Origin of the sequence: uncultured Cocleimonas sp., assembly GCF_947495625.1 — a bacterium.
Lineage (GTDB): Bacteria > Pseudomonadota > Gammaproteobacteria > Thiotrichales > Thiotrichaceae > Cocleimonas.
In genome coordinates this window covers 1-44,168 of the sequence record NZ_CANLZW010000039.1, presented here as the reverse complement: position 1 = coordinate 44,168, position 44,168 = coordinate 1, and the positions used below count along the sequence as shown (strand labels likewise).

Annotated in this window: 45 protein-coding genes; 29 read left to right on the top strand and 16 right to left on the bottom strand. The window is 39.6% G+C overall.

All coding sequences use genetic code 11. The annotated features are described in order from the left end of the window. Positions 1-157: 157 nt before the first annotated feature. The 3 genes from Q1A31_RS17995 to Q1A31_RS17985 all read right to left on the bottom strand — a co-directional run bounded on the left by Q1A31_RS17995 (position 158) and on the right by Q1A31_RS17985 (position 3,149). Positions 158-595: a hypothetical protein gene (locus tag Q1A31_RS17995; protein WP_299880097.1), complete on the bottom strand. Its 438-nt coding sequence runs from the start codon at positions 593-595 to the stop codon at positions 158-160. A 150-nt stretch (positions 596-745) separates the two neighbouring features. Then, a complete protein-coding gene (gene arfB, locus Q1A31_RS17990) occupies positions 746-1,162 on the bottom strand; it encodes an alternative ribosome rescue aminoacyl-tRNA hydrolase ArfB (protein WP_299880094.1) in 417 nt (138 codons plus the stop codon). A gap of 88 nt (positions 1,163-1,250) precedes the next feature. Next, a complete protein-coding gene (locus Q1A31_RS17985; protein ID WP_299880091.1) occupies positions 1,251-3,149 on the bottom strand; it encodes a hypothetical protein in 1,899 nt (632 codons plus the stop codon). A 111-nt stretch (positions 3,150-3,260) separates the two neighbouring features. Here Q1A31_RS17985 and Q1A31_RS17980 point away from each other — a divergent pair, with 111 nt between their 5' ends. The 4 genes from Q1A31_RS17980 to Q1A31_RS17965 all read left to right on the top strand — a co-directional run bounded on the left by Q1A31_RS17980 (position 3,261) and on the right by Q1A31_RS17965 (position 6,752). Continuing rightward, positions 3,261-3,803, top strand: a complete 543-nt coding sequence (locus Q1A31_RS17980) for a gluconokinase (protein ID WP_299880088.1) — start codon at positions 3,261-3,263, stop codon at positions 3,801-3,803. A gap of 218 nt (positions 3,804-4,021) precedes the next feature. Continuing rightward, positions 4,022-4,918: an alpha/beta hydrolase gene (locus Q1A31_RS17975; protein ID WP_299880085.1), complete on the top strand. Its 897-nt coding sequence runs from the start codon at positions 4,022-4,024 to the stop codon at positions 4,916-4,918. A 57-nt stretch (positions 4,919-4,975) separates the two neighbouring features. Continuing rightward, positions 4,976-6,148 (top strand): YbfB/YjiJ family MFS transporter, encoded by a 1,173-nt coding sequence (locus tag Q1A31_RS17970; RefSeq protein WP_299880082.1) that lies wholly within the window; start codon positions 4,976-4,978, stop codon positions 6,146-6,148. A gap of 19 nt (positions 6,149-6,167) precedes the next feature. Further along, positions 6,168-6,752, top strand: coding sequence for a DUF2238 domain-containing protein (locus tag Q1A31_RS17965; RefSeq protein WP_299880079.1), 585 nt, complete (start codon positions 6,168-6,170; stop codon positions 6,750-6,752). 115 nt (positions 6,753-6,867) lie between these two features. Here the strand turns inward: Q1A31_RS17965 and Q1A31_RS17960 are convergent, their stop codons facing one another. Further along, the gene (locus Q1A31_RS17960) at positions 6,868-7,440 is read right to left on the bottom strand and encodes a hypothetical protein (RefSeq protein ID WP_299880076.1); all 573 of its coding nucleotides are present in this window, start codon (positions 7,438-7,440) and stop codon (positions 6,868-6,870) included. A gap of 96 nt (positions 7,441-7,536) precedes the next feature. On the opposite strand from Q1A31_RS17960, the gene ubiG reads away from it, so the two are divergent. The 5 genes from ubiG to Q1A31_RS17935 all read left to right on the top strand — a co-directional run bounded on the left by ubiG (position 7,537) and on the right by Q1A31_RS17935 (position 11,527). After that, positions 7,537-8,307, top strand: a complete 771-nt coding sequence (gene ubiG, locus Q1A31_RS17955; protein WP_299880073.1) for a bifunctional 2-polyprenyl-6-hydroxyphenol methylase/3-demethylubiquinol 3-O-methyltransferase UbiG — start codon at positions 7,537-7,539, stop codon at positions 8,305-8,307. A gap of 24 nt (positions 8,308-8,331) precedes the next feature. Next, the gene (locus Q1A31_RS17950; protein WP_299880070.1) at positions 8,332-8,964 is read left to right on the top strand and encodes a hypothetical protein; all 633 of its coding nucleotides are present in this window, start codon (positions 8,332-8,334) and stop codon (positions 8,962-8,964) included. Then, positions 8,965-9,552 (top strand): hypothetical protein, encoded by a 588-nt coding sequence (locus Q1A31_RS17945; RefSeq protein ID WP_299880067.1) that lies wholly within the window; start codon positions 8,965-8,967, stop codon positions 9,550-9,552. It abuts the gene before it with no gap. A 98-nt stretch (positions 9,553-9,650) separates the two neighbouring features. Then, entirely contained in the window at positions 9,651-10,841 is a 1,191-nt protein-coding gene (locus Q1A31_RS17940; RefSeq protein WP_299880064.1) for an MFS transporter, read from the top strand. 83 nt (positions 10,842-10,924) lie between these two features. Then, positions 10,925-11,527 (top strand): c-type cytochrome, encoded by a 603-nt coding sequence (locus Q1A31_RS17935; RefSeq protein WP_299880061.1) that lies wholly within the window; start codon positions 10,925-10,927, stop codon positions 11,525-11,527. A 122-nt stretch (positions 11,528-11,649) separates the two neighbouring features. Here Q1A31_RS17935 and Q1A31_RS17930 read toward each other — a convergent pair whose 3' ends face one another. Continuing rightward, entirely contained in the window at positions 11,650-11,919 is a 270-nt protein-coding gene (locus Q1A31_RS17930) for a hypothetical protein (protein ID WP_299880058.1), read from the bottom strand. A gap of 238 nt (positions 11,920-12,157) precedes the next feature. Between Q1A31_RS17930 and queC the strand changes: the two genes are divergently transcribed. The 10 genes from queC (at position 12,158) to Q1A31_RS17880 (ending at position 21,351) form a co-directional block, all read left to right on the top strand. After that, entirely contained in the window at positions 12,158-12,844 is a 687-nt protein-coding gene (gene queC / locus Q1A31_RS17925; RefSeq protein WP_299880055.1) for a 7-cyano-7-deazaguanine synthase QueC, read from the top strand. A 9-nt stretch (positions 12,845-12,853) separates the two neighbouring features. Continuing rightward, positions 12,854-13,210 (top strand): 6-carboxytetrahydropterin synthase QueD, encoded by a 357-nt coding sequence (gene queD / locus Q1A31_RS17920; protein ID WP_299880052.1) that lies wholly within the window; start codon positions 12,854-12,856, stop codon positions 13,208-13,210. Beyond that, complete coding sequence (gene queE / locus Q1A31_RS17915) at positions 13,207-14,019, top strand: 7-carboxy-7-deazaguanine synthase QueE (RefSeq protein ID WP_299880050.1); 813 nt, start codon at positions 13,207-13,209, stop codon at positions 14,017-14,019. The genes queD and queE overlap by 4 nt, the downstream gene beginning before the upstream one ends. Positions 14,020-14,051: 32 nt before the next feature. After that, positions 14,052-14,435: a lactoylglutathione lyase gene (gloA, locus tag Q1A31_RS17910; protein ID WP_299880048.1), complete on the top strand. Its 384-nt coding sequence runs from the start codon at positions 14,052-14,054 to the stop codon at positions 14,433-14,435. Between the two features lie 23 nt (positions 14,436-14,458). Continuing rightward, positions 14,459-15,823, top strand: a complete 1,365-nt coding sequence (locus tag Q1A31_RS17905; protein WP_299880044.1) for a capsule biosynthesis protein — start codon at positions 14,459-14,461, stop codon at positions 15,821-15,823. Positions 15,824-15,827: 4 nt separating this feature from the next. Beyond that, complete coding sequence (locus Q1A31_RS17900) at positions 15,828-16,601, top strand: SDR family oxidoreductase (protein WP_299880042.1); 774 nt, start codon at positions 15,828-15,830, stop codon at positions 16,599-16,601. Continuing rightward, positions 16,601-18,202, top strand: coding sequence for an LTA synthase family protein (locus tag Q1A31_RS17895; RefSeq protein ID WP_299880039.1), 1,602 nt, complete (start codon positions 16,601-16,603; stop codon positions 18,200-18,202). Before Q1A31_RS17900 ends, Q1A31_RS17895 begins: the two co-directional genes overlap by 1 nt. Positions 18,203-18,239: 37 nt before the next feature. Next, on the top strand, positions 18,240-19,622 hold the full coding sequence (locus tag Q1A31_RS17890) for an MBL fold metallo-hydrolase (RefSeq protein WP_299880036.1): 1,383 nt from the start codon (positions 18,240-18,242) through the stop codon (positions 19,620-19,622). Between the two features lie 161 nt (positions 19,623-19,783). Continuing rightward, positions 19,784-20,182, top strand: coding sequence for a ferric iron uptake transcriptional regulator (gene fur / locus Q1A31_RS17885; protein WP_299880032.1), 399 nt, complete (start codon positions 19,784-19,786; stop codon positions 20,180-20,182). A 146-nt stretch (positions 20,183-20,328) separates the two neighbouring features. Further along, positions 20,329-21,351 (top strand): Fe(3+) ABC transporter substrate-binding protein, encoded by a 1,023-nt coding sequence (locus Q1A31_RS17880; protein WP_299880029.1) that lies wholly within the window; start codon positions 20,329-20,331, stop codon positions 21,349-21,351. Positions 21,352-21,543: 192 nt separating this feature from the next. On the opposite strand, the gene Q1A31_RS17875 is transcribed toward Q1A31_RS17880, so the two are convergent. Then, entirely contained in the window at positions 21,544-23,520 is a 1,977-nt protein-coding gene (locus Q1A31_RS17875; protein ID WP_299880027.1) for an acyltransferase family protein, read from the bottom strand. Between the two features lie 276 nt (positions 23,521-23,796). Next, a complete protein-coding gene (locus Q1A31_RS17870) occupies positions 23,797-24,210 on the bottom strand; it encodes a CopD family protein (RefSeq protein ID WP_299880024.1) in 414 nt (137 codons plus the stop codon). A 207-nt stretch (positions 24,211-24,417) separates the two neighbouring features. On the opposite strand from Q1A31_RS17870, the gene sbcB reads away from it, so the two are divergent. The 3 genes from sbcB (at position 24,418) to Q1A31_RS17855 (ending at position 28,791) form a co-directional block, all read left to right on the top strand. Then, on the top strand, positions 24,418-25,863 hold the full coding sequence (gene sbcB, locus Q1A31_RS17865; protein WP_299880021.1) for an exodeoxyribonuclease I: 1,446 nt from the start codon (positions 24,418-24,420) through the stop codon (positions 25,861-25,863). Between the two features lie 393 nt (positions 25,864-26,256). Next, a complete protein-coding gene (locus Q1A31_RS17860) occupies positions 26,257-27,828 on the top strand; it encodes a DUF2235 domain-containing protein (protein ID WP_299880018.1) in 1,572 nt (523 codons plus the stop codon). Between the two features lie 117 nt (positions 27,829-27,945). Then, positions 27,946-28,791 (top strand): DMT family transporter, encoded by an 846-nt coding sequence (locus tag Q1A31_RS17855; protein ID WP_299880015.1) that lies wholly within the window; start codon positions 27,946-27,948, stop codon positions 28,789-28,791. A 67-nt stretch (positions 28,792-28,858) separates the two neighbouring features. On the opposite strand, the gene Q1A31_RS17850 is transcribed toward Q1A31_RS17855, so the two are convergent. Together Q1A31_RS17850 and Q1A31_RS17845 are read right to left on the bottom strand one after the other, a co-directional pair. After that, positions 28,859-29,716: a hypothetical protein gene (locus Q1A31_RS17850; protein ID WP_299880012.1), complete on the bottom strand. Its 858-nt coding sequence runs from the start codon at positions 29,714-29,716 to the stop codon at positions 28,859-28,861. A 71-nt stretch (positions 29,717-29,787) separates the two neighbouring features. Further along, positions 29,788-30,108, bottom strand: a complete 321-nt coding sequence (locus Q1A31_RS17845) for a hypothetical protein (protein WP_299880009.1) — start codon at positions 30,106-30,108, stop codon at positions 29,788-29,790. A 235-nt stretch (positions 30,109-30,343) separates the two neighbouring features. On the opposite strand from Q1A31_RS17845, the gene Q1A31_RS17840 reads away from it, so the two are divergent. Then, positions 30,344-30,820 (top strand): MOSC domain-containing protein, encoded by a 477-nt coding sequence (locus Q1A31_RS17840; RefSeq protein WP_299880006.1) that lies wholly within the window; start codon positions 30,344-30,346, stop codon positions 30,818-30,820. Positions 30,821-31,267: 447 nt separating this feature from the next. Here Q1A31_RS17840 and Q1A31_RS17835 read toward each other — a convergent pair whose 3' ends face one another. Both Q1A31_RS17835 and Q1A31_RS17830 read right to left on the bottom strand, forming a co-directional pair. Beyond that, the gene (locus tag Q1A31_RS17835) at positions 31,268-31,957 is read right to left on the bottom strand and encodes a VIT family protein (RefSeq protein ID WP_299880002.1); all 690 of its coding nucleotides are present in this window, start codon (positions 31,955-31,957) and stop codon (positions 31,268-31,270) included. Between the two features lie 177 nt (positions 31,958-32,134). Beyond that, complete coding sequence (locus Q1A31_RS17830) at positions 32,135-32,764, bottom strand: cytochrome b/b6 domain-containing protein (protein ID WP_299879999.1); 630 nt, start codon at positions 32,762-32,764, stop codon at positions 32,135-32,137. 135 nt (positions 32,765-32,899) lie between these two features. Here Q1A31_RS17830 and Q1A31_RS17825 point away from each other — a divergent pair, with 135 nt between their 5' ends. Further along, positions 32,900-33,403: a helix-turn-helix transcriptional regulator gene (locus tag Q1A31_RS17825; protein WP_299879997.1), complete on the top strand. Its 504-nt coding sequence runs from the start codon at positions 32,900-32,902 to the stop codon at positions 33,401-33,403. Between the two features lie 44 nt (positions 33,404-33,447). Here the strand turns inward: Q1A31_RS17825 and Q1A31_RS17820 are convergent, their stop codons facing one another. After that, a complete protein-coding gene (locus Q1A31_RS17820; RefSeq protein WP_299879994.1) occupies positions 33,448-35,373 on the bottom strand; it encodes a bifunctional (p)ppGpp synthetase/guanosine-3',5'-bis(diphosphate) 3'-pyrophosphohydrolase in 1,926 nt (641 codons plus the stop codon). A 431-nt stretch (positions 35,374-35,804) separates the two neighbouring features. On the opposite strand from Q1A31_RS17820, the gene Q1A31_RS17815 reads away from it, so the two are divergent. Continuing rightward, entirely contained in the window at positions 35,805-36,425 is a 621-nt protein-coding gene (locus tag Q1A31_RS17815) for a pyridoxamine 5'-phosphate oxidase family protein (RefSeq protein ID WP_299879991.1), read from the top strand. 137 nt (positions 36,426-36,562) lie between these two features. Here Q1A31_RS17815 and Q1A31_RS17810 read toward each other — a convergent pair whose 3' ends face one another. After that, positions 36,563-37,213, bottom strand: a complete 651-nt coding sequence (locus Q1A31_RS17810; protein ID WP_299879988.1) for a peroxiredoxin-like family protein — start codon at positions 37,211-37,213, stop codon at positions 36,563-36,565. Between the two features lie 205 nt (positions 37,214-37,418). Between Q1A31_RS17810 and Q1A31_RS17805 the strand changes: the two genes are divergently transcribed. Further along, on the top strand, positions 37,419-38,000 hold the full coding sequence (locus Q1A31_RS17805) for a TetR/AcrR family transcriptional regulator (RefSeq protein ID WP_299879985.1): 582 nt from the start codon (positions 37,419-37,421) through the stop codon (positions 37,998-38,000). A 208-nt stretch (positions 38,001-38,208) separates the two neighbouring features. Here Q1A31_RS17805 and Q1A31_RS17800 read toward each other — a convergent pair whose 3' ends face one another. From Q1A31_RS17800 to Q1A31_RS17790, 3 genes are all read right to left on the bottom strand, one after another. Beyond that, complete coding sequence (locus tag Q1A31_RS17800; protein WP_299879982.1) at positions 38,209-38,682, bottom strand: nuclear transport factor 2 family protein; 474 nt, start codon at positions 38,680-38,682, stop codon at positions 38,209-38,211. A gap of 229 nt (positions 38,683-38,911) precedes the next feature. Further along, positions 38,912-39,163 carry a hypothetical protein gene (locus Q1A31_RS17795; protein ID WP_299879979.1) on the bottom strand — a complete coding sequence of 84 codons (252 nt, stop codon included), beginning with the start codon at positions 39,161-39,163 and terminating at the stop codon, positions 38,912-38,914. A 101-nt stretch (positions 39,164-39,264) separates the two neighbouring features. Next, positions 39,265-40,656, bottom strand: coding sequence for an FAD-binding oxidoreductase (locus Q1A31_RS17790; protein ID WP_299879976.1), 1,392 nt, complete (start codon positions 40,654-40,656; stop codon positions 39,265-39,267). Positions 40,657-40,886: 230 nt separating this feature from the next. Between Q1A31_RS17790 and trxC the strand changes: the two genes are divergently transcribed. The 3 genes from trxC (at position 40,887) to Q1A31_RS17775 (ending at position 43,986) form a co-directional block, all read left to right on the top strand. Beyond that, positions 40,887-41,321, top strand: coding sequence for a thioredoxin TrxC (gene trxC / locus Q1A31_RS17785; protein WP_299879973.1), 435 nt, complete (start codon positions 40,887-40,889; stop codon positions 41,319-41,321). A gap of 636 nt (positions 41,322-41,957) precedes the next feature. Continuing rightward, entirely contained in the window at positions 41,958-43,490 is a 1,533-nt protein-coding gene (locus Q1A31_RS17780; protein WP_299879970.1) for a B12-binding domain-containing radical SAM protein, read from the top strand. Positions 43,491-43,743: 253 nt separating this feature from the next. Further along, positions 43,744-43,986, top strand: coding sequence for a hypothetical protein (locus tag Q1A31_RS17775; protein ID WP_299879967.1), 243 nt, complete (start codon positions 43,744-43,746; stop codon positions 43,984-43,986). Positions 43,987-44,168 lie beyond the last annotated feature (182 nt).

The window sequence follows — 44,168 nt, the reverse complement described above, 5'->3', positions numbered from 1 at the left end:
GAGTAGGTTCTTGAGGCTAGAGCCTTGAACCTCTTCCACGTCCTAAGGACGTGGTTCTTATGTGTAATAGAATTTATACAGAGCTAGGGCACTATTTTTAGAACAAAAAAAAGCCCATGATTTCACTCACGGGCTTTTTGTTTGTTTATTCTTGTGGTTAGTAACAAGCACCTGATGGATCAACATTGATTCCGATCAGCTTATTACCACCGCCGCCAAATACGTTTCCACCATTATAGGTTAAGCAACCTTCGCCATCGTATAAGGCCTGCATACGCTGCACGTCACTACCATAGTAGAAAGGAATCCAACGCTTACCAGTTTCGTGTCGCTTTAGGTCATTTGGTCCGCCAATTGTCGAATTAACGCGAGCCATACTCATGCCCAGATTAATTTTTGAGAACTTACTACCCGGTCTGATTGTTCCTGTGATTTTGCTACCACGAGGATTCGTAGCGGCTGGCTTTGCTGGCTTAGCCGCCATTTTCTTTTCTGGTTTACTACCAGAAGCCGTAGAACCGCTATCTGATCCGCCTGAGCACGCAGATATCAGTACTGCAGTTGCTATGATTAACCCCATTTTACTTATTGTCATTCTTAACTCCCTTGCATATAAAAAATTTTATAGGAAAGGAGTATAGAATTTATTAATTAGTGAATAAAGTTATTTAGCAGATAAATAATTCTTTTCAGAAAACGAAAGTCACCCCCCTACTTTAAGGCTTTTTTTTATCAACTGAATCTATTAGTCTCTATCCACTTTCTTACGCAAGGTTTTCGTTTTCCCCCGTTGAATTTTTTTATCCACACGCTTAATTTGTGAGTTTCTACTGGGCTTAGTTGGCATGCGCGCTTTACGCACTAAGGAGACACTTTTAATCAGTAACTGAAGTCGCTCTAACGCATCTTTGCGGTTCTTCTCCTGAGTACGGTGAGTTTGTGCTTTGATAATGATGACACCATCTTTGCTGATGCGGTTGTCACTCAACGCCAGCAAGCGTTCTTTGTAGAACTCAGGAAGTGAGGAGTCGGCTATATCAAATCGTAAATGAATCGCGGATGAAACTTTATTGACGTTTTGCCCACCCGAGCCTTGCCCACGAATTGCTGAGATTTCGATTTCATCATCGGGAATGGATACAGCTGGTGAAATAATGAGCATAATCAGTGAGTTTCCATCAATTTTTAGTCAGATATAGTAAGTTATTCTTGTCAGTTATAATGAAAACTTAATTCTACTCTAATTACAACTAAAGCAGATTCATACGTAACATAATTAGCGGGATTGCTTGTTGCCCACTCCTAAGCACTAGATCAGAGCCCTGCTTTATTTTGCTGAAACGCGAGTTCAGTGTGAAGGTTGCCGTTTTAATTTTATTATCACCCAAAGTCTCAAGACTTTGACTCTCGCCTTCTGCCACTTCAACACTCAATGTTGTTTTTGCGGTGTCTTTAAAAATTGCTTTTACTTCAACATCACAACCATCCGGACATCGCATTTTTGCCAATTCGTCATTGACATCAAAGCTGAACTCTTTGGCTTCCCGGGCAAAGTATTCATAATCGATACCATCGGGGAGATAGTAGCCCTGAAACCAATAGTTTTCAGATTTGGGCATTATCACCTTGATAGCAGGTTTGTTTTCAATACGCGTGTTTTGTGGGCTTTCTTCCAACCAACGACCAAAAGATCTTACTGTCACTGCATCCTTATTATTGTTCACGCAATCCACTTCGCTGTGATCCTTTAAACGAGAATTGGCAATATAGCGTTCACCCAATAATACAAATGCATCGGGTGTGTTTTCTAATTGTTTACCCAAGGTTAATGTTAAATACTTTATGAAATCCTGAGTTTTATAATCTCCATCATAAACTTTACTCATATTACTGATACTCATGAAGTTTCTTCGCATTTGTAATACACGCAAAGAAGTGATTAAAAAGCGATATGGGTTATTTTCATAAGGACCAACCTCTGCAATCACATAATCATTTTTTCCATAAAATTCATTTTCAGTTCCCCAATATCGACCTTTAATTTTACTCGCAAACTGCTCATTAAAATCTAAACGACAACTTCCATCAGGCATTGAGGTAAATACATTGCCATAAATTTTGTCGGTGTAAGTCAACCAGCGTTCAATAGCGCCATCACGGTTTCCCAAACCCAAATCCAAAACATATTTGGCGATTTTCTTAAGTTTTTGATTATAGGGTTCAGCTCCATAGCCATATGTGAAAAGCGTGCCTAGATTAGTAAAGCCTAGCTTATTTTTATGTTTGCCAAATGCCTTAGCATAGATATCAATATTCGCAAGCGTTGCTTGTTCGAATACCTCTGGATTGAAACCGAAGCTCTGTTCTGCCTCATTACGTTCATTGGGTGACATCCAGAATTCACCCCAGCCATTTTTATTGCCATAATCATCACAGGAATCCTCTGCTTTACCAAACTCCCCATCAGCTAAGCCAAGCTGAACACCGATCACTTGAGGGTTTGATGCATAACGCCGGGCAAATGCTTGAATAAAAGGACGTAAGGCGTTTGTATAAGCTTCATCCCAATAAATGAGTGACTTTTCGGATGTTTGTCTTAAGTTTTTTAATGCCCAATCAGGAGCTTCGCAGGAAGAATTAACCTCTATTCTAACTAACGCTCGTTGTGGAGCGATACGTTTTAAATCCCTCTCAAATCCAGAGAAATCAAATACGCCTTTTTGTGGATTCGCTTCATTCCACAAGAGTTTTAAAAACCTATTCTTAACGGTTTTCATTCCACTATCTAATTCTGTTGTTAAACCCGAATATCTCTCTTCCCCCGCATAGCTTGGTAAAGACCAATCAAAACCTTGCTTAAAGTGGGGGGGTGTCATTGTTGTTAATTTGGTTAATTTGGTTTTGCTGTTTACCGAGCTTGTAGTTGCTTTATCTGTGGCTAGTTCATGAGGAATTTTTGGCTGATTGTTTAACTGTTTTTGATCTGCATGTTGCTCAGTATTATCGCTAATTTGGTTATTATTAACATTATCTAGCGATTTGACTGGTGAATGAACTGGAGAATTATATACATCATAAAAATAATCCCCTCCGATAATCACAGCGGCAGAAAATAATACAAATAATATGATGTATAAAATAGTCTTCATGAAGCGTTAAATAGCCATTTAAGAAAAACAGAAGAATATTCTATCAGATACTTAAATATCTATTTGATGTATAAGATTAACTGCTTTTTTATGAGCTTTGGTATTTTAACTATGGAATCAGCGCATTTTTTTAATAACAAACCAGTCGTTGTAGCTATGGGAGTTTGTGGCTGTGGAAAATCCACCATCGCTAAAAAAATAGCATCCCAGCTGCAATTACCTTTTTTTGAAGGAGATGATTTCCACCCTGCTTCAAATATAGAAAAAATGTCTAACGGAATCGGCTTAACCGATGAAGATCGCTGGCCTTGGCTTGATGCCTTAGGTGAAGCGATCCGCATAAAAAACAACGATAATAGTGGTGTAATATTAAGTTGTTCTGCGTTGACACGTGCTTATCGTGAACGCCTGTCAACGTCATCTGGCGTTCCCATACTCTATATCTATCTGCATGGAAGCCGAGAAACACTGTTAAAAAGGATGAATTCCCGAGCAAACCATTACATGCCCTCCAGTCTACTCGATGGTCAACTAGACACCCTTGAAATACCTGAGGATGATGAAATAGCATTCACAGTTTCCATAGAAAAGAGCATCAGTGAAATAGTCAAAGAATCTATTTTAAAAATTAATAGCATGAGAAGTCTTGATTGATTGATCTATCTTCCCTCTAAATAGAACGCTATCGGGCTTGAAAGCTAGTGCCGTAGTGGTAATACAGTGTCTTTTAATGATATATAGCAGTTAGATACTAAATCAGTTTAGTATTTAGTTTACATATAATGATTTGAGTCTATTATTAGCTCCCCTTAAATACCCTCAAAATTTTACCTCTAAATACTCTCAAATAATTAAAAAAGAAGAAGCTGCGCATGACCAAGAAGACGGATCACCCTTTTAAAAGCTCAAATATGCCCTTCTCCATGAAGGCATTTTTTAGTTTGACCACTTATGTATTCAAAATAGTTGGTGCTATTTCCCCCACTCTGGCCGGAAAATTAGCCTTACGGCTCTTTATGACGCCACCTAAAGTCATTATTCCTCGACGTGAGAAAGCCATTCGTGAAAGTGCCAAATTGCATTTCATAAACATCAAAGACCGACAGATTTCTGTGCGTAGCTGGGGAGAAGGCCCAACAATTCTGCTAGCGCATGGCTGGGGTGGTAGAAGTTCTCAGCTAATGGGATTTATCGAACCCTTGGTTGCAGCAGGTTATCGCGTTGTTGGCTTCGAGATCCCGGGACATGGTGACTCAACGGGCAAACACTCAAACATGCTGGATGGCGCGTCGATAATTGCTGAAGTAATTAAGCAGGAAGGTCCGGTAGAGGCTATCATTGCTCACTCTTTTGGCACTGGAACCACACTATTGTCGATAGATAAGTTTGGTGTTAAAACACCCAAAGTGGTGTTGATAAGTACCTTCTCTGGCGTCGAATTTATCCTCGAAATCTTTGGCGATCTTTTCTCTTTAAGGCAATCTACTCTGGATGCCATGCAACAAGTCGCATTAAAAAAGTTTGCCCATGAATATCACGTCGGATGGGACTGGAATGAAATTTCTCCGCTAGAAACCATCAAAAGTTGCGACAGTGAACTACTATTGATCCATGACGATCAAGATCACGAAGTTCCAATAGAAGAAGTGTTACCACTGCACAAAAGTCAACCACAGGCAAAAAAGCTCATCACGTCTGGTTTTGGTCATCGTAAAATTTTACTCAACAAAGAAGTCATCGACACGACTGTAGATTTTATTACGCAGTAATTATTCGTTAAAAGATCTGCAAAAAACCAAACCCGCGACAGGAATCCCCTTTCTTATATGCCAAATAGTAAAACAGATCATCCGTTAAAAGTGATGTTTGCGGGGCTATTTAGCCTTATTTTAGCGATGGGTATTTCGCGTTTTTCATACACGCCCTTATTGCCGGTGATGATTAATGAGACATATTTGAATGATGCCAGCGGTGGCTGGCTCGCCACCATTAACTATCTGGGTTATATGCTGGGGGCGATTATCGCTGCCTCAATCAGTGACCTCAAACTCAAAGACGTACTTTATCGAGTGGGGCTGATTGTCGCAGTCCTTTCTACTGTAGGTATGGGAGTTACCGACAATTACATCGTCTGGTCAATCATGCGTTTTATTGGTGGTTTGAGCAGTGCGGCATGTTTATTAGTGGGAACCGGATTGATTCTTAACTGGATGATCCGCCACGGACACAAGCCCGAACTGGGCATACATTTCGCTGGCATCGGACTTGGCATAAGCCTTACCGCGATACTCTCGATGATGATGCTAAACAAGCTTGATTGGGCGCAACAGTGGTATGTCTATTCAGCGATTGCAGTAGTTATTGCTATTCCCGCATGGCGCTGGTTGCCAAAGCCGGTGAATCATCATCAGACCACAACTGGCGGAACGCTATTGGACACGCCACCAGAAAAAAGCTGGATGTTGATTTTGTACGTGGCTTATTTCTGTGCCGGTATCGGTTATGTTATCAGCGCTACATTTCTGGTCGCCATTGTCGATCATCAGCCTGAATTGGCAGGCAAAGGTTCGCTAGTCTGGCTAGTCACTGGTATCGCGGCGGCACCAGCCGCTATTTTATGGGATCGAATTGCCCGAAAAGTCGGCGAGTTAAAGGCATTGTTCTGGGCTTATGGCATTAATATTGTTGGTATTATTATTCCGGTTTTTAGTCATAGCTTATCGGGTGTTTTACTCAGCGGTTTTTTCTTTGGATTAACCTTCGTGGGCATCGTGAGTTTACTGCTGACCATGGTTGGCAAGTTTTACCCTACCAAACCTGCTAAACCCATGGGAAAATTAACCTTGAGTTATGGTATCGCGCAAGTAGTTGCACCTGCCATGGCAGGAATGATTGCAGAAACAACAGGAAATTATTCGATGCCGTTGATTTTTGCATCTGTTGTTATGGGTATCGGCATGGTGTTAATTGTTATACTGCAAATCAGAAAAAAACATTAAGACGTTAAGGATAAAGAGTATGAAGTACGCATGGGGTTTAATATTTTTAGTGGTTTTAATCTGGTCGGGAATTAACCCCAAAGATACACTCACCTGGTTTCTGGAAGTGTCGCCAGCCATCATTGGCGCGGGCTTATTGCTGTATACCTTCAAGACTTTTCACTTAACATCCATACTGTATTTTTTCATTTTGCTACATTGTATTGTGTTGATGATAGGTGGACATTACACCTATGCTGAAGTTCCATTGTTTGATGGTCTATTTGGTGCCGAACGAAACAATTACGACAAAGTAGGTCATTTATTCCAGGGTTTTGTACCCGCTCTACTCGCCAGAGAAATATTGATTCGTAAAAATGCCGTTAACGGTAAAGCCTGGTTAAATACGTTTATCATTTCAGTCACCTTGGCATTTAGCGCATTTTATGAACTGATAGAGTGGTGGGTTGCTGTTGCAAGTGGTGATGATGCAGTCGCCTTTTTAGGTACGCAAGGTTATGAGTGGGATACTCAATCAGATATGTTTTTAGCACTGATAGGAGCGATTGTCTGCATACTCGTTTTAAGCAAGATTCATGACAAGCAATTACAAAACCTGAAGTGATATCTGGTTAATTTGTTAAAAGCCACTTAAAAAAAAGCCTTCAGCTCTGCATAAATTCTATTTACGTTTTTAAAAAACAAAAACGTAATATCATTCAAAGTAGGAGTATGGCTAATTACTTTTTTGGCGTTGATTTAACTTTTGGTTTGGGTATGGTTTTTACGGGTTTTTTCAGTATGTTATTGCCTGCTTGATTGTCATTATTCTGGTTGATCTGTTTTAATAATTTAGTTTCTTTTCTGGCCCGCATTACATAGCCGCCCAGTGCACCACCAGCCGTGCTAATTGTTAATAAGCCCATGGTCAGTAATTCCGTTAATAGCATCAAAGCACCTGCGCCTATGGTACCGGCAAATGCTGCCCCTACTTTAAAGTTGGCTTTGCTGTGGGTGATTTTGGCTTCTTTGGCAATTTGCTGCTGCGTTTTTTGCACCAACTTGGTTTTAGCGCGCTCAGCGTTCAGCTGAATTTTTTCTCTTTCACGAGCATGCTGAGCTTTCGCCTCAAAAACTTCATCTTTACTTTTATGTGATGCGATTGAGTTAAACCAAAAGGCGGTAAAAAAACCGACCACTAATAACGGAATCAGCAATCGCAACCACCCTATTCCTTCTAATTCAGGAGCGAGTAATACCAGCGCAACTGTTGCAATTTGTACGGCAACTATTCCAAAGAAATATTTAAACATTGCAGACCTTGATAAAACCTCGATATTTATTTCGCAGTTGTGAATCCATTTTCGATATAATAACGTAAATTAACTATTCAAATCATGTGTATTGCCATGCAAGCTACAGCGAAAAAAAATGAACTAAATAATTCTAATGCCACCCAACCCTCAAGCAAGTCTGTGAATGTTGATCCTAACGAAATAAAAAAGTTCGAGGATTTGGCACACCGCTGGTGGGATAGAGACAGTGAATTCAAACCTTTGCATGATATTAACCCACTAAGATTAAATTATATTGAGCAACATTCAGGCGGTATAAAAGACAAAAAAGTTATTGATGTGGGTTGTGGCGGAGGAATACTGTCTGAAAGCATGGCACTTCGTGGAGCTGACACTCTGGGAATAGATATGGGCCAGGCCCCGCTTTCTGTGGCTGAGTTACATGCTTTAGAAACAGGGATTGAGAATATTAAATACCAAAAAATCCCTGTAGAAGAACTTGCTAAGGAACAGACGGGGCAATTTGATGTCGTAAGCTGTATGGAAATGCTTGAACACGTACCAGACCCAGGATCGATAATCCAAGCCTGTGCAGATTTGGTTAAACCGGGAGGAAGTGTTTTCTTTTCTACGATTAACCGAAATCCGAAGTCATTTGCATTTGCAATTTTAGGCGCAGAATACGTATTGAATATGCTCCCAAAAGGTACTCATGAGTATGCTAAATTCATACAACCTTCAGAGCTTGAGGCATGGGCTAGAAAGTCTGGCCTGCAACTTGAAAACATAAAGGGTATGACGTATAACCCATTGCTTCAAAGTTATAAGTTAAATAGTGACGTTAGCGTGAACTATTTGATGCATTTTACCAAACCTAAAAACTAAATTTTAAATAAGTTATTACTCATTATGAAACGTATACTATCAGCCCTATTCCTCATATCTACCATGCTTCTGTCTGCATGCTCTATGAGTCCGATCGTTAAAGATATTCGTTATGACGAAGTTAGCTTTGATGCTGAAAATCGTAGAACAAAGATTTCAGCAATTGACTCAACCACTGAGTTTAAAATACAAATAGTGACTGAAACAATTATGGGATTAGGGCCAAATATTGACCCTGAAGAAGCTAGCTTCGTGGCTAGAGAAGCTGTTCTGTATCCTCGACACTTAGCAAATAAATACAGGTTAATTGCTCCTGCTAACTCTCACAATGTACTAGTGAATGCAGGTAAAAGAGACCGTGGATTATGTTATCACTGGGCACGCGACATGACTGATCATATTGTTGAGGGAAGAACCTTTAAAACCTTAACATTGCAACGTGCTGTCGCTAATCAAGGCAGAAATTATGAACACAATGTTTTAACAGTGGCAGCCAAAGGAAAAGGGATCGAAAATGCATATATCCTAGATGCATGGAGAAATTCTGGAGATCTCCTAGTTCTCCAAACACGTGATGATCCTGAATATGACTGGAAAAAATATACAAGAAGAGTTATTAGCGCCGTACCAACTAATGACGATAATGAAACAAATTAAATGTTACTACCTGCCATGAAGAATCTTTTTACACTAAAACTTTCATTGATACTGACTAGCTTACTTCTTTTGAGTGCCTGTTCATCAATCCAATACCAAGGTGTGCATGTAAACAAACAGGGAAGGACTATTGTTAGTGCCATTGATGAATATGACAACAAAAAAATTCAAGAGCTGAAACAAGCAATTATGACTTTAGGACCAAATATTGTTGAAAGTGAAGCCCAGTTTGTTGCTAGAGAAGCTGTTCTTTACCCAAAAGTTTTAGCCAATCGATACCAACTTATGAGCCCCCCTCTATACCACAATGTACTGGTAAATTATGGTAAGCGTCCTCGTGGATTATGTTACCAATGGACTCACGACATGGGTAAACAAATCAATAAGCCCATGAAGTCTTTGCAGTTCTACCATGCTGTTGCATTTAGACGTAACTATTGGAGAGAACACAGTACATTGGTTGTGACGGCTAAAAATAAAGGCGTTGCTGATGGAATCATTTTAGATCCTTGGAGAAATTCTGGTGTTTTATTCTGGTCGCATGTGAAAGACGACAAAAAGTATCCATGGGTTCAGTTTACCAACTAGTTTTCACTGCTTAATTCACCCCTGGGATTCGGCACTTATCTTCTTTAACTGACAAACACCAGGGGCAAATTAACGACACAAGAGTTGAAGACGTAGACATGAAAATCACTAAGAACTCTCCTGAGTTATTACTGCTTCTTATCGCTGCAGGTACAGCGATGAGTTTTGCTGTCTGGCAAAATCTGTTGAATAATTTTGCGATTGAACGTGCTGCATTTACCGGTGTGGAAATTGGTATTTTACAAAGCCTTCGCGAAATCCCCGGCTTTCTTGCTTTTACGATTATCTACGTTCTACTGCTTATTCGCGAACAGCGAATGGCTTATGTTTCGATGGTTTTACTAGGGTTGGGAACACTACTCACCGGCTTCTTTCCCTCTGCTATTGGCTTTTATCTCACCACAATTTTAATGTCGATGGGCTTCCACTATCTGGAAACCATTCAAAACTCGCTTACCCTGCAATGGGTGAGCAAGAAAGATGCACCTGAATTTTTGGGCAAAATGATCGCAGCAAAAGCTGCCGCATCGATTTTGGCATTTTCTCTGGTGTGGTTATTATTCGAATTCTTCCATTTTGATTACAAATGGATATACATTGTCGGGGGCGGCGTTTCTTTATTTATCGCCTTTTATAGCTGGAATCATTTCGATGACTTCCCGCAGAAAGTCTATCAAAGTAAAAAACTCATTCTACGAAAACGCTACTGGCTGTATTACGCCTTGCAATTTATGAGTGGTGCTCGCCGTCAAATCTTCGTGGTATTTGCAGGATTTTTGATGGTAGAAAAGTTTGGATTTAGTGTCGGAGAAATTTCCATACTGTTCCTTATAAACTCCGCTTTTAATATTTTTATGGCGCCTAGAATCGGCAGACTCATCGCTAAAATCGGCGAGAGGAATTCATTAATATTCGAATATATTGGTTTGATCGCTGTGTTCTGTGGCTACGCTGTGGTAGAAAATTCGAATATTGCGGTAGGTCTGTATATTTTAGATCACTTATTCTTCGCCATGGCTATTGCGCAAAAAACCTATTTCCAGAAAATTGCTAACCCTACTGACATTGCTTCAACAGCTGGTGTTTCTTTCACCATTAATCACATTGCGGCGGTTGTAATCCCTGTCATTTTTGGCGCTTTATGGTTGAGCTCGCCTTCTTTAGTATTTTATGTAGGAGCGGTTTTTGCGGGAATATCCTTACTCTTAGCCTTTAATGTACCCAGCAATCCAGAAGCTGGAAATGAGACCATTATGGGACGTATTCCTCATAATGCCTTAGAGACGTAATCGCTCTTTTTTACTTAACTTTTATCTATTAACTTCCAACTATTCTTATGCGTACTACCCTAATATTTCACCTTCTGATATTTATGCTTAGCATAAGCACACTAGCTTTTTCGACTGATACGACTGAGGATATTGGTAAAAAGCTTTTTCAAGAAAAGTGTAGCGAATGTCATCAACAAGATGGCAACAGCAAAGACAAAGAAATTCCCAATATTGCAGGGACTTCAGCAATTTTGACTTTCGACATTATGGATCAGTTTAAATCAGGCGATAGAAAATCGAAGCCAATTAAGCTAAAAGACAGCGCGGCAACTGGTGATAAAACAGAAACAGACATGAATGAGATAACCAAAGCACTGAAGACAAACGAAATTGAAGCCATTGCATTTTTTTTAGTCAAACAGAAATCAAAACCTGCATCACAAGCATTTGATCAGGACCTTGCGAAAAAAGGAAAAGAAATCCACATGGATCTCTGTGAAAACTGTCATGTTGATGAAGGCACCAACAATATCGAAGACGCATCAATACTACGAGGTCAATGGAAAAACTATCTTCAAAGCCAATTTAAAGTGCTTAGCGAAGGTGAGCGCTATATGCCTAGACGCATGAAAAAACGCTTTAGAAAATTATCTGATGAAGACAAAAAGGCACTGATTGAATTTTATATTAGTCCTGCTAACTAGGCTCATCAATGAACCAATAAACAGACTGCCCATCAAGACGATTCATTAGTGTTTAATACAAAGTGAAAATTGACACCCCCCTACTTATGGGCGTTTTTTTAAGCTTTAATAACACTACAAACTCATTCCTTAACCTTAGCCACCTTACCTTTACCATTGAAAATGCGAAATCCATCTCGAATAAAAGACAGCATAAAAACATAAAACACTAATTTCAAAACTACCGTAAAAATAAAAATAAACGGGTATTCACTGAAATCCAGGGTTCCGTTCACTCTTAGTTTGTAGGTCACACCGTTTACGATGGTGTGATAAAAGTCATAGGATAACCACGCGACTATCATTCCCGGGATTAGAATCATCAGCGCTGCTTTTAAATATGTAACAAACATGGTTTCCTCAAATTATGAATATTTACAAAGCATTATATTAGAAACAGAACTCACTCTCTAGTTACCATCAGTTTGACACCTCAGTGTGTCGTCAGGTTTTATCAAATTCTCCCATCAAACAACAATCGCATTTTAAAAAACCTTTGGTTATAATACCGCGCTTGTAAATCAACCGATTTACCCCTGTCGACGCACCAGGTAAAAAACACGGGGAGAATTATCTCCCATAGAAGGAAATATGAAAGCCCTAGTAGTTTGTTCGGGCGGTCTCGATTCTGTTACTTTATCCTACAAAGTAGCCAGCGAAGGCACGCTATCATCACTCTTGTCGTTCGATTACGGACAACGCCATCGCAAAGAACTCGACTTTGCCGCACATTGCGCCAAACAGTTAGGCGTAAAACACACCATTATCGATTTAAGTCAGGTCGGCAAACAGCTTACCTCTGCCCTTACCGATGACATCGACGTTCCCGATGGACATTATGCTGAAGAAAGCATGAAAGCCACCGTCGTGCCTAATAGAAACGCAATTATGATGACGATTGCCTTTGGTTTGGCGTCTTCGCAAAAAGCGGATACGGTAGCTATGGCTGTGCATGGCGGTGATCATTTTATCTACCCGGATTGTCGTCCAGATTTTATTGAGTCGTTTGCAGCGATGCAAAAAATGGCTTTAGACGGTATGTCGGAGATTGAGCTATACACACCTTATTTGCATCTGGATAAAACTGAAATCGCCCGCGACTCAGCAAAATATAGCGTACCTGTGATTGATACCTGGTCCTGTTACAAAGGACAAGAAAAGCACTGTGGTCGTTGTGGCACCTGTGTTGAACGCCGTGAAGCATTTCACCTGGCGAATATTGAAGACCCAACCGAATATGTCGATGCAGATTACTGGCAATCAGTTACGTCAAACTAGTTAATTATCATGTATACAATAAGCAAACAATTTACTTTTAGCGCCTCGCACCAGCTACTTAACTTACCTGGCGATCATCCCTGTCACCGACTGCATGGACACAACTATATTGTCGAAATCGAGTTGAGATCAGCGACGCTTAATTCGACTGGATTTGTGCGAGATTACAATGATCTCGATGCCTTAAAGCAATATATCGACGACACGCTTGATCATCGTCATCTCAATGAAGTGTTTGGTCACGATGATACAACAGCCGAAAATCTGGCTTATTTCTTATTCGATTGGTCAAAAAAACAATGGCCAGAAGTAAGTGCGGTACGCGTCAGTGAAACGCCTAAAACATGGGCCGAATACAGACCATGAGCATTCCATCTATAGTCACCCCCCCACTTTCAGGCACTTTTTCTACAGAATCTGTGAGTAATGATGCTACTGACTTAATCAGTATTTCGGAAATCTTTGGCCCCACGATTCAGGGCGAAGGTGCGTTGATTGGTACTCAAACGATTTTTGTCAGAACCGCGGGTTGTGATTACCGTTGCAGCTGGTGCGATACTGGTTACGCCGTTTTGCCCGAATTTGATAATGACTGGAAAAACATGGATGCCGAATCTGTTTTCAACAAAATAGAATCGCTCAGTAATAAACAAGCCATGTGGATTACGCTATCTGGCGGAAATCCGGCGATGCAAAATCTAGAACCACTGATTAAACTGGGTCAGGCAAAAGGCTATAAGTTTTCCATGGAAACGCAGGGCAGCATTGCAAAACCCTGGTTTGCCTTACTCGATCAATTGACGTTTAGCCCAAAACCACCCTCTTCTGGAATGCGCTTCAAACATAAGGGCCTGCAACGTTGTTTGGACGCTTGTGAAACGCTTGAGATTATAAATAGCCAGACGCATCCCGATGTTTCACTCAAATTTGTCGTGGCAGATCAGGATGATTTACTCTGGGCAAAGGAGATTGCAGAGCAATATCCACAATTGCCTTGCTATGTGCAGCCTTGTAATAATAATGCCGATATCAATGTTGATAACCGATCAACTGCTGAAAATTCTCCATACGACCAAAAACAAAAAATGCTTTGGTTGATTGATGCAGTACAATCGTTAAACTGGACTGACGTTCGGGTACTTCCACAATTACACGTTTGGTTAAATGTAGAGTAATTGAATAGTAATAAATAACAGGACTTTTAAAAATGAGAATGCTACACACCATGCTACGCGTGGGTAACTTAGAAAAATCCATCGCTTTTTACACAGACGTTTTAGGCATGCAGGAATTACGTCGTCAAGATTACCCAGAAGGAGAATTCACCCTGGCTTTTGTGGGTTACGGTGACGAAGCAAATAACACGGTATTAGAACTAACCCATAACTGGGGCGTTGAAAGCTATGATCTGGGTAACGCATACGGCCATATTGCCATTGGTGTCGATGATGTTTACGAAGCCTGTGAAAAAATGAAGCAGTCAGGTGGAAAAGTGATTCGTGATGCTGGCCCAATGAATGCCGGTAAAACTATTATCGCATTTTTGGAAGACCCTGATGGTTACCAAATTGAGTTGATTGGGCGCGAATAAGTTTTACTGACTTTATAACTCCCGTGCCATTTCAAGTATCGCCACACGCTCAGAAAAAATCCTTTCTTCTCCTACAAGGGGTAGCAAGTCCATTTTTTGCTGAGCTTGAAAAGGCGTTAATAAAGGCAGGCCATCAATCACTCAAAATTAATTTTTGCGGGGGTGATTTACTTTCTGGACGTTTCTTTTCAACCGCACTCAATCACATCAATTTCCAAAAATCGTTGAATGAACTCCCTGAGTTCTATCTCGCTATTTTCAAAGAACATAACATTACAGATATTGCCTTATTTGGTGATACGCGTCCGGTTCATGTTCCGGCAATAGAGTTAGCAAAACAACAAGGCATCGAAGTTCACGTATTCGAAGAAGGTTACTTCAGACCAAATTGGGTAACGCTTGATGGTAATGGCGTCAACGCCTACTCTAAAATATATGAACATTCAGAAAACGAACCTGAGTGGTTTCTTGAACTCGCTAAACGTCAACCAGACTGGCAAGATGAGAGCAAAGATACAGGCGGGAATTTAGCTATAAGGGCATGGCACGATATTCGTTATCACCTCGCGAAAACATTACTCAAACCGATGTTTCCAAAATACGAAACACACAGACCGGATAGCCCATTACAAGAGTATTGGGGATTTATCAGGCGCATGCCGATGGTATCGCTTTATTACAAACGTCAATCTAATCAACAAATTAAAGCGTTAATTGCGAGTCATTCTCCTTTTTACCTTTTGCCATTACAGCTCGAAGCTGATTCACAGATAAGATTGCATTCTGACTTTACGAGTCTGGAACATGTGATTCAAACGACGATCGAATCTTTTGCCACAAACGCTACTAATGATGCAAAACTCGTTATCAAACTGCATCCATTAGATCCTTGGTTTATCAATTACCCTAAAATCATTGATAAACTTTGCACTCAATATCAAGTTAACAGTGAACGTGTTATTTACCTTGAAGCGGGTAACCTGAATACTTTACTCAACGCTGCCCAAGGCACTATTTTAGTAAACAGCACCGTTGGCACATCTGCGTTAGCCCTTGGTTGCCCTGTTATTGCATTGGGGTCGGCCATTTATGATATACCGAGCTTAACTTTTCAGGGAAAATTAGATGATTTCTGGTCTAATGCTGAGAAACCAAATGCTGAATTATTCCAGGCATTTAAACAAACCTACATTCAGCAAACTCAAATCAATGGTAGTTTTTACAATCTGAAAGGCATACGAATGGCAGTCGATTCGGCGGTAAATAAATTAGCTGAAAATACGTCTAAACTTTCATCAGGATCATCATCTGCAGAATCTACTTTTGAAAAACCTACTGCAACAGATACTAAATTGGATCCTGATCAACTAGTAAGAAATTCAGGCTAATTAGATGAATAACAAGAAAAATATTGTTATCACTGGAGCAAGTAGTGGCATAGGTTCAGCTATCGCTTTACGTATGGCGAATCCCAACAACAGGCTTATTTTACTCGCCAGAAACCAACAGAAACTGGATGCGATCAACGCGCTCTGTAGCAACAAATCTGCAGAAGTGATGACACATTCGATTGATGTGACCGAATACCAAAAGCTTCAGGACTTGATCACAGAAATCGACACGCAACACCCAATCGACCTGATTATCTGTAATGCAGGTATTACCAATTGCGTGGGCAGAAAAGGGGAAGCTGAAACCTGGGACGAAATTACCCAAGTCGTCGACACCAACCTCAATGGCGTGCTGGCTACGATTAACCCATTGATTTCACGCATGCAGGCTCGCAAACAAGGGCACATCGCGATCATCAGTTCGCTTGCAGCCTTCTATGGCATGCCCATCACACCTAGTTATTGCGCCAGTAAAGCGGGACTAAAAGGTTATGGTGAAGCAATTCGTGGCTGGTTAAAACACGATGGTATAAAAGTATCGATGGTTTACCCAGGCTTTGTAAAATCAGACTTAAGCGACCAGTTTATCTCTGATAGACCGTTTATGCTGACGCCAGAAAAAGCCGCGAATATCATCGTTAATGGTATCGAAAAACAAAAACCAAGCATCACCTTCCCATTCCCGCTTAATTTGGGTACGTGGTTTTTAAGTGTGATGCCGGCGCGAATTGCAGACTGGTTTATGAATCTATTATTCGGTGCCGGAAAACGCTGATGCAGGATTTATTGCCCTCGTATTTTCCGACGCTTGCTTTAGCGCTGTTGTTAACCATCGCTTTTTCATTTCTACCAGAGCGCTGGGTAAAACCGAAAACACCTAACGTTAGTTTCAGTAATGGTTTGCTGCAAGCCTTATTAGTATCGATACTTTTTTTAGCCGTTACACTTATTGTGCAACGTCCTATTTTTTCGGCTTTAGCAGTTTCCATATTCTTAATCATTCTTAGCGGTGTTAGTAACGCAAAATACAAAGCCTTACGAGAACCTTTGGTGTTCTCGGACATCGCGATGTTTTCACAGGCGTTTAAGCACCCTCGTTTGTATTTCCCTTTTCTAGGGCTGTTACCTGTTATTGCTGCACCCATTATTATCATTGCTTTGATCATTACTGTTCTCAGCCTGGAACCAGCGATGGCGTTTACTGCACAACGGATTCTAATCAGTATTTTAGCGATCGTATTGTTTGTTTTTAGCGCCCGAAATTTAGCTTTACGCTTCACACTCACTCAGGAACCAGATCAGGATATTGAGCGTTTAGGCTTACTCAATTCGATTTTTGTCTACGCTATTCAGGCTCGCACACCCGCGCATCAAAAGTCGATCCAATCTACCTTGGCGGAGTCTCCTTTTAAGTCTCCAATTGGAAATATAGATAAATTAGATAATGAAAAGTCACCCCCCCACTTTGAGGGCATTTTTTCTAATATTACCGTAATCCAGAGCGAATCTTTTTTTGATGCGCGACGACTGCATGATTCGATCAAACCAGATGTCCTTAAAAACTTCGATAGTTGTAATCAACAATCAACCCAGTTCGGAAAACTCAAAGTCCCTGCCTGGGGCGCAAACACCATGCGTACCGAGTTTGCATTTTTAAGTGGATTGAAATATCAAGACTTGGGACTTTATCGTTATTACCCTTATCAATATTTACACAAAATGCCGATCAGTTCGATTGCCTCTTATCTTAGCGCGCAAGGCTATCGCTGTGTATGTATTCATCCGCACCCTGAATCATTTTTTGGCAGAGACAGAATTTTCCCACAAATGGGTTTTGATGAGTTCATCGATATTAAAGACTTCGATACCAACAACACCTTTGGGCCTTATATTTCCGACCAGTCTGTAACCAATAAAATATTGGAAATCACGCAAAATCACGAAAGCAACAAGCCTGATCAACCCTTATTTATCTTTGCAATAACCATGGAAAATCATGGCCCTTTGCATTTAGAAAAAACCACCGCAGAAGAGCAACACAGCTATTTTGATTACAAACCGTTAACAGCCGCTAACGATTTAACGGTCTATCTTAGGCATCTACAAAATGCAGATAAGATGATCGCAGATTTAACAAACGCTTATTCGAAATTTGAAAATCCACACGCATTATGCTTTTATGGGGACCACATACCGAGCATGCCGAATATCTATCAGCAGCTTGATTATGACGAGGAGGAATCTGATTATTTTATTTGGCAGAATTCAAAGACCAGAAGCTCAGATTCTATAAACACCCATAAAGATCAGATGATATCAGCTGATACGTTAGCTAAAACACTGCTTACTTTAACCGGTAATCTGACGGGTAATTAACTGAGAAACAGAAACAATAATTAAAGGCAGATAAAGAATGAGAGAGATTTTTATATTTAGAAAAATTAAATACACAAATACAAAAATACAAACACTTAATCTAATTATTAGCTCATTATTAATCAGTACCTTATCCGTTACTTCAGGCTATGCCGCCAATTCTGATACCACCGAAAACCCAGGCACATTAGCTATCGCAGCAGCCAATAAGAGTATCACTAATATCGATACTGCAACCTTAGAAAAACTATTAAAAGAAAATCCTAAAATAGAAATGGTCGATGTGCGCTCGGCGAATGAAATCGACTTTATTGGTGGTTATATCGATGCGGATGAAACCGTAAATATCACTCGCGGCTGGTTAGAATTCGATATCGGTTCACACGTTAAAACCAAAGACACGCCAATCGTTGTCTATTGTGGTACTAATCAACGCAGCCCATTAGCCGCTAAAACCTTAATGGAAATGGGCTATACCAATGTGAAGAATTACGCGGATGGTTACAATAAATGGAAAGAATTAGGTAAGCCGATCAAACCCATCGATAAAGCACCTGAATCCCTACTCTTCAGCTTGCCAGAAAAAGTCACTGATAATATTTATTCTGCCATTGGCGCGACTGCTCCGGGCACTTATGCTAACTCGGGCCACAATAATAACCTGTCATTTATTATCACCAGTAAGGGTGTCATTGTCTTTAACGCTGGCGATAACTACTTACTTGCCAAAGCCTTGCATCACGAAATTAAAAAACTGACTGACAAACCTATCAAGTACGTCATTTTAGAAAATGCACAAGGTCATGCGATGCTGGGAAGTAACTACTGGAAACAGCAAGGTGCAGAAATCATTGCGCACGTAGACGCTGTCGAAGAAATGAAAAGTCATGGTCAGGCTACCATCGAACGCATGCAAACAGGCCGACGCGATAAAGCACAATGGACGGTGTTTTCGCTACCCGACAAAACCTTTGAAGATAAATTAGTCATCGAATTAGGCGGAGAAACTTTCGAAATTCTACACCTTGGCCCCGGTCATAGTCCCGGCGATATCTCCTTGTGGATTCCAGATCAGAAAGTACTCATCTCTGGCGATATGGCTTTTCATCAGCGGTTAATGCCAATTTTCGAGCACACCGATACTGCAGGGTGGATTGAAACCTGGGATAAAATTGAAGCACTCAATGCTGACATTATTATTCCCGGTCATGGCTCCCCTACTAATATTTCGGAAGTCACCAAATACACCAAAGACTACCTTGTCTATATGCGTAGCGAAGTTGAAAAAATCCTGGATGATGATGGCTCAGAACAGGATGCCTATAATATTGATCAGTCGCGCTTTTCACATCTCGATACCTTCAATGAATTGGCTTTACAAAATGCCGGAAGGATTTTTAGACAGATGGAATTTGAATAGCAGAAAACTAGCTTCATTAAAGTTGAGATATTAGTCCTGCTTTCAGTTTCATTTATATCAACTATAAGTCTGCACTAAAATGATCTAAACTAGTGGTTGATCTAAGATAACGATCAATTTTAGTAAACTAATAAAAACCACTCAAATCACATAAACTAATTATGAACAAAATTGATATTAAAGAAGCTGGCTTAAAGATTACCCAGCCGCGCGTACAAATTTTAAAAATATTAGAAACCTCTAAAGAGAAACACTTTAGCGCAGAGGATTTATATCAAATACTTCGTGATGAAGATTCTAAAATTGGTTTAGCAACAATCTATCGGGTTCTTACTCAATTTGAAGCAGCTGGTTTAGTGATGCGCCATAATTTTGAAGGTGGACAAGCCGTTTTTGAGCTTGATCAGGGAGAGCACCACGACCATATCGTGGATATGAAAAACGGTAAAATCATCGAATTTCATGATGAAATCATCGAACAGCGCCAGATTGAAATCGCTAAAAAACACGGCTATAAACTATTAGATCACTCCTTGATCCTATACGCAGAGCCAGAATAACACTCAATCTCGTTGTTACATTAATCTAAAAAACATATTCAATAAGAATAATTCTCATTAAAATCACAAGTGTTATTGCAAATCATTCTTATTTGCAATAACATCCGCTCCCATAATTAGTTACTTTATGTTTTTGGAGCATTCACATGAAAAAAATCGTTAGTGTCGTTTCACTTCTTGCCTGCACTTTGGCAGCGCCAACAATCAGTTTTGCGGCTGATGAAGTGAACCTCTATTCCGCAAGAAAAGAAAATCTCATCAAGCCTTTACTGGATAATTTCACCAAAGAAACAGGCGTCAAAGTTAATCTGGTAACTGCAAAAGCGGGACCATTACTGAAACGTCTGGAAACAGAAGGCGCGAATAGTCCAGCTGATCTTTTTATCACCACAGATGCAGGTCGATTACATAAAGCGAAAGAAGCCGGGGTTTTACAGTCAACTGCTTCAGAGGCGCTAAATAAAGCTGTGCCTTCAGAATATCGTGATCCGGAGGGTTTCTGGTATGGCTTATCATTACGCGCACGCCCTATTTTCTACGTTAAGAGCAAAGTAAAACCAGAAGAGCTTTCAACTTATGAAGCATTGGCTGATGATAAGTGGAAGGATCGTATTTGTATCAGAAGTTCTGAAAATATCTACAACCAATCTCTGGTTGCTTCAATGATTGCCAATATTGGCGAAGAGAAAACCCAGGCATGGGCAGATAAACTTGTTGCCAATTTAGGCCGCAAGCCAAAAGGCGGTGACCGTGATCAGATTAAAGCAGCTGCTGCGGGCGAATGTGATATCGCGATAGCAAACACTTATTACTACGGAAAAATGCTACACGGCAAAGACGACAAACAACAGCAAGCAGCAAATGCTGTCGCCATCTATTGGCCAAATCAGGCAGACCGTGGCGCTCACGTAAATGTCAGTGGAATCGCGATGACTAAATCGGCTAAAAACAAAGCCAATGCGCAAAAGCTGATGGAGTTTTTAACCACTAAAGATTCACAGAAATGGTATGCAGAAGTGAATTATGAATACCCTGTTCTTACTGACGCAGACTGGAGTGAAACACTCTCTTCATGGGGCAAGTTTAAAGCTGACTCATTGAATCTTTCTAAGTTAGGTGAGCTTAATGCTGATGCTGTAAAGGTAATGGATAAAGCGGGCTGGAAATAAGTATTTAAGCGAGTAATAAATCATTACTTAAAAAAACTGCCTGCAAGTAGGGGGGTGACCTTTACAAGTCACTCCCCTTTTTTATTCATCGCTTTTATCTATCGACTAGCCTATGGCTACTTTAGTAGTACCAAAATTAATATCAACTCTGATATTTTTGTGTCTATTCTTCTCTTGAAAAACTTTTAATGTTTACTTGCCTAGAGTACTTATCCGTGAGTCTAACGCCTTCATAATTCTTTGTTTGGCTTTTGCAGTTCCTGCATTACTCAAATGATCTTCATCGATATATAACACATCCGAACCATCCAGCACCCAGCCCTTATCATCTTTCATGTATATATCGGCGATCTCAATTAATTCGCAATAGTTGCATTTTTCTACAATATCGCGAACCGACTTTCTCCCAAACTGATAATCCGCAGAATTAACGTAAGGTACAAATTGCTTTTCGCCTTTCTGCGGTTTCAACCCATAATGAGACAGAAACTGTGTCGCATTTTTATCGCCATAAAACAGTAAAGGGGGTTGCTCAATCAAAAACACTTTGGAACCTAAATCCCCTAAGAATGAGATTAAATCTTTGGTGCTTTCTACGTTATCCAGACCTGACCAACTTTGCACTATTACAACAATTTCAGGCTTCCATAGTGTTAAGTATTTTAATCTCGCTTCATCGTATTCACGTTTTTCATCAGCGCTAAAAAACGTTGTTTGATGACCTGCCTTCACGGGGATATCAAAAAATGTCGGCGTACCATCAGCTGCATAAAAACCAATTGATTTATGCAACTGCTTAGCGATGCCATCCAGCGTGCTCGACCACATCAATGCATGCGAATCACCCAGTACCACGATTTCAGGTGTTGCTTTTCCATACAGCTTAGCTACTCCACCCTCTTTATACGCTTGCCAGTTTCTGTCTTTATTATCTGATACCTTAATTCCCTGCATCTTCCTTAGCGTGAAATCCTTGGTATCTCTAACCGGACTACTACTGTATAGCTCGCCATCCCATTGCGTTTCGCTATACATAGAAATATCTTCTGAGTAATCTGACTTGGTCAATGTGTATGAATAGATCACTCCAAGCATCAAAACAGTCAGCACTACCGGCACAGTTTTCTGATTTTTTCGGGTGGGTTTTTCTATGAGATGATAAGAGATAATCGACAGAATTATAATCAATCCAAGCAATAAATAGACTGGATATTCGATTTGTGTTTTTAAACTTAAATTCTTGGATAAAACCAGTACAGGCCAATGCCACAAATACAAAGAGTAAGAAATTTTACCGATATAAACGATTGCAGGAATGGATAATATTTTATTAACGTAAGTATTGCTGTTACTCGAAAAAACAATAATTAAGCCAGCGCCAATCACCGGAAGAATCAAGAAAGGTGAGATGCCATCATTCCCATCAATTAGAAAATAAGAAAGCGCAACGACTGCCAATCCCAATATCGAAAACAGCTGCAGGGTAGACGTTTTTTTACTGTTAAAAAACGTTGGATGTTTGTAGACAGATATCGCCAAAAATGCGCCAACACCTAGCTCCCAGGCTCTGGTTGGCAATAGATAGAAAGTCGCATCTGGATGATTCTTACTTCCATAAATAAACAACAATGCGCTTAATACACAAAGTAGCAAAATCAATGGCGCTAGCCAGTTTCTAAAATACTTTAGCGCGATAAAAATGAATAACGGAAAAACCAGATAAAACTGTTCTTCAACAGAAAGAGACCAGGTGTGTAAAAGCGGCGAATTCTCAGCCGCATAACCCCAGTAATTACCCGCAGTCATCCATTGGCTTATATTGGCAAAAGACAATAAGGAGGCAATACCCTGTTTGCCGAGATAATATATATCTGGCGCGTAAAGAAGAAATTGGCTCGCGATTAAGGTCACTAAAACAATAACCACCAATACCGGCAGTATTCGTCTAATTCTGCGTAACCAGAAATCGCTAAAACTAAAAACGCCTTGGTCGTAGTCTTTCAATAAAATAGTGGTAATTAGAAAGCCAGATATAACGAAAAATACATCTACGCCAATATATCCACCAGGTATCCAGTTAAGACCAAAATGAAACAAAATAACAGGAATTACCGCAAAGGCTCTAAGGCCATCTATTTCAGGTCGGTAGGATAAAGAATTAGTTTTCACGCATCATAAACTCTAGTTTTAATCGGTGAATTTTAGTGCACAACTATGAAAAAAGAATTCATTAAATGTGTAACTTTTTGTAAATAAAAACCATTGATAAACCAAAATTTACCTTTCATTCCAATCGTCTAAGTCACCCCCTACTTTTAGTGTTTTTTTTGAATATTAAGTTAATTCGCTCTATTTTTATTGGCAGTTTTAAGTGCTGATTAATCAAAAAAGCCAGATCAAATGATCTGGCTTTTTTATGCTTAACATTTATTCTTAGTGTGTTTTCTAAAACGGCTTAACCACCACCATAATTAAAATCACAATCGTCAGAATCAACGGTAACTCATTCATCCAGCGATAGAAAACGCCACTGTGATCAAGATGCCCTTGCTGCATTTCTTTCATGCGCAAGCGACACCAAAAGTGATACGCCATCATCAAACCGACAAATAATAACTTTACGTGCAACCAGCCACCCGCAAAACCGTAAGCCAGCCATAGCCATGTTCCCGTGATTAAAGTAATCACCATCATAATCGTCATAAAGCCATACAGCTTGCGCGCCATAATTGCTAATCTATCGACATCCTGCCCTGCCTCTTTACCTTCGACAAAATGCACAAAGATGCGTGGCAGATAAAATATTCCCGCCATCCAGGACATTACAAATAAAATATGAAACGCTTTTAACCACAACATAGTAAAACTACCTTTAAGATGAGCACTAATAATACACTCTATCCGCAACAGCTGATAATATTGGGAGTTATATTATTGACATATATAAAGAAAAAAGATGTAACTCAACCATTGTGCATCGACGATTCCTTATGGAATCTACGATGGACTTTCTTGACTCTTGGTGAGTCTAAGAAAGTCACCCCCCTACTTATAGGCTTTTTTTAAATGACTGAACAAACCATCTTCTGGCACGATTATGAAACCTGGGGTGTTGATCCACGACGTGATCGCGCTTCGCAGTTTGCGGGTATCCGCACCAATTTAGATCTGGAAGTTGTCGGTGAGCCAGTGATGTTTTACTGCAAACCTACACATGATTTTCTGCCACACCCTGATGCTGTTCGTGTCACAGGCATTGCACCGCAATTAGCGTTTGAAAAAGGCTATATAGAAGCCGAGTTTTTTGGTCGAATTAACGAGATATTCTCCCAACCAGGCACTTGTGGCGCTGGCTATAACAGCATTCGTTTTGATGATGAAGTCACGCGCTTTGGTTTCTACCGCAACTTTATCGACCCCTACGCACGCGAATGGCAAAACGGCAATAACCGCTGGGATATTTTAGATTTAGTGCGAATGACTTATGCACTGCGACCTGAAGGCATCAACTGGCCAGATCGCGAAGGCGAAGAAGGCGTACCCAGTTTTCGTCTAGAACACTTAACCGCCGCCAACGATATCGAACAAGCTGGCGCGCATGATGCCTTAGTCGACGTGAAAGCCACTATCGATATCGCACGATTAATCAAAACCAAACAACCGCGTTTATACGATTACTTTTTTGATCTACGCATCAAAAACAATGTCGCGCCCTTACTCAATACCACGGTCGAAATAGCGCAACGTAAAACTATGTTGCACGTTAGCGGCATGTTCCCCGCCACTCAAGGCTGTCTCTCACCGATCGTGCCGTTGATTGTGCATCCTGTAAATAAAAACGAAATTATCTGTTACGACCTGCGCCAAGACCCCAGCGCGATGCTAGCGATGAGCGTCGATGAGATCATCGAAAACCTTTACAAGCCAAGAGCCGAACGCGATGAAAATCATCAGCATATCGCGTTAAAAGGTATTCACATCAATAAGTCACCTGCAGTTTCACCGACGAATACACTCACGCCCGAGCTAGCTGAACGATGGGAAATCGACTGGGATCAAATCGAAGCACACAAACAACAGTTGATTGCAGATGAGACACTCATCCGACGTTTGGAAGAAATGTACAGCCGCAAACGTGAGCAGACAGAATCAGACGCCGACTCTGCACTCTACGGTGGCTTTATCAGCAATGACGATCGCAAACTGTGTAATCAGGTACTAACCTCATCACCCGAAAAACTCAGCAACTGGACACCCGAATTCAAATCGAGCCGATTGCAAACACTCTACCCCAGATATCGGGCCAGAAACTGGCCAGAAACACTCGATGAAAAAGAACAAAAGCAATGGCAAGCATTCTGCCAAGCAAGAATTATCGACGGAGAATATGGATGCCAATTAACGGCAGAACAGTTGCAAGCCAGACTGGAAGAATTAGCACATGAAGAATTGCCCGAACGCGAACAGATAGCACTAAATAAATTGGTAGAATGGGTTCAGGGGTTTGTTTAATCAATAAGGTCACCCCCCTACTTTTAAGTGATTTTTATGCGGCTGCGCCTTCCCTACGGGTAAGCATTAAACAGCAATGCTTTTGTCTCGATAAATCTCGGCTCATTTTGTAGTTTAAAATGACTAAAGGAACTTATGCATAACTAGGCATATTTTAGAATCGATATAACTCTCTGTTTCGAAAGACATTATAAATAAGAATATCGATAAGCATAACAACGGGAATAACTATGCTGTCTAAATAATTTACAAACAATCCATAGTTTGACCTATATTTTGAGTATACATTTTGTCCACAACTCACTATTTATCTTAAAATTCAAAGTTCGTCATGGGAGTAAATGATTAGAAATTGATACAAGGTTAGATGATTGGTTTCTAATAAAAATACCAATGAAAAATATTATTTTATCTACAGATGGAACCGGAAGTGCTGGAGGCGTTGGGCATGGTACCAATGTCTGGCGATTACACACTGCAATTGATAGGCAAAGCCATTTAACAGTTGAAAACAACAAGCGTCAAGTCGCCTTTTATCATGATGGGGTTGGCACCCAGGATAAGAAAATACTGAAAATAATTGGAGGTGCTTTTGGCTATGGACTCAAACGCACCATCAAAGAACTTTATACTTTTCTGATTAATAACTACGAACCCGGTGACCAAATCTACTTATTTGGTTTTAGCCGTGGTGCCTACACAGTAAGACTTCTTGCAGGAATGATCTTGGCGTGTGGAATTCTCGATAGAAAGCGTTATGACAATAAGTCCGATACAGATTTGGCCAATGATGTGGAAAATGTGTATCGATTATTTCAAGAACTTCTCAAGCAAACCAAAGATGATCAAATAGAAGAAGCTGAAAGCAAACCCAATTTAGCGAATAAAACCAGAAAGTCCTTTCGAACCATAAGCACTAAAATTAATCCCGTCGAAGACCTGCCCAAAGACATCCATCTGGATATCAAAATACGATTTATGGGCGTATGGGATACGGTAGACGCTTACGCAATTCCCAGTGATACACTGGCTAAAGTTCTCGACAAATTTTTCTACATTTCATTTCGTGAACATGACAACGCCCTAAATGAAAAAGTTGAAAAAGCCTGCCATGTACTTTCTATTGATGATAAACGACGAACGTTTGAACCCGTACTGTGGCGGGAAGTTCCTGAAAATAATGATCACGAGCGTATCAAACAAGTATGGTTTTCTGGCGTTCATGCCAATATAGGAGGGGGTTACCCACGGCAAGGAATCGCATGGAATACGCTTGAGTGGATGATGTTACATGCTAAACAAGCAGGACTAAGATTCGTTGCAGAAGACATCGATCAATTTACCGAAAACAAAGACGTGAACGATAAAATGTATGATTCGCGTTCGGGTCTAGCTGCATATTATGCCTATAAACTGCGCAAGATAGATAAGCTGTGGGATGAATACTCAAGTACATCGAGCAAACCCCGACTTCACATCAGTGTTTTTGAAAGAATCGCCACTCGTGCAGAAGGTTATGCGCCCAGCAATATTCCCATAGACTTTGAAATTATAACCACCAAACCAATATGTGCGGATAAAGAAACAATCAGCGATAGTAGCAAAAAATATTGTGTACAATTTTTGCAGACGGATATTGAAGCGCTAGAAGCACAGGTTTCCAAAGCGTTAAAAGAATTTCAAGCGAAAAAACAAACGCCGTCATTTTTCGAAAAAATGAAAGCTTATATTCACCAAAGATCATCCTATATCTTCTTTATTGGAATGGCTCTTTATTGGGCTACTGGCTTTGCTACTTTTGAAAAATCATGGGAAACGTTTAGTATTTCGATAATCATTTCAGTTATTTACTGGTTAATCATTTGGAAAATATCTGCATTATACACCTCAGAACAACATAAAAAGTACTCTGCTTTCTGGAGAAAAGTATCATCGGATAAAGCGTGGGATTTCTTAAGGCAATGAAGTTACAAGTCGGTAAAGCAAAATTGATACAATAAAACGAGATAAACCAACTAGACTAATAAAGTAATAACAAACAGTAGAATCTCGAAATGACAGTCTCATCATGACAGCCTCATCATGACAACTACGGTATTTTTAGCTGTAATCCTAGCAGCGTTACTCCATGCAGTGTGGAATGCCATTGTAAAAGGTGGGAATGACAAACGCCTAAACATGACAGCTGTGGTTATGGGTAGCATACCCATTGCACTCATTGTGCTAATCATCTTTCCTTTTCCGGCGATAGAAAGTTGGGGCTATATCCTCGCCAGCATCGCAGTGCAAATCGCCTATCACTTCATCTTACTGTTCGCCTATGAAACTGGCGATCTGACTCAGGTCTATCCCATTGCGCGAGGCTCAGGCCCATTAATTGTCGCGATGTTTTCAGTGTTCTTTTTAGGAGAGCAGTTCAGCATATTACAAGTACTTGCCATAGCCATGATAGTGCTGGGGATTCTAGTCACCGCAATTGGCAAACAATCGAATGGCAAACGCAACTTACAAGCCGCTAAATTAGCGCTAATCACGGGCTGTTGTATCGCCGGATATTCCATCATCGACGCCTTAGGTGCCAAACTCGCCAACAATGCATTCAGCTATTACGCCATCATCGCACTCAGTTACGGGCTAATCTTCCCGATACTTGCCGAACGCCAATCACCCGGCCTCATCAAACGCATCCCCAAAGAAGCGAAAGCCGCCTTTTTTATCGGCGGCAATGCCACCTTCTTCGCCTACGCAATTGTCGTCTGGGCATTTACTCAGGCACCCGTCGCCTTGGTCACCGCCCTGCGCGAAACCAGCATCAGCTTCGCCTTAATCATCGGCGTATTATTCCTGAAAGAAGAATTTAACTGGCTCAAAGTCGTGGTAGTTAGTATGACTGTGATTGGGGCGATCTTATTGAAATTATCGACTTAGATTGATTTAAATGATATTTCTGTAGATCTAATATCCCCCATACTTTGGGCATTTTTTTGTTATGTGTTTAATTAAGTTTAAATCCTTTTTTCATAACAACCTCTGTCATATCATCTTTTTTAAGCATGATTCTTATACACATAATGTATCTAGCATCACCAACTATATAAGATTTAGAATGATTCATTTTATATAAAAGTGGTGTATCACCTTTTGTTAAGTGTGCAAGGACTTGGCCAATTCCAGAATTACTACTAGGACTACTTAAAGGAAATTCCTTACTTACTATTTTACTGATTTCCTCTGTCGTAATTTTATCATTCTCAGACTTTCCTATAGCATATATTACTTGATTGCGCCTACCTTCAGAGGTCTCATTTGAATTTAGATGACCATCTATTACAGCATAGGACTCTCTTAAACCCTTAAGTAACCAAAATGTTTCAGCTTTTTCATGAAGATGGAAACTGTATTCCCATTTATTATCTTTAATTTCATAAGCCAAACTTTCACAATATTCATGCACTCGTTGAGGAACACCAAATGTAACATTATATGTATAATTGCTGATTTCCTTAATTTGATCTTTTGTTAGTCTGATTTTAAGATATTTTGAAAAGCCACGTTCTACTAAATCAAGTACCTGTAAAGGACCTAAGCCTGAAACCCTAGGTAATTCTTCAATTCTATTCCCAACAGAAGTTGTATTCTTTGCTGAGCTAAAATATTTAAAAACCTCATATGGAACACCGACAATCAAAAATTTTACATTAAAATTAGCATAAATAGCATCATCAAGAAGAATAAGTATATCTGACAGTTCGTTCATCAGATCTTGATCTTCGAATATGGTTTCAACATTATCCAATACAATTATTGATTTCGATTTCAAGGAGTTTTTTGCTAAAGCTTTAAACGCTGACAATAATTCATCATCCTGATGAATTTCATAATTACTTTGATATTCTCGTTCAGCTTTTCCTATAGCATTAAAACCTACTTTATTTTTTCTGACTGCTCAACTTTTGTGCTACTTCCAGCCTTCTTACACACAGATACAATTTCTTTTGTTATTGATTTTTTTCTAGAAGCATTTGCACAATTAGCAACTACATAATTCAATTTTTTTTCAGATAATACTTTCTTGTACAACCAAGACTTTCCGTTTCCACTAGCTCCAAATAAAAAAGAATGCATACTCCCAGAAACTGATCGATATAATGTCTGCTCTAAAACAGCTCTAGGTATATACATATTTGTATTTACATTAGAATTTCTTGGTGTGAAAACTTCATTTATTTTTTTTCTTCCTAGCATTATTTTACTTTCCTAATTTCCATCATATATTGCCACATCAATTAATAAAATTAATCATACACTAACATATATTTTATTGAACAATTATCCTTCTTTTATTAATCATGAAATAACCATATATTTCTAGAATAAATTATTATAAAAGCCGTTTTCCTTATTCATATGATACCCCCATGAAAAGACTAATCTAATTAACCTATATTTTTTTTTCATAATTTTTTAAGAAACTATTAAAATGAAAACACTCGAGATACTCTTCAAAACACTCCCGCAAAAAGGCAAAGTCACATGGATAGGCGTACGCCCCGAACGACGCGCAGAAATGCTAATAGTCGATGCCGTCGAAGCCAAAACACAATATGGCTTAACAGGTGATCGTTACGCTGGCAGATCAGGCAATCGACAAGTCACCCTAATCCAGACAGAACACCTACCCGTAATCGCCTCAACACTCGGTTTAGAATCCGTAGACCCCCCTCTATTACGCCGTAATATCTGCATCAGCGGCATCAATCTACTGGCACTCAAAGACAAACAATTCCAGATCGGCGAAGTGATACTCGAATACACAGGACTCTGTCATCCTTGTTCGTTTATGGAAGAAACATTTGGCCCCGGCGGTTATAACGCAGTACGCGGACATGGTGGGATTAATGCGAGAGTTATTCAATCGGGGATAATTCGGATGGGTGATGAAGTTAGTGCGATTTAGGAGGGTTAGGTCACCCCCCTACTTTAACTCACTTTTTAAACAGACCATCTAATAAACAGCACCCTTTGCTGCAACCACCTCTTGGATCAATTCTTGATCTTTCGAGACGATTTATTCGCCCTAACGGCGTAATAAATCGACTTTTAAACACGTTTTTACCGCACCTACTGTTTCCTACCCCCCCTTTCAAAAGCAACGAGTATCGCAGGAAATAATGGATCAGGATGAAGGTTGTTTGAGTGAGGGACGAGCGAGTTCCCTTCATTCCCATTATTTCTGAGAAACGCAGTGAACCCGCAGGGTGCTTTTATGGGCAGATTTTTTTGGTTCGTTTTTTGTCTGTTCAAAAAAATGAACTCGTAGCCAATAACTAAAAGTTAGAAGAAATGAAATTGTCCCTAAGCTACGAAAAACTTCTCCAGTGTATTTAATGAAAAAAACATCCAACTAAACTGCCACTCCAAACAAACTACCAACGCCAGCCGTTATAGCCATCGCAAGCGCTCCCCAAAATGTCACTCTAATAGCCCCGATAATTAATGAAGCACCACCTGCACGCGCCGCAATACTCCCAAGGAAGGCAAGAAAAACCAGAGAAGAAACCGCAACAAGCGGAATAATAGAATTGCTAGGTGCAATCCATGCAACCCCTAAAGGAAGTGCTGCACCTACTGTAAACGACGCTGCCGAAGAAATCGCCGCTTGAATGGGCTGCGCAGCAACAATCTCTGAAATACCTATTTCATCTCTTGCATGTGCGCCAAGTGCATCAAAATCCATCAGCTGATCTGCTACTTTTCTAGCTAATTGAGGCTCAACCCCTCTTCCTTCATATATTGCTGTTAGTTCATTCTTTTCAAAATCATAATTTTCTTCTAATGATTTTTTTTCAAGTTCAAGATCAGCGTTTTCTGTGTCCGCCTGAGAACTTACAGATACGTATTCACCAGCTGCCATGGACATAGCGCCCGCGACTAAACCCGCAGCACCTGCTAGAAGAACGCCTTCATGCGCAGTACTTGCTGCTGCGATACCAATAATAAGACTCGCCGTGGACACTATTCCATCATTCGCCCCAAGAACGGCTGCACGTAACCATCCAATACGTTGTGATCTGTGTGTGTATTTATGATTCATAGTATTTACCGTTGATAATAATCACAGCTTACCGCCATTAAGCATGGACGCTATCCCTCTTAAGAAACTCATAGGAAATCCCGATAGCTTTTTTGCAATTTTACTCTGATTTCCTCTAAGTAGAGGAAATCAGTAAATAATAGTAAGAGAATGATTATCAACCTACTTTGTATAGAGTTACACTTTTTTCTTTCCCGTTATCATTGCTTTTATAAGATTCTCTTTATGCAGCTTGCTTGCAACAATGACCCCGGCTACGTGCAAGAAGATGAGTAGAAATGTGAAATTGGCAGATGCCTCGTGTAGCTCTTCCCAAAATTCATCACTGTTTTTATCTCCGCCTTTTTCATTATCATCATTGTTATATCTATCATCATCGTCAGCATTTGCAGTGCTGATGATTGAAAACTCGGTCGTAACACTCGCAAGCGGTCCTTTTCCTTCTTCTACGGCATAAACTTTTAATCCACTAATGGTGGTTACAAATAAGCTGAGGAGTAATGCAATCACCATCCACCCGGCGGCTGGGTTATGCCCAACATAATGCTGTGGTTTTCCTCTCATTAACCCTTTTAGGTATTTGATAACGCTTGTCGGCGAATACAGAAAATCGCTAAAGCGCGCATGCTTGCTTCCTATAATTCCCCACAATAGGCGAAAGACAATCAGTCCTAATACCACATAGCCCGTATAAATATGTATCAAGTCTTCTTCATCACCGGTGAAATAGCTGATAAAGAAAATCACTACCAAACTCCAGTGAAATAGCCTGACTAAAATATCCCAGACGCGAATTTCAGTGTTCATTTAAAATTCCTCTTTAATTTTATGTGAGAGAGGATTATCGTCTTTTGCCAAACCATGTCATCGGACCTATGTCCTATGCGATAATGTTATCGGGCATATGTTCGTTATCACTCACTCAAGTTCGAGGCTATTGCGGTGTTTAAAAACTATAATAAAGAAATTCTACTAATCGTTATTTTTACCGTGGTTGTGCTCGCCAGTGGTGCTGATTTTATTGCTGATGTGTCCTATGGCGCTGACACCAAACATATTATTAAAGAAGCTGTTGTGGTTATTTCCTCTGTGATTGCTATTGCACTTCTAATGATAAGTTTGAAGCAGCAAAAATCAGAAATTATCTCCCTGCGCCAAGACCTGCAAGCGTCAAACAAAACAAATTCCAAAGCTCAAAAATATGTGATTGATGCACGTAAAAAATTAGGCAATGTGATTACTCAACAATTTTCGGAATGGATGCTGACGAATAGTGAAACTGAAGTGGGTTGGTTGCTGTTAAAAGGACTTAGCCTAAAAGAAATCGCAATCATCAGAGAAACCAAGGAAAAAACAGTTCGACAACAAGCGTCTTCGATCTATAAAAAATCTGGCGTTAATGGCCGTCATGAATTTTCCGCCTGGTTTATCGAGGATATACTTTGAGATAGATAATTAAGCAATCTAGGCTCACTTCAGAATAAACCTCATTAAGCTAAATTTGCCTTAAACACATTCGGAATATATTCCATGCGTTTCAGCAGATACTTCAAATCATCTTCTGGTTCTAGCTCTAACAAAAGCTCCATGGTTACCGATTGATCGGCGTTATCCGTTTCTGTGTTGGCTTTGAGTACATTGACCTGAGACTGATTGAGCAAAGTAGTAATGTCCTGCAACAATCCTTGTCGATCAAATGCTTCGATGTGGATGGTATGTCTTATTTTGTCGGTTCTTTCGCCCCATTCGAGTTCTAGAATCGGTAGTCCATGTTCACTTTTTGAGGCATTCGGGCATGTTGCACGATGCACCTGTATGGTGCTATCTAGCTGGTAAACGCCTGTTATTCGGTCACCTATCTGTGGATGGCAACAGGGGGCAGTTAACACCTCGCGATTACCGAGGCCGGTGAGATTATCATTAGAAATTAACTGGGTGAATTCGGTGTCTTTGTAATGGTTTTTGAGCCAGCTACGAATGTTAGCGCTTGCTCTGCCGGTGGTTACGTAACGCTTATTATGGTTCAGCCAATTGAGTTTAGGTGTCGAATCAGGATCAGTTAAAATCTCAACGCGTTCGCCGGATTTTAATGGATAACTCAACGGTACTCGCTGTCCGTTGACTTTGGCACCAATGCAGTGATTGCCTATTTCTGTATGCACGAAATAAGCAAAATCCAGCGCTGTGGCTCTTTGCGGTAAATCGATGACATTGCCTTTGGGTGTCAGTACATAGACTCGATCATTAAAGAACGTGGGTTTTAATTCTTCTAGCAAGGCGTCGTCATCAATAGGATTTTCCAACATATCGCGCAAGGCTTCGATGGTTTTTTCCATCGCCTGATCCTGGTTACTGCCTTCTTTGTAGCGCCAATGTGCGGCAACACCGTGTTCGGCAAATTCTTGCATATCTTTGGTGCGAATCTGAACTTCGATGATTTGCTGTTCTGGGCCAAAAATCGCAGTATGAATCGACTGGTATCCGTTATCTTTAGTGTTGGCGATGTAGTCATCAAATTCTTGTGGCAAGTGCTTCCATAAGCCATGCACAATACCTAACACCTGATAGCATTGCGTAATATCTTCAACGATAACACGTACTGCCAGCAGGTCAGCCAGTTCGTGACATTCCTGATTTTTACGGCGCATTTTCTTCCAGATGCTATACAAATGCTTGGCGCGACCATACGCTTGAGCTTTGATATTATTCTTTGCCAGCAAACCCTGTAATTGATTAACAAAGTTATTGATGATGGTTTCTCTTTTGGCGCGATTGACATCCATCGAATTGGCAATTGCCATGTATTGATCGGGTTCTAAATAGCGAAATGCGAGGTCTTCCATCTCCCATTTTATTTCGCCGATACCCAGTCGATTCGCCAATGGCGTAAAAATATCCAGCGTTTCCTTGGCAACCGCATACTGTGTTGCTGGGTCTTCCTCATAGAGCTTACGCAGGCGTTGTAGACGAAATACCAGTCTGATTAATACCGCGCGCACATCGTTAACTGTCGCCAATAATAAACGACGCAATGCTTCGGCCTGCTCGGGAATATAGTCTACCGACAGATCAGCTTCTTTGAAGGTATTTAGCCAGTTGACGTGATTCGCCAGCTTTGCAGTTCGCTCATCAAATTGCTCTTCCAGATATAAGGGATCGAGCTTTTCGCGCAGTCTCGGGTCACTCAGTAAAGCCGCAATCAGGGTTTGTGGATCTACGCCAAGTTTTTTCAGTGTGTACGCTATATCCAAGGATGACGGTCGGTGATCATTTTCGTCCTGAACGTCATAAACAAATTGAAGTGCTTTGTTCAGATGATCTTTACTTTGCTGATTTTCAATGCCTTCACTGAGGAATCTGTCTAACTCATCAAAGCTTGCGTATTCAGGTTTTCCTGTAAAACTACTGTGTTTCATACTGGTGTACGTCAGAGTGGATTAATAAAATATAGTATGCAATAAATATGCCTGTTATTGATACGCTTTTGCAGAAATTATTATTGATAACCAATAAAAAAAACAAGCTATGACTGAATTTTTTTATCGTTTGAAACGTGCTGCAAATGTCATATGACTTTATCTAATCATCATTAGATAATTAGATAAAGTCACCCCCCTACTTTAAGCCCATTTTTCTAATGTTTTCCCCTGCAACCTCAGCTTTAAAATGATTTTGAAACTACTAGTCGTTTTGCGAAAAGGATGTGTCTCTGAATCTATATAGAATCAGCGCAAATTAATTCAAATCATAATTTTGTTTTGTGTTAAAGTTATTAGCTTATAAACTATAATAATAAAAGCAATCAATTCGATATTGCTATTTTTGAAACACTACCTACTACACAATTATGGATAATTACGCTGAGATACTCTTCATAAATGAAGTGCGCGAACTCCAGGATGAGGATGGAATCGGAGATACATACGCCAAGGTTTACCCTGGCCGAACCAAGGATTCTCTGGATGAATCGGACGCCAGCTTTATTTCTGCAAGAGAAAGTTTTTATATAGCATCTGTTTCATCTACGGGTTGGCCCTATGTTCAACATCGCGGTGGGCCAAAAGGCTTTTTAAAAGTCATTGGTGACAATCTTCTCGGGTTCGCAGATTACAGTGGCAATCGACAATTCATTACGATGGGCCACGCAGCCAATAATGATAAGGTCGCTTTGTTTTTGATGGATTATGAAAACAAGTCGCGATTGAAAATACTTGGCCATATCAAAATGCAACACGTTAAAGATTCAGATCCTTTGCTGTGTGAACAGTTAAAAACCGAAGGTCAGGGAAAAGTAGATAGAGTCGCAACGATTGAAGTCACTGCACTGGACTGGAACTGCCCTAAGTACATTCCTCAATTAATTAATATTGAGAAAGTAAAAGCATTTACTCATCATGAATTTAAAAAGTTACGGGAAGAGAACGAGGCTTTAAAAAAAGAGCTGAAGCGATTAGAAGTTAATACTTAGTGTTTTAGTGAAACTATTCTTACCTATTCCATCCCCTATTTCTTATTTCATAATGCTGATATCAAGCTAATTAATCTAACTAAACTAATTAAACTAATTAAACTACCTTGATATCAGCCATCTATTTAGTCCTACCCTTAGCTGTTCGCTTTTACCGCAGCTAATACATCAGCAGGCTCTGAGCGCTTGGTGTAATCCGGATCTACAAAATGATACACGATCTCGCCTGATTGATTAACAACGTAGGTCGCAGGCATTGGCATTTCAAACGATTCGTCACCGTTATGGCCAACAACATCAATACCGAATGTGTCGTAGATTGAACGAATCTCCATGGGCAAAGTGAACACTAGACCGAATTCTTTAGATATTTCATTGCCTTTGTCATAAAGGATATCAAAAGATAAATCGTGCTTCTCTTGCGTAGTGAATGAATGATCTGGCACTTCTGGAGAAATCGCTATTAACTTAGCGCCCGCCGATTCGAATTCAGGAATCATTTGCTGAAAAGCATTTAACTCTAAATTACAATAAGGACACCAGCCACCGCGGTAAAACGTGATTACCAACATAGATGCATCTAAACGATCTGCAATTGAGCTGGCTTGATTGTTTTGATTAGGCAAACTGAACTGAGGGATTTTATCACCAGTTTTAAGTGCTTTATTTTCGATACCTGTAGCGATTAAATCTGTTGTTGCATCATTCATTGTTGCTAATGTTGGCGCGGGTACTTTCTCTGCTTTTACTACTTCGTAAGCATCAATTTCTTCTTTTAGTGTACTCATGGATAATTTCTCCTATAATTGAAAGGTCATTCAATAATTAGATTAGATTAAATTGAATGATCATTCAAGTAATATCTTGATAAGATTTTTATTTGCTATAAGATTTGTTTTATTAACGAATTGTCATCACAATAATGTCGATATTTAGAAAATAAGTTTTCAGTAGAAATTGATAAACAATTAAGCAAAGAATACAAAGGAAGAAATGGCTAGGACAATCGAATTTGATCGTAACGATGTGCTTGAAAAAGCAATGAATACATTTTGGCAAAATGGTTATTCGATGACGAGTATCCCTAATTTAGTAGAATCGACTAAATTAAACCCCGGAAGTATCTACTCTGCTTTTAAATCCAAAGAAGGTTTATTTTTAGAGACGCTTGAGTTTTACGGACAGCGCTCTGTTGCCCAGTTAAAACACTATTTGGACGAGTCTGATTCACCTTTGGCAGCAATAGAATCTTTCCTGAATAGTATCGTCGATAAATGTAAAAGCACTGATAAACGCGGCTGTTTAATCGTCAACACCATGCTTGAAATGTCTTCCCACAATAAAGAAGTACAATCTAAAGCAAATACCCAATTACAAGCAGTTGAGGATGAGCTCGTCAAAGCACTTCAACAGGCTCAGGAAATGGGTGAAATCTCAGAAAATAGAAACCCTGAAGATTTAGCTAAGTTTTTGATGGTCAGTATTTGGGGTTTGCGTGTACTAGCGAAAACAAATCCAGATGCTAAAAGTGCAGATATTGTGTTACAACAAATTCTGTTTTCTCTGAATAACTAAAATTTTACACGGTGTATTCTGCTTGTTCCTACAACTTGTTTATACAAAAGGTATATACAGAGCACATACCTATTACTTAACAGGTCAAAGACACATTAATTTCATATCACTCTTAACTCTATTGTTATCATCAAGAGTAATTGGCTAATTTTAAGTTATTTAGATAAAACCTTATAACAAAGGTATTTCGTCTTTTAGCTATTTTAAATTAATTCAACGAATTACTCATTTGCAAACTCATCACATTATTTTCGTTATAGAAAAACTCTGGACTATAAGAAGTTTGCTTAGGTAAAGAGGCATGTTGCATTTGTAAACGCCATCCATTCTCTTGAAGCACATAAACATTCGTTGAAAAGACTTCAGACATTTCACCTGTTAGCTCATCTGCGACAAAACTTTCTAGCACCAAATGAACTTCAACCCCTGGGGCTTTTGTCACGCTCAATAACTGTCTATTAATGATTGTTTCAGGGATACCTTCTAATATAAATTCCCAATTATCGACAACGTTCTTACGACCTATAATCGTTGAATTACCAGGATGAGTACAACTCACGCCTGAATCTGCAAAAAGTGACTCCATCAATAAAAAATCACCTTGCCCAAACGCTTTATAAAATGCTAATTCCACCTGTTCAGCACTTTCATATAAAAAATCTATTTTTCTTACTGCGCTCATATTTATTCTCTCTTTATAAATTTTGATTATTTTAGTTTTGCATTTTATTTTTATTATTAATTGATACATAGCAAATTACATGCCAAGTTTTTAGGCATTTCAAGTTACTGTTTTTCATAAGATATTTACACGAAGAAAATAAGTGCGATATAAAGTGACAACTAATATCTACTCTTTTGTTAACTTTTGTCACTCCCTAACAGCTTGGTAGATAACATAACAGCTGATGTTAGATGATTGGTCTAAAATTATTGATAAAGTCGATCACTTTATGTTCTGGCATCTCGCAGGGTTTGAGTATTTCGGCAGTAGATGTTGAATATATATTTAAACTGATAAAATCGTCCCCAGCCAATTCCTTAGCATAAAGCTTGATACTTTTACCCTGATTAAACTCACTACGACTAACACCATATTTTTTATTTTGGTAATAGACTTCTGAGTAACCTAGTGGGAACTGTTTAATTTTATCAATTAGCATGGCTGTTCAATGATATAAAAAAATGTCTTAGATTATGTATTTGTAAGTCACCCCCCTACTTTTAAGCGACTTTTTACAGCTACGCTATTCCTTTTTGGTAATTAGATGTTTATTGCCACCACTTTTCCAGGATTCAGTATATTTAAGGGATCTAATGACTGTTTGATGGTTTTCATCACATTCACAGCTGCACCGTGTTCTTTGAGTAAAAATTCCATTTTTCCGGTACCGATGCCATGTTCTCCTGTAATCGTCCCACCCATGGATAATGACCTTTCCAGAAGTCGTTCATTAAAGGCAATCGCTGTTTTCATTTCATCTTCATTATCGGTATCAACTAACATCACGGTATGAAAATTACCGTCGCCCACGTGACCCACAATAGGAGATAATAACCCCGTTTCATCGATGTCTTTTCGGGTTTCTAAAATACATTCTGCAAGCCGCGAAACAGGCACACAGACATCCGTTGCCCACATTCCGGCACCAGGGCGCAGTGCTTTACAAGCGTATGCCGCATCATGTCGCGCTCGCCAGAGTTTGTTTTTATCTTCTTCTTTATCGCTCCATTTGAATTCATTACCTCCATTTTCTTCGGCTAATTCAGCAACCATTTCTGCCTGCTCTACCACGCCTTTCTCGGTGCCATGAAATTCTAAAAACAAGGTAGGTTTTAATGGGTAATCTAGATGTGAATATTTGTTGATTGCATCGATTTGGACTTCATCCAGAAACTCTATTCTTGCGATAGGTATACCCATTTGTACCGTTTGGATTACCGTATTTACCGCACCTTCGAGTGACTCGAAATCACATACGGCAGCAGCCATCGCTTCTGGTCTTCCATATAAACGTACGGTGAGTTCGGTGATGATGCCTAGTGTACCTTCTGAGCCGATCATTAGTTTTGTTAGATCATAACCAGCGGATGACTTTCGTGCTCGACCACCGGTTTTTATGATTTCGCCATCTGCCATGACCACGGTTAAACCCAATACATTTTCTCGCATGGTGCCGTAACGAACAGCATTGGTTCCCGATGCTCTGGTAGCCGCCATTCCACCAAAAGTGGCATCTGCACCGGGATCAACAGGAAAAAATAATCCAGATGTTCGCAGGTGGGTATCCAGCTGTCTTCGTGTGACGCCCGGCTGAAGTGAGACATCAAGATCTTCTACGCTTAATCGCAGTATTTTATTCATTTCAGTGAAGTCTAATGACACCCCCCCACTTTCAGGGATAACTTGTCCTTCTAAAGAAGTACCTGCGCCGAAGGGAATAACCGGGCATTGGTATTTGGCACAAAGTTTTACGATTGCCGAGACTTCTTCGGTGCTATGAACCATAACCACCGCATCGGGTAGCTTGGGAATATGGTAGGACTCATCTTTGCCATGTACTTCACGACTGCTTAGATTGGTTGAAAATCGTGTTCCCATTAGGTCAGTAAGTTCTGCAAATAATTTTTCCAGAGTTTCAGTTTCGAGAGTCATTTTCACTGTCTTTTTTATATAATTGAAAGATGCGTAAACTATAGCTTAAATCACAATCATATTAATAATAATAGATGTCACACTCCCCCTACTTTGAATGAGATTACATTTTTGTCGTTTAAAAATGTAAATAGAATTTATGCAGAGCTAAACACTTTTTCATCCTTGAATTCGACAGAATTAACACCACTGTGTATCTAACTAATACACTATTTTCAAGAGGTCAAAAAATGACTGATACCAAACAATGTGTCTGCCCAGCATGTGGCGCAGTCAATCGAATTCCTGATAGCCGTTTAAGTGATAACCCCAAATGCGGAAAATGCAAAGAGCCTATTTTCACGGGTAAACCGTTAGAGCTAAGAGATCACAACTTTGCCAAAGTCATCGCAAAAAGCGATCTCCCCGTAGTGGTAGATTTTTGGGCGCAATGGTGTGGGCCATGTAAAATGATGGGACCAGACTTTGCTGAAGCGGCTGCCAAAATGTCGCCCAATGTTATTTTTGCTAAAGTAAACACGGAGCTTGCACAACAAACGGCTAGCAAGTTTGATATTCGAAGTATTCCCAGCATTCTAATTTTCAAGAATGGGCAATCAGTAGCCAGACAGGCTGGTGCAATGAATACGCAACAAATAATGGACTGGGTGAAGGCGAATTCTTAAATTCTAGGATTAAATTCATGCTTCATTTGTAAACATTGCGAATGAAGCATATCTGTTTCTATTCTTTAATTTGTGTTATCTCTTTTGATTAATTTGAGTAACGTTTTAATCAAGATTCCCAGCTATATATAGCTGTCATATTTCAGATAATGGGTAATTTAAATAGTAATCATTTATGTTAAAATCTAAGCATCAACTAAATGTATTTACATGAACATTGATTAACTTTTTAACCACTAAAAATTAAAATAACACTTAAAAAGTAAACAGTATGAAAAACCTGAAAGAAATAAAAGAAATGATCGTTCTCACTCTGATAGTGATAGGTATCATGATTTTTGCTTAGCTTTATACTTGTTATAATAATTGGTTTTATCTTAGTCTTATTTAAAACTCAAAACCTTTAATAAGTAACTCTAAACAAAACTCAAAATTCCCGAACACACTCTAATAGCGAGTGCTAGACAACTCTTTTCGCATCATTATGTCGCCACATGACTCCTCAATGGATAATGATCATAATTTACTAATTCTCAATTAAAACAAACCTTAATTTATTTATATTGACTGATATTGCAGTCGCACTGCTTATGGTGCTGTGCAATACTTCAGAATAGATTTGCAATGACAACTTTTATGAAAACAACTTCACCCCAGATTATTTTATGTACCTTAAATGCGCGTTATATACACTCAGCATTTGGATTACGTTATCTGTACGCTAATCTTGGAGAGTTAAAATCTCAAACAATTCTTAAAGAATTCACCATCCATGAGCGCCCTATCGATGTTGTTGAAAAATTACTTGAATCCAAACCGAAAATAATTGGCTTTAGTGTTTATATCTGGAATGTCACTGAGATCGGTGAAACCGTTGCAATTTTAAAGCAGGTGGCTCCAGAAGTGATCATTGTCATAGGCGGCCCGGAAGTCAGTCATTTGCCGGATAAACCAGAATGCGTAGATCTCGCTGATTACATTATTAAAGGTCCAGGTGAAATCAGTTTTCGCGTACTCTGCGAACAGATTCTAAATGGTCAGAAACCATTGAACAAAGTGATTGAAGGCGTTGCTGAAACACTGGATAAAATAGCATCTCCTTACGAATTCTACAGTGATGAGGACATAAGCAACCGTTTGATCTACGTCGAAGCATCACGAGGTTGCCCATTTAAATGTGAGTTTTGCCTATCATCTCTGGATAAGACCTCGAAGCCATTTGAGTTAGGCGCATTTCTAGAGGAAATGGATAAACTTTATCAACGTGGTGCGCGTAACTTCAAGTTCATCGATCGTACCTTTAATCTCAAAGTCAGTACCAGCGTAGCCATTCTAGAATTCTTTCTTGAACGTATGACTGACAATCTATACCTGCACTTTGAAGTGATTCCGGATAATCTGCCAGAAAAACTCAAGCAAGCATTGATGCGCTTCCCCAAAGATTCACTGCAATTTGAAATTGGGGTACAGACATTCGACCCTGAAATTCAGGGATTAATTAGTCGCAAACAGGACAATAATAAAACCAAAGAGAATCTACTGTGGTTACGAGAACATACTGGCGCTCATATCCATGCCGATCTAATTTTTGGCTTACCCAGTGACACTCTGGATAATTTTGGCAAAAGTTTTGATCAGTTAGTGGCATTGAATCCACAGGAAATTCAGCTTGGAATTTTAAAGCGATTGCGCGGTGCTCCTCTTAATCGTCACAATGAAGATTATCAATTGGTCTATAGCGACACTCCTCCCTATACAATATTAACCACCAAAGATATTTCCTTCACTGAGATGCAGCGGGTAAAACGATTTGCGCGTTACTGGGATATGATCGCCAACTCCGGCAGGTTTAAACACACACTTCCCCTTATTCTGGGTATTGAAGATCCTAACGAGAACTCATCAGCATTTAAACGCTTTATGCAATTATCAGATGCTTTACACAATACCGAAGGCAGCACCTGGAAAATCGCCTTACCCCGTTTATATAAATTACTGTATGAAGTTGTAAGCGATGAACTAGCTATCCCTGAAGAACAGATGCGTGAGTATTTAGAAAAAGATCATCAACGCACTAAACAGAAAGGATCCTTGGAATTGATACTAAATGCGAGAAAGAACAACAAACAAGGCAAAGCAAATAAACGTCAGATGAATCATGCGAGTTAAACTAAGTGACTTTTATAGATAGATGAATTGTCAGAAGAACCAGTAGAAAAACCAATAGAAATTTTGCTAGTAAATATTTTTATAACTAATTATTAATAGCCTCTTTTTATTTGTGCAATGTATTATCACATAAGCTATTCTCATACTGTTCTTGCGTTTAAATCGAAGCTTAAAATCTAGCCTATCATTGAACTTTTCGCCTTATTTAAACTCTGAACTAACCCATCTTATAAAAACTAAAGAGGATTAAAATATGACTTTGAATAAAGTATTAGCTGTTACAAGTTTTGCATTTCTAGTTACAGGTATCTCTGTTGCTCAAGCATCTCAACAACAAATTGAAGGCGCTGCTCCCGCAGTAATGGCTCCAGCTGGGGTTGAACATCAGCATCAATTACCTAACGGCACTTTTATTACTCACACACATAAGAATGGTGGGGACACATCGCATACTCATACAATGGCTGAAGTTAAAAAAGCCCTGCATATGAAGTAAGTTTTCATATAAATATATAAAAAAGGCTAATTTAATTAGCCTTTTTTTATGCTCGCAGTATTTTGATATTTGCTTTTTCTATATTTAAATTGAGGGTGCGTAAACTTAAAGTAAAAATCCACGTTCTAAGAACGTGGTTTTGTGTTCGCCCTAGAAGGGCGTATGAAGACTAGCCCTCTTAG

Bases quoted from the DNA above. Each gene is read 5' to 3' on its own strand.
- Q1A31_RS17835 (WP_299880002.1), bottom strand. From the start codon at position 31,957: ATGAATCATAAATACACACACAGATCACAACGTATTGGATGGTTACGT.
- Q1A31_RS17960 (WP_299880076.1), bottom strand. From the start codon at position 7,440: ATGTTTAAATATTTCTTTGGAATAGTTGCCGTACAAATTGCAACAGTT.
- Q1A31_RS17945 (WP_299880067.1), top strand. From the start codon at position 8,965: ATGTTACTACCTGCCATGAAGAATCTTTTTACACTAAAACTTTCATTG.
- Q1A31_RS17965 (WP_299880079.1), top strand. From the start codon at position 6,168: ATGAAGTACGCATGGGGTTTAATATTTTTAGTGGTTTTAATCTGGTCG.
- Q1A31_RS17860 (WP_299880018.1), top strand. From the start codon at position 26,257: ATGAAAAATATTATTTTATCTACAGATGGAACCGGAAGTGCTGGAGGC.
- queC (WP_299880055.1), top strand. From the start codon at position 12,158: ATGAAAGCCCTAGTAGTTTGTTCGGGCGGTCTCGATTCTGTTACTTTA.
- Q1A31_RS17810 (WP_299879988.1), bottom strand. From the start codon at position 37,213: ATGAGTACACTAAAAGAAGAAATTGATGCTTACGAAGTAGTAAAAGCA.
- Q1A31_RS17985 (WP_299880091.1), bottom strand. From the start codon at position 3,149: ATGAAGACTATTTTATACATCATATTATTTGTATTATTTTCTGCCGCT.
- Q1A31_RS17815 (WP_299879991.1), top strand. From the start codon at position 35,805: ATGGATAATTACGCTGAGATACTCTTCATAAATGAAGTGCGCGAACTC.
- Q1A31_RS17845 (WP_299880009.1), bottom strand. From the start codon at position 30,108: ATGCTAGGAAGAAAAAAAATAAATGAAGTTTTCACACCAAGAAATTCT.
- gloA (WP_299880048.1), top strand. From the start codon at position 14,052: ATGAGAATGCTACACACCATGCTACGCGTGGGTAACTTAGAAAAATCC.
- Q1A31_RS17980 (WP_299880088.1), top strand. From the start codon at position 3,261: ATGGAATCAGCGCATTTTTTTAATAACAAACCAGTCGTTGTAGCTATG.
- Q1A31_RS17970 (WP_299880082.1), top strand. From the start codon at position 4,976: ATGCCAAATAGTAAAACAGATCATCCGTTAAAAGTGATGTTTGCGGGG.
- Q1A31_RS17805 (WP_299879985.1), top strand. From the start codon at position 37,419: ATGGCTAGGACAATCGAATTTGATCGTAACGATGTGCTTGAAAAAGCA.
- Q1A31_RS17855 (WP_299880015.1), top strand. From the start codon at position 27,946: ATGACAACTACGGTATTTTTAGCTGTAATCCTAGCAGCGTTACTCCAT.
- trxC (WP_299879973.1), top strand. From the start codon at position 40,887: ATGACTGATACCAAACAATGTGTCTGCCCAGCATGTGGCGCAGTCAAT.
- Q1A31_RS17895 (WP_299880039.1), top strand. From the start codon at position 16,601: ATGCAGGATTTATTGCCCTCGTATTTTCCGACGCTTGCTTTAGCGCTG.
- Q1A31_RS17800 (WP_299879982.1), bottom strand. From the start codon at position 38,682: ATGAGCGCAGTAAGAAAAATAGATTTTTTATATGAAAGTGCTGAACAG.
- ubiG (WP_299880073.1), top strand. From the start codon at position 7,537: ATGCAAGCTACAGCGAAAAAAAATGAACTAAATAATTCTAATGCCACC.
- Q1A31_RS17780 (WP_299879970.1), top strand. From the start codon at position 41,958: ATGAAAACAACTTCACCCCAGATTATTTTATGTACCTTAAATGCGCGT.
- Q1A31_RS17890 (WP_299880036.1), top strand. From the start codon at position 18,240: ATGAGAGAGATTTTTATATTTAGAAAAATTAAATACACAAATACAAAA.
- Q1A31_RS17840 (WP_299880006.1), top strand. From the start codon at position 30,344: ATGAAAACACTCGAGATACTCTTCAAAACACTCCCGCAAAAAGGCAAA.
- Q1A31_RS17880 (WP_299880029.1), top strand. From the start codon at position 20,329: ATGAAAAAAATCGTTAGTGTCGTTTCACTTCTTGCCTGCACTTTGGCA.
- queE (WP_299880050.1), top strand. From the start codon at position 13,207: ATGAGCATTCCATCTATAGTCACCCCCCCACTTTCAGGCACTTTTTCT.
- fur (WP_299880032.1), top strand. From the start codon at position 19,784: ATGAACAAAATTGATATTAAAGAAGCTGGCTTAAAGATTACCCAGCCG.
- Q1A31_RS17790 (WP_299879976.1), bottom strand. From the start codon at position 40,656: ATGACTCTCGAAACTGAAACTCTGGAAAAATTATTTGCAGAACTTACT.
- Q1A31_RS17930 (WP_299880058.1), bottom strand. From the start codon at position 11,919: ATGTTTGTTACATATTTAAAAGCAGCGCTGATGATTCTAATCCCGGGA.
- Q1A31_RS17795 (WP_299879979.1), bottom strand. From the start codon at position 39,163: ATGCTAATTGATAAAATTAAACAGTTCCCACTAGGTTACTCAGAAGTC.
- Q1A31_RS17775 (WP_299879967.1), top strand. From the start codon at position 43,744: ATGACTTTGAATAAAGTATTAGCTGTTACAAGTTTTGCATTTCTAGTT.
- sbcB (WP_299880021.1), top strand. From the start codon at position 24,418: ATGACTGAACAAACCATCTTCTGGCACGATTATGAAACCTGGGGTGTT.
- Q1A31_RS17935 (WP_299880061.1), top strand. From the start codon at position 10,925: ATGCTTAGCATAAGCACACTAGCTTTTTCGACTGATACGACTGAGGAT.
- Q1A31_RS17870 (WP_299880024.1), bottom strand. From the start codon at position 24,210: ATGTTGTGGTTAAAAGCGTTTCATATTTTATTTGTAATGTCCTGGATG.
- queD (WP_299880052.1), top strand. From the start codon at position 12,854: ATGTATACAATAAGCAAACAATTTACTTTTAGCGCCTCGCACCAGCTA.
- arfB (WP_299880094.1), bottom strand. From the start codon at position 1,162: ATGCTCATTATTTCACCAGCTGTATCCATTCCCGATGATGAAATCGAA.
- Q1A31_RS17975 (WP_299880085.1), top strand. From the start codon at position 4,022: ATGACCAAGAAGACGGATCACCCTTTTAAAAGCTCAAATATGCCCTTC.
- Q1A31_RS17995 (WP_299880097.1), bottom strand. From the start codon at position 595: ATGACAATAAGTAAAATGGGGTTAATCATAGCAACTGCAGTACTGATA.
- Q1A31_RS17820 (WP_299879994.1), bottom strand. From the start codon at position 35,373: ATGAAACACAGTAGTTTTACAGGAAAACCTGAATACGCAAGCTTTGAT.
- Q1A31_RS17940 (WP_299880064.1), top strand. From the start codon at position 9,651: ATGAAAATCACTAAGAACTCTCCTGAGTTATTACTGCTTCTTATCGCT.
- Q1A31_RS17900 (WP_299880042.1), top strand. From the start codon at position 15,828: ATGAATAACAAGAAAAATATTGTTATCACTGGAGCAAGTAGTGGCATA.
- Q1A31_RS17830 (WP_299879999.1), bottom strand. From the start codon at position 32,764: ATGAACACTGAAATTCGCGTCTGGGATATTTTAGTCAGGCTATTTCAC.
- Q1A31_RS17950 (WP_299880070.1), top strand. From the start codon at position 8,332: ATGAAACGTATACTATCAGCCCTATTCCTCATATCTACCATGCTTCTG.